The organism is Streptomyces sp. NPDC002092, assembly GCF_053593775.1.
Genome location: NZ_JBSFDG010000021.1, coordinates 56,029 through 113,249 on the forward strand (window position 1 = coordinate 56,029; position 57,221 = coordinate 113,249).

The 57,221-nt window shown below is 70.8% G+C and carries 51 protein-coding genes (2 of these 51 only partly in view); 16 read left to right on the forward strand and 35 right to left on the reverse strand.

What is annotated here, in order from left to right; genetic code table 11:
* The 6 genes from trmD to proS form a co-directional block, all read right to left on the reverse strand.
* Positions 1–642 carry the 5' portion of a tRNA (guanosine(37)-N1)-methyltransferase TrmD gene (trmD, locus tag ACWCRD_RS37335; protein ID WP_450970144.1) on the reverse strand. 192 nt of this gene lie to the left of the window's left edge, so 642 of the gene's 834 nt are visible here — the first part of the coding sequence; its start codon is at positions 640–642; the stop codon falls past the left edge of the window.
* Between the two features lie 3 nt (positions 643–645).
* The gene (rimM, locus tag ACWCRD_RS37340; RefSeq protein ID WP_450970145.1) at positions 646–1,188 is read right to left on the reverse strand and encodes a ribosome maturation factor RimM; all 543 of its coding nucleotides are present in this window, start codon (positions 1,186–1,188) and stop codon (positions 646–648) included.
* A gap of 94 nt (positions 1,189–1,282) precedes the next feature.
* Complete coding sequence (locus ACWCRD_RS37345; RefSeq protein WP_003973401.1) at positions 1,283–1,522, reverse strand: RNA-binding protein; 240 nt, start codon at positions 1,520–1,522, stop codon at positions 1,283–1,285.
* Between the two features lie 2 nt (positions 1,523–1,524).
* Complete coding sequence (gene rpsP / locus ACWCRD_RS37350) at positions 1,525–1,944, reverse strand: 30S ribosomal protein S16 (protein WP_450970146.1); 420 nt, start codon at positions 1,942–1,944, stop codon at positions 1,525–1,527.
* A 412-nt stretch (positions 1,945–2,356) separates the two neighbouring features.
* Positions 2,357–2,953, reverse strand: coding sequence for a hypothetical protein (locus tag ACWCRD_RS37355; RefSeq protein ID WP_030943152.1), 597 nt, complete (start codon positions 2,951–2,953; stop codon positions 2,357–2,359).
* 261 nt (positions 2,954–3,214) lie between these two features.
* Positions 3,215–4,630, reverse strand: a complete 1,416-nt coding sequence (gene proS / locus ACWCRD_RS37360) for a proline--tRNA ligase (protein WP_450970147.1) — start codon at positions 4,628–4,630, stop codon at positions 3,215–3,217.
* A 198-nt stretch (positions 4,631–4,828) separates the two neighbouring features.
* Here proS and ACWCRD_RS37365 point away from each other — a divergent pair, with 198 nt between their 5' ends.
* Positions 4,829–5,695 carry an SAM-dependent methyltransferase gene (locus ACWCRD_RS37365; RefSeq protein WP_450970148.1) on the forward strand — a complete coding sequence of 289 codons (867 nt, stop codon included), beginning with the start codon at positions 4,829–4,831 and terminating at the stop codon, positions 5,693–5,695.
* A gap of 12 nt (positions 5,696–5,707) precedes the next feature.
* Here ACWCRD_RS37365 and ftsH read toward each other — a convergent pair whose 3' ends face one another.
* The 6 genes from ftsH to nsdA all read right to left on the reverse strand — a co-directional run bounded on the left by ftsH (position 5,708) and on the right by nsdA (position 15,376).
* Complete coding sequence (gene ftsH / locus ACWCRD_RS37370; RefSeq protein WP_450970149.1) at positions 5,708–7,645, reverse strand: ATP-dependent zinc metalloprotease FtsH; 1,938 nt, start codon at positions 7,643–7,645, stop codon at positions 5,708–5,710.
* Between the two features lie 50 nt (positions 7,646–7,695).
* Positions 7,696–9,249, reverse strand: coding sequence for a signal recognition particle protein (gene ffh / locus ACWCRD_RS37375; RefSeq protein WP_450970150.1), 1,554 nt, complete (start codon positions 9,247–9,249; stop codon positions 7,696–7,698).
* A gap of 95 nt (positions 9,250–9,344) precedes the next feature.
* Positions 9,345–11,792 carry a [protein-PII] uridylyltransferase gene (locus ACWCRD_RS37380; RefSeq protein ID WP_450970151.1) on the reverse strand — a complete coding sequence of 816 codons (2,448 nt, stop codon included), beginning with the start codon at positions 11,790–11,792 and terminating at the stop codon, positions 9,345–9,347.
* 27 nt (positions 11,793–11,819) lie between these two features.
* Positions 11,820–12,158, reverse strand: a complete 339-nt coding sequence (locus ACWCRD_RS37385) for a P-II family nitrogen regulator (protein ID WP_003997576.1) — start codon at positions 12,156–12,158, stop codon at positions 11,820–11,822.
* Positions 12,155–13,495, reverse strand: a complete 1,341-nt coding sequence (locus ACWCRD_RS37390) for an ammonium transporter (protein WP_450970152.1) — start codon at positions 13,493–13,495, stop codon at positions 12,155–12,157. The genes ACWCRD_RS37385 and ACWCRD_RS37390 overlap by 4 nt, the downstream gene beginning before the upstream one ends.
* 396 nt (positions 13,496–13,891) lie before the next feature.
* Positions 13,892–15,376, reverse strand: coding sequence for a transcriptional repressor NsdA (gene nsdA, locus ACWCRD_RS37395; RefSeq protein WP_450970153.1), 1,485 nt, complete (start codon positions 15,374–15,376; stop codon positions 13,892–13,894).
* Between the two features lie 444 nt (positions 15,377–15,820).
* Between nsdA and ACWCRD_RS37400 the strand changes: the two genes are divergently transcribed.
* A complete protein-coding gene (locus ACWCRD_RS37400; RefSeq protein ID WP_450970154.1) occupies positions 15,821–16,477 on the forward strand; it encodes a bifunctional DNA primase/polymerase in 657 nt (218 codons plus the stop codon).
* 110 nt (positions 16,478–16,587) lie between these two features.
* Here ACWCRD_RS37400 and ftsY read toward each other — a convergent pair whose 3' ends face one another.
* Positions 16,588–17,790 carry a signal recognition particle-docking protein FtsY gene (gene ftsY, locus ACWCRD_RS37405; RefSeq protein WP_450970155.1) on the reverse strand — a complete coding sequence of 401 codons (1,203 nt, stop codon included), beginning with the start codon at positions 17,788–17,790 and terminating at the stop codon, positions 16,588–16,590.
* A 309-nt stretch (positions 17,791–18,099) separates the two neighbouring features.
* On the opposite strand from ftsY, the gene ACWCRD_RS37410 reads away from it, so the two are divergent.
* Together ACWCRD_RS37410 and ACWCRD_RS37415 are read left to right on the forward strand one after the other, a co-directional pair.
* Positions 18,100–19,083, forward strand: coding sequence for an LLM class flavin-dependent oxidoreductase (locus ACWCRD_RS37410; protein ID WP_450970156.1), 984 nt, complete (start codon positions 18,100–18,102; stop codon positions 19,081–19,083).
* Between the two features lie 41 nt (positions 19,084–19,124).
* Positions 19,125–19,502 carry a hypothetical protein gene (locus tag ACWCRD_RS37415; RefSeq protein ID WP_450970157.1) on the forward strand — a complete coding sequence of 126 codons (378 nt, stop codon included), beginning with the start codon at positions 19,125–19,127 and terminating at the stop codon, positions 19,500–19,502.
* Between the two features lie 108 nt (positions 19,503–19,610).
* Here the strand turns inward: ACWCRD_RS37415 and ACWCRD_RS37420 are convergent, their stop codons facing one another.
* From ACWCRD_RS37420 to ACWCRD_RS37435, 4 genes are all read right to left on the reverse strand, one after another.
* Entirely contained in the window at positions 19,611–21,029 is a 1,419-nt protein-coding gene (locus ACWCRD_RS37420; protein ID WP_450970158.1) for a sugar porter family MFS transporter, read from the reverse strand.
* A 204-nt stretch (positions 21,030–21,233) separates the two neighbouring features.
* A complete protein-coding gene (gene smc / locus ACWCRD_RS37425; RefSeq protein WP_450970159.1) occupies positions 21,234–24,818 on the reverse strand; it encodes a chromosome segregation protein SMC in 3,585 nt (1,194 codons plus the stop codon).
* Between the two features lie 224 nt (positions 24,819–25,042).
* Positions 25,043–25,246 (reverse strand): hypothetical protein, encoded by a 204-nt coding sequence (locus tag ACWCRD_RS37430; RefSeq protein ID WP_016432419.1) that lies wholly within the window; start codon positions 25,244–25,246, stop codon positions 25,043–25,045.
* Between the two features lie 383 nt (positions 25,247–25,629).
* Positions 25,630–25,911 carry an acylphosphatase gene (locus ACWCRD_RS37435; RefSeq protein ID WP_266960861.1) on the reverse strand — a complete coding sequence of 94 codons (282 nt, stop codon included), beginning with the start codon at positions 25,909–25,911 and terminating at the stop codon, positions 25,630–25,632.
* A gap of 168 nt (positions 25,912–26,079) precedes the next feature.
* On the opposite strand from ACWCRD_RS37435, the gene ACWCRD_RS37440 reads away from it, so the two are divergent.
* Both ACWCRD_RS37440 and ACWCRD_RS37445 read left to right on the forward strand, forming a co-directional pair.
* Positions 26,080–27,183, forward strand: coding sequence for a CAP domain-containing protein (locus ACWCRD_RS37440; protein ID WP_450970160.1), 1,104 nt, complete (start codon positions 26,080–26,082; stop codon positions 27,181–27,183).
* 80 nt (positions 27,184–27,263) lie between these two features.
* Positions 27,264–27,665 carry a winged helix-turn-helix transcriptional regulator gene (locus ACWCRD_RS37445; protein ID WP_450970161.1) on the forward strand — a complete coding sequence of 134 codons (402 nt, stop codon included), beginning with the start codon at positions 27,264–27,266 and terminating at the stop codon, positions 27,663–27,665.
* Here ACWCRD_RS37445 and mutM read toward each other — a convergent pair.
* The 8 genes from mutM to recG form a co-directional block, all read right to left on the reverse strand.
* Positions 27,638–28,498 (reverse strand): bifunctional DNA-formamidopyrimidine glycosylase/DNA-(apurinic or apyrimidinic site) lyase, encoded by an 861-nt coding sequence (mutM, locus tag ACWCRD_RS37450; protein WP_450970162.1) that lies wholly within the window; start codon positions 28,496–28,498, stop codon positions 27,638–27,640. The two genes, ACWCRD_RS37445 and mutM, sit on opposite strands and share 28 nt — an antisense overlap.
* Before the next feature lie 106 nt (positions 28,499–28,604).
* On the reverse strand, positions 28,605–29,453 hold the full coding sequence (rnc, locus tag ACWCRD_RS37455) for a ribonuclease III (RefSeq protein ID WP_450970163.1): 849 nt from the start codon (positions 29,451–29,453) through the stop codon (positions 28,605–28,607).
* A gap of 7 nt (positions 29,454–29,460) precedes the next feature.
* Positions 29,461–29,634 (reverse strand): 50S ribosomal protein L32, encoded by a 174-nt coding sequence (gene rpmF / locus ACWCRD_RS37460; protein WP_007493396.1) that lies wholly within the window; start codon positions 29,632–29,634, stop codon positions 29,461–29,463.
* Between the two features lie 2 nt (positions 29,635–29,636).
* On the reverse strand, positions 29,637–30,281 hold the full coding sequence (locus ACWCRD_RS37465; RefSeq protein WP_450970164.1) for a YceD family protein: 645 nt from the start codon (positions 30,279–30,281) through the stop codon (positions 29,637–29,639).
* A gap of 133 nt (positions 30,282–30,414) precedes the next feature.
* On the reverse strand, positions 30,415–31,467 hold the full coding sequence (locus ACWCRD_RS37470) for an ATP synthase F0 subunit B (RefSeq protein WP_450970165.1): 1,053 nt from the start codon (positions 31,465–31,467) through the stop codon (positions 30,415–30,417).
* A gap of 58 nt (positions 31,468–31,525) precedes the next feature.
* Positions 31,526–32,005, reverse strand: coding sequence for a pantetheine-phosphate adenylyltransferase (gene coaD / locus ACWCRD_RS37475; protein WP_390699128.1), 480 nt, complete (start codon positions 32,003–32,005; stop codon positions 31,526–31,528).
* A 26-nt stretch (positions 32,006–32,031) separates the two neighbouring features.
* A complete protein-coding gene (gene rsmD / locus ACWCRD_RS37480) occupies positions 32,032–32,619 on the reverse strand; it encodes a 16S rRNA (guanine(966)-N(2))-methyltransferase RsmD (protein ID WP_450970166.1) in 588 nt (195 codons plus the stop codon).
* An 82-nt stretch (positions 32,620–32,701) separates the two neighbouring features.
* On the reverse strand, positions 32,702–34,921 hold the full coding sequence (recG, locus tag ACWCRD_RS37485) for an ATP-dependent DNA helicase RecG (protein ID WP_450970167.1): 2,220 nt from the start codon (positions 34,919–34,921) through the stop codon (positions 32,702–32,704).
* Positions 34,922–35,089: 168 nt separating this feature from the next.
* Here recG and ACWCRD_RS37490 point away from each other — a divergent pair, with 168 nt between their 5' ends.
* On the forward strand, positions 35,090–36,937 hold the full coding sequence (locus ACWCRD_RS37490; protein ID WP_450970168.1) for an HSP90 family protein: 1,848 nt from the start codon (positions 35,090–35,092) through the stop codon (positions 36,935–36,937).
* Positions 36,937–39,864: a tetratricopeptide repeat protein gene (locus ACWCRD_RS37495; protein ID WP_450970169.1), complete on the forward strand. Its 2,928-nt coding sequence runs from the start codon at positions 36,937–36,939 to the stop codon at positions 39,862–39,864. The genes ACWCRD_RS37490 and ACWCRD_RS37495 overlap by 1 nt, the downstream gene beginning before the upstream one ends.
* Positions 39,865–40,014: 150 nt before the next feature.
* Here the strand turns inward: ACWCRD_RS37495 and ACWCRD_RS37500 are convergent, their stop codons facing one another.
* Entirely contained in the window at positions 40,015–41,709 is a 1,695-nt protein-coding gene (locus tag ACWCRD_RS37500; protein WP_450970170.1) for a DAK2 domain-containing protein, read from the reverse strand.
* A gap of 255 nt (positions 41,710–41,964) precedes the next feature.
* Here ACWCRD_RS37500 and rpmB point away from each other — a divergent pair, with 255 nt between their 5' ends.
* From rpmB to ACWCRD_RS37515, 3 genes are all read left to right on the forward strand, one after another.
* On the forward strand, positions 41,965–42,150 hold the full coding sequence (gene rpmB / locus ACWCRD_RS37505; RefSeq protein WP_003993230.1) for a 50S ribosomal protein L28: 186 nt from the start codon (positions 41,965–41,967) through the stop codon (positions 42,148–42,150).
* Positions 42,151–42,263: 113 nt separating this feature from the next.
* Positions 42,264–45,260 carry a BTAD domain-containing putative transcriptional regulator gene (locus ACWCRD_RS37510; protein WP_450970171.1) on the forward strand — a complete coding sequence of 999 codons (2,997 nt, stop codon included), beginning with the start codon at positions 42,264–42,266 and terminating at the stop codon, positions 45,258–45,260.
* 34 nt (positions 45,261–45,294) lie between these two features.
* Positions 45,295–46,491, forward strand: a complete 1,197-nt coding sequence (locus tag ACWCRD_RS37515) for an FAD-dependent monooxygenase (RefSeq protein WP_450970172.1) — start codon at positions 45,295–45,297, stop codon at positions 46,489–46,491.
* On the opposite strand, the gene thiD is transcribed toward ACWCRD_RS37515, so the two are convergent.
* Positions 46,466–47,272, reverse strand: a complete 807-nt coding sequence (thiD, locus tag ACWCRD_RS37520; protein ID WP_450970173.1) for a bifunctional hydroxymethylpyrimidine kinase/phosphomethylpyrimidine kinase — start codon at positions 47,270–47,272, stop codon at positions 46,466–46,468. The two genes, ACWCRD_RS37515 and thiD, sit on opposite strands and share 26 nt — an antisense overlap.
* Positions 47,269–48,234: a thiamine-phosphate kinase gene (locus tag ACWCRD_RS37525; protein ID WP_030943058.1), complete on the reverse strand. Its 966-nt coding sequence runs from the start codon at positions 48,232–48,234 to the stop codon at positions 47,269–47,271. The genes thiD and ACWCRD_RS37525 overlap by 4 nt, the downstream gene beginning before the upstream one ends.
* Positions 48,235–48,440: 206 nt before the next feature.
* On the opposite strand from ACWCRD_RS37525, the gene ACWCRD_RS37530 reads away from it, so the two are divergent.
* Positions 48,441–48,674, forward strand: coding sequence for an Lrp/AsnC family transcriptional regulator (locus tag ACWCRD_RS37530; RefSeq protein WP_003997603.1), 234 nt, complete (start codon positions 48,441–48,443; stop codon positions 48,672–48,674).
* A gap of 20 nt (positions 48,675–48,694) precedes the next feature.
* Complete coding sequence (locus ACWCRD_RS37535) at positions 48,695–49,186, forward strand: DUF3515 domain-containing protein (RefSeq protein ID WP_450970174.1); 492 nt, start codon at positions 48,695–48,697, stop codon at positions 49,184–49,186.
* A gap of 83 nt (positions 49,187–49,269) precedes the next feature.
* Here ACWCRD_RS37535 and ACWCRD_RS37540 read toward each other — a convergent pair whose 3' ends face one another.
* Genes ACWCRD_RS37540 through ACWCRD_RS37550 form a run of 3 tightly spaced genes read right to left on the reverse strand, consistent with a single transcriptional unit; the run spans position 49,270 to position 52,276 of the window.
* Complete coding sequence (locus ACWCRD_RS37540; protein ID WP_450970175.1) at positions 49,270–50,427, reverse strand: D-alanine--D-alanine ligase family protein; 1,158 nt, start codon at positions 50,425–50,427, stop codon at positions 49,270–49,272.
* A 59-nt stretch (positions 50,428–50,486) separates the two neighbouring features.
* Positions 50,487–51,497, reverse strand: a complete 1,011-nt coding sequence (locus ACWCRD_RS37545; protein WP_099931539.1) for an NAD(P)H-dependent glycerol-3-phosphate dehydrogenase — start codon at positions 51,495–51,497, stop codon at positions 50,487–50,489.
* On the reverse strand, positions 51,494–52,276 hold the full coding sequence (locus ACWCRD_RS37550; protein ID WP_450970176.1) for a lysophospholipid acyltransferase family protein: 783 nt from the start codon (positions 52,274–52,276) through the stop codon (positions 51,494–51,496). The genes ACWCRD_RS37545 and ACWCRD_RS37550 overlap by 4 nt, the downstream gene beginning before the upstream one ends.
* A 155-nt stretch (positions 52,277–52,431) precedes the next feature.
* Between ACWCRD_RS37550 and cofC the strand changes: the two genes are divergently transcribed.
* Both cofC and ACWCRD_RS37560 read left to right on the forward strand, forming a co-directional pair.
* Positions 52,432–53,058: a 2-phospho-L-lactate guanylyltransferase gene (gene cofC, locus ACWCRD_RS37555; protein WP_450970177.1), complete on the forward strand. Its 627-nt coding sequence runs from the start codon at positions 52,432–52,434 to the stop codon at positions 53,056–53,058.
* A 200-nt stretch (positions 53,059–53,258) separates the two neighbouring features.
* Positions 53,259–53,462, forward strand: a complete 204-nt coding sequence (locus ACWCRD_RS37560; RefSeq protein WP_450970178.1) for a hypothetical protein — start codon at positions 53,259–53,261, stop codon at positions 53,460–53,462.
* Positions 53,463–53,551: 89 nt separating this feature from the next.
* Here the strand turns inward: ACWCRD_RS37560 and ACWCRD_RS37565 are convergent, their stop codons facing one another.
* The 4 genes from ACWCRD_RS37565 to leuC form a co-directional block, all read right to left on the reverse strand.
* Positions 53,552–54,199, reverse strand: a complete 648-nt coding sequence (locus ACWCRD_RS37565) for an HU family DNA-binding protein (protein ID WP_450970179.1) — start codon at positions 54,197–54,199, stop codon at positions 53,552–53,554.
* A 137-nt stretch (positions 54,200–54,336) separates the two neighbouring features.
* On the reverse strand, positions 54,337–54,567 hold the full coding sequence (locus ACWCRD_RS37570) for an SCO5555 family protein (protein WP_030943037.1): 231 nt from the start codon (positions 54,565–54,567) through the stop codon (positions 54,337–54,339).
* Between the two features lie 265 nt (positions 54,568–54,832).
* A complete protein-coding gene (gene leuD / locus ACWCRD_RS37575) occupies positions 54,833–55,426 on the reverse strand; it encodes a 3-isopropylmalate dehydratase small subunit (protein ID WP_450970180.1) in 594 nt (197 codons plus the stop codon).
* Between the two features lie 5 nt (positions 55,427–55,431).
* Complete coding sequence (gene leuC / locus ACWCRD_RS37580; RefSeq protein WP_450970181.1) at positions 55,432–56,862, reverse strand: 3-isopropylmalate dehydratase large subunit; 1,431 nt, start codon at positions 56,860–56,862, stop codon at positions 55,432–55,434.
* Positions 56,863–57,050: 188 nt separating this feature from the next.
* Between leuC and ndgR the strand changes: the two genes are divergently transcribed.
* Positions 57,051–57,221 carry the 5' end (the start) of an IclR family transcriptional regulator NdgR gene (gene ndgR, locus ACWCRD_RS37585; protein ID WP_015036427.1) on the forward strand. It continues 546 nt past the right edge of the window, so only the first 171 of its 717 coding nucleotides appear in the window; its start codon is at positions 57,051–57,053; its stop codon lies off the right edge, out of view.

Sequence of the window (57,221 nt, forward strand, 5' to 3'; positions counted from 1 at the left end):
CTTGCCGTGGTGACCGCTGAGCAGCACGTCGGGGATGCCGCGGCCGCGCCACTCGGGCGGCTTGGTGTAGACGGGGCCTTCCAGGAGGTTGGCCATGGCGCCGGGGGCGAAGGAGTCGTCGCGGTGGGACTCGGCGTTGCCGAGGACGCCGGGCAGCAGCCGGGCCACGGCCTCGGTGATCACCAGCACGGCCGCTTCCCCGCCGGCGAGGACGTAGTCGCCGATGGACACCTCGCAGACCGGCATCCGGGTGGCGTACTCGTCGATCACCCGGCGGTCGATGCCCTCGTAGCGCGCGGGCGTGAAGATCAGCCAGGGGCGCTCGGAGAGTTCGACGGCGAGTTCCTGGGTGAAGGGGCGGCCGCTGGGGGTGGGCACGATCAGCGCGGGCGCGTGCGAGCCGGTCTCGTAGCCGTCGGCGAGGGCGGAGTCCAGGGCGTCGCCCCAGGGGTCGGTCTTCATGACCATGCCGGGGCCGCCGCCGTACGGGGTGTCGTCGACGGTGTTGTGGCGGTCGTAGGTCCAGTCGCGCAGATCGTGCACATGGACGTTCAGCTGTCCACGCGCGCGTGCCTTGCCGACGAGGGAGACGTTCAGGGGCTCCAGGTACTCCGGGAAGATCGTGACGACGTCGAGGCGCATCTCTTACGACTCTTCCCTGGTGGAGACGATCTCCGCCTGGTCGTCGATCAGTCCGGGCGGGGGGTCGATGACCGCCTTCTGCTCCTCGAGGTCGATCTCCGTGACGATCTCCTCGACGAAGGGGATCAGGACCTCGCTGCCGTCCGGGCGCTCCACGATGAACAGGTCCTGGGAGGGCAGGTGCGAGATCTCGGTGATACGGCCGACCTCGACGCCGTCCTTGGTGACCACGTCCAGGTCCATCAGCTGGTGGTCGTAGTACTCGTCCTCGTCCTCGGGGAGCACCTCCGGGTCCACCTCGGCGATCAGGAGGGTGTTGCGCAGCGCCTCGGCCGCGCTGCGGTCGCGGACGCCCTCGAAGCGCAGGAGCAGACGGCCGCTGTGGACGCGGCCCGTCTCGATGGTGAGCGGGCCCGCCGAGGCGGGCTCGGTGGCCAGTACGGCGCCGGGTGCGAGCCGCAGTTCGGGCTCGTCGGTACGGACCTCGACGGTGACCTCGCCCTTGATGCCGTGGGCACGGCCGATCCGTGCGACTACGAGCTGCACTTCCCAGGATCTCCTGTCGTAACGGCTGGTAACGACTACGGGCCGGGGACGGCGCAGTGGCCCTCCCCGGCCCGAGCCGGTGTTGCGTTCGGCGTCAGCGGACGTGGTCCACGTCGACGAGGTCGACGCGGACACCGCGGCCGCCGATGGCGCCCACGACGGTACGCAGAGCGCGCGCGGTGCGGCCGTTGCGGCCGATCACCTTGCCGAGGTCGTCGGGGTGGACCCGGACCTCGAGCACACGACCGCGGCGCAGGTTGCGCGAGGCGACCTGCACATCGTCAGGGTTGTCGACGATGCCCTTCACGAGGTGCTCGAGAGCCTCCTCGAGCATGCTCAGGCCTCGGTCGACGCGGACTCGGCAGCAGCCTCGTCCTTCTTCTCAGCCTTCTTCTTCTGGGTGATGGCCTCACCCTTGCCCTCGTCGTCGCCACCGAGGGCGTCGAACACCGGGCGAGTAGCCTTCGGCTCGGCCACGAGCAGCGGAGCCGGGGCGGGCAGGCCCTTGAACTTCTGCCAGTCGCCGGTCAGCTTCAGGATGGCGAGAACGGGCTCGGTCGGCTGCGCGCCGACACCCAGCCAGTACTGCGCGCGCTCCGAGTCGACCTCGATGCGCGAGGGGTTCTGCACCGGGTGGTACAGACCGATCTCCTCGATCGCACGGCCGTCACGACGGGTGCGGGAGTCGGCGACGACGATGCGGTAGTGAGGCGAACGGATCTTGCCCAGACGCTTCAGCTTGATCTTGACTGCCACGGGAGTGGGTTCTCCTGGTTTTGACGTGGTTGGGCACGGCGAGATTGCCGCGTGGGGTTGCGGTACCCGAGTGCCCGATGGACGCGTCAGCCGGAGGCGAGAGGGTTCCTGTGCGGCTGTCGAGTACAGCTAGCCATTGTGCCACACCCTGCGGGTCGCTTTTGGCCGAGGGGTGCCGAGCCGCGCCTGGGCATGGCTGAGGGGCACCCGGCGATGCAGGTGCCCTCGGGGTGGGCAGCGCTGCCCGGCGCACGGGGTGCCTCCCCCGCTCTCGACTTCGCTCGAGCGGGGGACCCCAGCGCCCACCCGTGCCGCCCCAAGCGGGACGACTGCCCGCAGACGGCGGTCGGCTCCCCGCGCGCGGCGCCCGGATTCCGGCAGCCACGAGATGCCGGTGCTCCAGGACCCGCGCTTATGCAGCTCCCACGACCTCCGGGATCCGGAACGGCTTGCCGCAGCCGCCGCAGACGATCGGCGCCTGCGCCAGCACCGACGGGACGACCCGTACGTTACGGCCGCAGTCGCACACCGCCTTCACTCGTACCCCGCCCCCGGACGAGCCGTGCCGGGCCGCCGGGCCGCGGAAGCTCTTCGGGGTGTCGGCGGAGGTGGCTGCCGTGTGGGCCTTGAGGGCGCGCTGCAGCCGCTCGATGGTCGGGCGGTAGCGGCGCTTGGCCTCGGGGTTGAGCGTGACCAGGGAGAAGCCGCTGCTGGGGTGCGGTTCCTCGGGGTGGTCCAGGCCCAGCTCCTCGGCGATCGCGAGGAATCTGCGGTTGTGGTACCGGCCGGCGCGGGACGTGTCGCGTACGCCGCGCGCGGCGGCGATGCCATGGACTGCCTCATGGAGCAGTCGCTCGAAGGAGAGCTCGTGACCGCACGCGGACGACGACTCTCCGATCAGGGACTCTGGCGCGGCAAGGTCCGGCAGCTCGGGGTGGTACCGCTGAATGTCGGCCCACGCCTCTGCCAGCTCTGCGGCGAGAACAGGTGGTGTCTGTGTCGTGCTCACGTAATGACAACGAGCGGGGCCTCGAATGTGTTCCTATTCCGGGCCATCCCAAATAATTTGCACGTACCCGTCAGTTGCCGCTGATGCGTCCCGACGAGGGCGGGTGCGCTGATCTGCGGAGAAACCTCACAGCTCGTCCCAAGCCGGTACGTAGCCCGCTCTACGACCCGGCGCGTAGACGGTGTCCACGCGCCGGTGCGGGTGTGATCCGCAGGTGCGCAAGGGGCGTTTCGGTCGCGTCCGCGGCGGAACGGCCCTGTATCAGTAAGCGCGCGCGACGACCGCGACGTTACCGGGCGCGTCCTCGGCCTCTGGCACCGACCCGTCCGCAGCGACCAGACACCGTACGGTCACCGCGTGCTCGGCCAGCCTGGCCTCGCCTTCTTCGCCGAGATCCGCCCAGGGGATGCGCGCCCAGCCGCCGGCGCCGACCGCCTCGACGGCTTCCTCGACCGTCGACACCTCGGCCGTACGGGACTCACGGCGCTCGCGGGACTGGGCGAGCAGGAGCGCCTGGTCCTCCTCGAGGATCGCGGGCAGGAGCCGCACGAGGGATTCGACCGGCATCGGCTCCTTGCCGCCGGGGATGCGGCGGGCCACGATCGCCGTGCCGCTTTCCAGGTCACGGGGCCCGACCTCGATGCGTACGGGCACGCCCTTCAGCTCCCAGTCGACGGCCCGGCGCCCGAACGGGGTGTCGGTGCGGTCGTCGACGTGGACGCGCAGGCCCGCCGCCCGCAACCGGTCACCGAGTTCACGGACCTTGGCCAAAACCGCCTCCTCGCCCTTGATCGCGAGGACGACGACCTGGATCTGCGCGAGCCGCGGCGGGACCCTCAGGCCGTTGTCATCTCCGTGAGTCATCACCAGGGCGCCGATCATGCGGGTGGTGGAGCCCCAGGAGGTCTGCCAGACGAGTTCCTGCCTGCCCTCCCTGGACAGGTACCGGGTGTTGAAGGCCTTGGCGAAGTTCTGGCCCAGTTCGTGGCTGGTGACCATCTGGAGGGCCTTGCCGTCGCCCATCATGCTTTCGAGCGTGAGCGTGTTGACGGCGCCGGCGAAGCGCTCCTTGGCCGTCTTGCGGCCGGAGACGAAGTCCGTCGCGAGGACCTCGGTCAGGAAGTCGCCGTAGACGTGCTGCTGGATGTGCGCGGCGAAGTCGCGCGCCTCCTCGTACGTGGCGTGCGCGGTGTGGCCCTCCTGCCACAGGAACTCGGTCGTACGCAGGAAGAGACGGGGCCGCAGTTCCCAACGGACCACGTTGGCCCACTGGTTGATCTGCAGGGGCAGGTCGCGATAGCTCTGCACCCACTTCGAGAAGTAGTCGTTGATGATCATCTCGGAGGTGGGGCGGACGACCGCGGGCTCCTCCAGCTCCTTGCCGCCGCCATGGGTGACCACGGCCAGTTCGGGCGCGAAGCCCTCGACGTGGTCGGCCTCCCTGGCGAAGTACGACTGCGGGATCAGCAGTGGGAAGTACGCGTTCTGGGTGCCCGTCTCCTTGATCCGGGCGTCCATCTCGGCCTGCATCCGCTCCCACAGCCCGTACCCGTACGGTCGGATCACCATGGTGCCGCGCACCGGGCCGTTGTCGGCCAGTTCGGCCTTGTTGATCAGATCCTGGTACCAGCGCGGGAAGTCGTCCGCGCGCGGGGTGAGAACGGGAGCCTTTGCCATGGGCGCGATGGTAGGGGCCCACGTTGCCGGGACGTGAATTCTTTTCGCCTGCATATGCAACCCACAAGCCGGGCCCCACTACCCCTGGACGAGCGGTCGAGTGCGGAGTTATCTGGCATACGGGGGAATGCGAGCGCACGTCACGGGGGCCATGGAATCGGGTACAGGGGCAACTCTCGTCGGATTGGGGCGCTTTACATGACACCTACGCTCGTGCGGCAGCACCCGTCCCCTACGGGCCAGGCGCCCCGTGTGGACCTGTGTGCACGCGCGCGTGACTGGTCCGAGATCCAGGAGCGGATGCTGGTCCCGCTCTACGAGGCCGTCTACGAGCGACTGGAAGTGGGCCCCGGCACACGGTTGTTGGGCCTCGGCTGCGGCAGCGGGCTGGCGCTTTTGCTGGCGGCCTCCAGAGGCGCGGCGGTCACCGGTGTCGACCACTCCTCCCCCGAACGACTGGCTCTCGCGCGGGAGCGGCTGCTCCCGGACGGGTGGGGCACGCGCGCGCGTGCAGGCACCCGGATCGTCGAGGGCTCGCCCGGAGACGTCGTGGCCGCGGGCGACGCGGAGACGCCCGCGTTCACCCTGGTGACGGCTTTCGAGCCGATCGGGTGTCTGGCGGGCGACTCGGAGGGGCTCGGCGGGCTGCTGCAGGCAGCGACACCGCTCGCCGGGCACGGGGCGCCCGTGGTGCTCGCCGGCTGGGGTCCGCCGGAACGTTGCACCACCTCGTCCGTGCTGCGGGTGGCCACCAGGCTGGCGGATCCGCTGCGCAGCGCTGGCAGTTGGCGCCCCGCCCTCCGCGACGACCTGGAGGAGGTCGCGCAGCGGGCGGGCCTGAAGCCGGACGGCTCCGGGCGGGTCGCCTGCCCGTTCGGGTACGCGGGCGTGGACAGCGCGGTACGGGGCCTGCTGTCGACGGGCCTGTTCGACGCGGCGATCTCGGCGACGGACCAGGCGCAGGTGGACAAGGAACTGGCGGAGGCCCTGCACCCGTATCGGCGCCGGGACGGGACGGTGTGGATGCCGAACGTGTTCCGCTACCTGATCGCCCGTACCCCCTAGGCCCCGCGCACCTCAGGAACCGTCGACCTTCGCCAGCCGGGTGATCCCCGCGATCCGGTAGGCGTCCGCCTCCTCCAGGGTCTCCCGCTCCAGCAGGGCCTGGGCGAGGGCGTTCAGTTGGCCACGGTGGTCGGTCAGCTTGCGGCACGCCTCCTCGTAGCACTCGTCGACGATCCGGCGCATCTCGGCGTCGATCACGTCGAGGGTCTGCGGGGCGGCGGACAGGCCGTACGCCTGCTGGGCGTCGCTGGGCAGGGCCGACAGGCGGCCGACGCGTTCGCTCATGCCCCAGCGGGCGACCATGCCGCGGGCGATGCCGGTGACCTGCTCCAGGTCGTTCTCCGCACCGGTGGTGACGACCCCGTAGACGACCTGTTCCGCCGCCATGCCGCCGAGCGCGCCGATGATCCGGCCGCGCAGGTACTCCTCGGTGTACGCGTACTTGTCGGACTCCGGTGTGGAGAGCGTGACGCCGAGGGCCCGGCCGCGCGGGACGATGGTGATCTTGCGGACGGGGTCGGCGCCGGGCTGGAGCATGCCGAGCAGGGCGTGGCCGCTCTCGTGGTAGGCGGTGCGGCGGCGCTCCTCCTCGGGCATCACCAGGGGCCGTTCGGCGCCCAGTTGGACCTTCTCCAGGGCCTCGGAGAGGTCGGTCTGCGTGACCCGCTCCTGTTTGCGCTTGACGGCGAGCAGGGCGGCCTCGTTGGCGAGGTTGGCCAGTTCGGCGCCGGTCATCCCCGGGGTCGTACGTGCGACCTGGCCGAGGTCGACGTCCTTCGCGAGGGGGATCTCGCGGGTGTGGATCTGCAGGATGGCCTCGCGGCCGCCGCGGTCCGGGGGCGAGACCATGACCACCCGGTCGAAGCGGCCGGGGCGGGTGAGCGCCGGGTCCAGGACGTCGGCGCGGTTGGTGGCGGCGATGACGATGACGCCCTCCGAGCCGGAGAAGCCGTCCATCTCGGTGAGGATCTGGTTCAGCGTCTGTTCGCGTTCGTCGTGGCCGCCCATGCCGGAGCCGCCGCCGCGGGCCCGCCCGATGGTGTCGATCTCGTCGATGAAGATGATCGACGGGGCCACCTTGCGGGCCTCCGCGAACAGTTCACGCACACGTGAGGCGCCGACGCCGACGATCATCTCGATGAACTCGGAGGCCGACGCCGAGAAGAACGGCACGCCCGCCTCACCGGCGACGGCACGCGCGAGCAGGGTCTTTCCGGTGCCGGGCGGGCCCGCGAGCAGCACGCCCCGGGGCATCTTCGCGCCCATCCTGCGGTAGGCGTCCGGGTTCTTCAGGAAGTCGACGACATCGTTGAGCTCGCCCTCGACCTCGTCGATGCCCGCCACGTCCTCGAAGGTCGTGCGCTGGGCGCCCGGCTGCAGTTCGACCGGCTTGGGCGGCGCCTTGCGGCCGAGCATCCCGCCCGCGCCGCCGAGTCCCGTGTTCATCCGCCGCGCGACGAAGACCCATACGGCGATCAGCAGCAGCATCGGGGCCAGCGAGATCAGCAGATTGGCCAGAAAGCTGCGGTGCTGGACGACCGGTTCCGCCGTGACGGTGACGTTGTGCTTGGTCAGGTCGTCCCAGATCCTGTCGCTGGCGAACGTCGGCCGCTCGGTGCTGAACTTGGTGTACTTGCCGCCGCCGTGCGGGCTCTTCTGCCCCTTCTTGAGCTGGCCCTGGATCGCATTGCCCTTGGCGTAGATCTTGCTGACGTTGCCCGCGCCGACCTGCTTGCTGAACTCGGTGTACGAAATCGTCGGCTCGTTGCCCTCGTTGAAGAACGACAGGATCAGATTCGCGATCAGATACACGACCAGCGCGGTCAGGATCAGGCTCCACCAGCCGCCGCGCATCTTCCGCCCGCCCGGCGGCCTCGGCGGCTCCTCGGGAGTGCCCTCGGTACGCCAGGGCTGGTCGGGCGACTTGCGCGGCGGGGCGGGGTTGGTCATAAGCGGACGTTACGACAACACCCCGCCCCTGGCACGCGCACAGGGTGAACTCAGCCCATGAACTTCTTGAACTCGTCCGGGAGCTCGAAGTCCTGCGGCGCCTGCTGACCCGGCACTCCGAAGGCGTTGCCGCCCTCAGCGGCGGCGGCCCGGCGGGCGGCCTCCTCCTGCTCCTGCTGCTTGCGCTTCATCGGGTTGCCCGACCGCTGCTTGCCCTTGGCCTTCTTGGGCTGCTTCCTGGTGCGGCCGGGACCGCCACCCATGCCCGGCATCCCGGGCATGCCCGGCATGCCGCCGCCCTGGGCCATGCGGGACATCATCTTGCGGGCCTCGAAGAACCGCTCGACGAGGTTCTTGACCGCGCTGACCTCGACGCCGGAACCCTTGGCGATACGGGCGCGGCGCGAGCCGTTGATGATCGTCGGTTCCTGGCGCTCGGCCGGGGTCATCGACTTGATGATCGCGGCCGTGCGGTCGACGTCCCGCTCGTCGATGTTGTTGATCTGTTCCTTGATCTGGCCCATGCCGGGCATCATGCCGAGCAGCTTGGAGATGCTGCCCATCTTCCTGACCTGCTCCATCTGGGCCAGGAAGTCGTCCAGGGTGAAGTCCTGGCCCTTCTTGGAGGCGAGCTTGGAGGCCATCTTGGCGGCCTCTTCCTCGCTGAACTCCTTCTGCGCGATCTCGAACAGGGTGGCCAGGTCACCCATGTCGAGGATGCGGGAGGCCATCCGGTCCGGGTGGAAGACGTCGAAGTCGTCCAGCTTCTCGCCGTTCGAGGCGAACATGATCGGCTTGCCGGTGACCGAGGCGATCGACAGGGCCGCACCACCGCGGGCGTCACCGTCGAGCTTGGAGAGGACCACGCCGTCGAAGCCGACACCGTCGCGGAAGGCCTCCGCCGTGTTCACGGCGTCCTGGCCGATCATCGCGTCGACGACGAAGAGGATCTCGTCCGGCGAGACCGCGTCCCGGATGTCCGCGGCCTGCTGCATCATCTCCTGGTCGATGCCGAGGCGGCCGGCGGTGTCCACGATGACGATGTCGTGGACCTTGGTCTTCGCGTGCTGGATCGAGTCCTTGGCGACCTGGACGGGGTCGCCCACGCCATTGCCCGGTTCCGGGGCGAAGACGGCCACGCCGGCCCGCTCGGCGACGACGCTCAGCTGGGTCACCGCGTTCGGGCGCTGGAGGTCGGCGGCGACCAGGAGCGGCGAGTGGCCCTCTTCCTTGAGGTGCTTGGCGAGCTTGCCCGCGAGGGTGGTCTTACCGGCACCCTGCAGACCCGCGAGCATGATCACGGTCGGCGGCTGCTTGGCGAACCGCAGGCGGCGGGTCTGGCCGCCCAGGACGGTGACCAGCTCTTCATTGACGATGTCGAGGACCCGCTTGGCGGGGTACTGCGTAGCGGAGACCTCGGGGCCGAGGGCGCGCTCCTTGACGTTCTTGATGAACGCGCGGACGACGGGCAGGGCCACGTCCGCTTCGAGCAGCGCGATACGGATCTCGCGCGCGGTGGCGTCGATGTCCGCCTCGCTCAGACGCCCCTTGCCGCGCAGATTCTTGAAGGTCGCTGAGAGGCGATCGGAGAGAGTGTCGAACACGGCGGCGTCGGTCCTCGGAGTCGGGGGCAGTGTGAGCGTCTTCCAGGATATCGGGCCGCGCAAGACAATCGTCGCCGCCCGCTCCTACAGTGCGGTCACCCCCGCAAGGTCTCCTCCAGCTTCCGCGCCACGGCCGAGGCCTCGTCGCCCGGCAGGGGCGCGCCCTCCGGCCCGGTCACGTAGAAGGCGTCCACGGCGTTCGCGCCCAGCGTGGAGACGTGCGCGCTGCGCACCCGTACGCTCGCGTCCTCCAGCGCCCGCCCGATGCGGAACAGCAGGCCGGGGGCGTCCTGGGCCCGCACCTCGATCACCGTGGCCAGCCGGGACGCGGCCGAGGCGACCGTCACGCGCGCCGGCGGCGCCACGACACCCCGGCGGCGCGGATACGCGGCGTCGCGCTCGGCAAGGCGCCCGGCGATGTCCAGGGACCCGTCCAGGGCCCGTACGAGATCGGCCCGCAGCCGGGCCGCCTGGGGCAGCGAGCCGTACTCGGCGGCGACCCGCCAGTCCAGCAGCAGGACCGAGCCCTCGACGCCGTCCGGCAGGTCCAGGGTGCGCAGCTCGGCGGTGCGTACGGTCAGCCGGTGCATGGCGAGGACACCGGCCACGGCGGGCAGCACGCCTTCCTGGTCCGGTACGGCGATGAGCAGTTCGACGCCGAGCGGCTCCGGGTGGCCGGAGGGCTGTTCCTCCGCCGGCGGCTCGGTCTGGGCGCGCAGGGACAGCACCGGGCTGCCGGTGGCGACCGCCTCGATGGCGAGCCGTTCCTGCTCGGCGGTGGGCGCGGCGGCCTCGGGCTCGTCGAGGACGTCCCCGGCGAGGACTGCGGCGACCCGCTTGACCAGGTCGGCGACGAGCGAAGCGCGCCAGGACGACCAGGCGGCCGGTCCGGTGGCCAGGGCGTCCGCCTCGGTCAGCGCGTGCAGCAGCTCCAGGGTGTGCTGCGAGCCGACCGCCTCCGCGACCGAGCGGACCGTTGCCGGGTCCTCCAGGTCGCGGCGGGTGGCCGTGTCGACCAGCAGCAGATGGTGGCGTACGAGGGCGGAGAGCACGGCCACGTCGTCGCGGTCGAAGCCGATACGGGCGGCGACGTCCTTGGCGATGATCTCGCCGGCCACCGAGTGGTCGCCGGGCCAGCCCTTGCCGATGTCGTGCAGCAGCGCGGCGACCAGCAGCAGGTCGGGGCGGTGCACGCGGCGGGTGAACTCGGAGGCGCGGACGGCGGTCTCGATCAGGTGCCGGTCGACGGTCCAGATGTGCACGGCGTTGCGCTGCGGGCGGCAGCGCACCCGCTCCCAGTCCGGAAGCAGCCGCGTGATCAGGCCTTCCGCCTCCAGCGCCTCCCAGACGTCGATGGTGGGGTGCCCGGAGCCGAGCAGGGTGACCAGTTGTTCGCGGGCCTCGGCGGGCCAGGGCGTGGGCAGCGGGCGCACGGTCGCCGCCAGGCGCCGTACGGCGTGCAGGGAGAGCGGAAGCCCGGCCTGTGCGGCGGCGGCCGCGGCGCGCAGCGGGAGGACGGGGTCGCGCTCGGGGCGCGCGGCCCGGGCGAGCACCACCTCGCCGTCCTGCTCGACCACGCCCTCGGCGAGCGGGGAGCGCTCGGGGACGGGCTTTCCGCCGCCGAGCATGGCGCGCAGCCGCGGCCGTACGGCGCGCGAACGCAGCACACGCGCCACTTCACGCCAGGTGACGTCACTGGCGTACGAGATGACCCGCGCCGCCTCGTACACCTGCCGCAGCAGTGTGTCGGCGTCGAGCAGTCCGAGTTCGGCGGCGACCTGGTCCTGCTCCTGGAGCGCGAGCCGGTCGGTCGCACGTCCGGTCGTCAGGTGCAGGGCGTCGCGTACGTCGAGCAGCCGGCGCCGGGCGTCGTCGAGGCCCTCGCGGGGGGCGTCGGCCAGCCAGGAGGCGGCGACCGCCCGCAGGGTGGTGGCGTCGCGCAGACCGCCGCGGGCCTCCTTCAGGTCCGGCTCCAGCAGGTACTGCAGCTCGCCCTGGCGTTCGGCGCGCTCGGCGCACAGTTCCTGGAGTTCGGGGAGACGTTTCGGCGCCTGGTTGCGCCAGTCGGCGAGGACGGCCGTCCGCAGACCGGCCGTCAGGCCCAGGTCGCCGGCGATGTGGCGGGCGTCCAGCAGGCCGAGCTGGACCTTCAGGTCCTCCCCGGCCGTCTTGCGGGCCTCGGCGGGGGTGCGGACCGAGTGGTCGAGGGCGAGGCCGAGGTCCCACACGGGGTACCAGATGCGGTCGGCCAGGGCGGCGACCGCCTTGGGGTCGCTGCCGTCGTGGAGGAGGAGCAGATCCAGGTCGCTGCGGGGGGAGAGCTCACCGCGGCCGTAGCCGCCGACGGCGACCAGGGAGACCCCGCGCAGTCCCTCGGCGCCCGCGGCGAACAGTCCCGTCAGCCAGTCGTCCGTCAGCTCGGACAGGGCTGTACGGCGCGGCGGCCCGGACCGCGCCCCCTCGGTGAGGAGGTGCAGCCGGGCCGCCGCGTAGCCGCTGGGTCCCGAGTCTTCCGCTTCCTTGTGCACGTCCGTGCTCGACACCCAGCAGCTCCTGTCCTTCTTCTTCGGTTAGAGCGCGTCCGGGCCGCGCTCGCCGGTCCGGACCCGTACGGCCGTCTCGACCGGAAGGGACCAGACCTTGCCGTCACCGATCTTGCCGGTTCGGGCCGCCTTGACGATGACGTCGATCAGCTGCTCGGCGTCATCGTCCTCGGCCAGTACCTCGATACGGATCTTGGGAACCAGGTCGACGGTGTACTCGGCACCGCGGTAGACCTCGGTGTGGCCCCGCTGACGACCGTAACCGCTCGCCTCGGTGACCGTCAGGCCATGGACTCCGAAGGCCTGCAGGGCCTCCTTGATCTCGTCGAGCCGGTGGGGCTTCACGACGGCGGTGATGAGCTTCATGCGTCCACCTTCTTGCTCTCCGTGGCGGCCAGGACCGAAGCGGCGGATCCGGCGATACCGCCACCCGCGCCGCTGAAGTCGTATGCGGTCTCGGCGTGCTCGGCCTGGTCGATACCGGCGACCTCCTCGTCCTCGGTGACCCGCATGCCGATGGTCTTGTCGAGGAGGAAGGCGAGGACCGCGGAGGCGATCAGGGAGTAGGCGAGGACCGCGCCGACACCGGCGCACTGCTTCCACAGCTGGGTGAAGGAGTGGTCGCCGTAGAAGACGCCCGTCGCGGTCGACTGGCCCTTGCCGGTGGCGAAGAAGCCGATGAGCAGGGAGCCGATGATGCCGCCGACCATGTGGACGCCGACCACGTCGAGGGAGTCGTCGTAGCCGAACTTGTACTTCAGGCCCACGGCCGCGGCGCAGGCGACACCGGCGATGGCGCCGACGGCGATCGCGCCGAGCGGGGAGACCGCACCACCGGACGGAGTGATCGCGACCAGACCGGCGACGGCGCCGGAGGCGGCACCCAGCGTGGTGAACGCGCCGTGGCGGATCTTCTCGTAGGCGAGCCAGGCCAGCATGGCGGCACCGGTGGCGACCTGCGTGTTGACGAACATCAGCGCGCCGACGCCGTCGTCGTTGCCGAGCCACGAGCCGGCGTTGAACCCGAACCAGCCGAACCACAGCAGACCGGCGCCGAGCATGACCAGCGGGAGGCTGTGCGGGCGCATCGGGTCCTTCTTGAAGCCGACGCGCTTGCCGATGACGAGGATGACGCCGAGAGCGCCCGCACCGGCGTTGATGTGGACCGCGGTACCACCGGCGAAGTCGATCACACCGAGCTTGAAGGCCCAGCCGTCGGCACCCCAGACCCAGTGGGCGACCGGGACGTAGACGATCGTCAGCCACAGGGCGACGAACAGCGCCCAGGCCGAGAACTTGACGCGGTCCGCGAGGGCGCCGCTTATCAGCGCCGGAGTGATGATGGCGAACATCATCTGGAAGACCATGAAGACGAAGATCGGGATGGTGTAGCCGGGCCACAGCTCCGTCAGACCGATCTTGCGCAGGCCGAACCAGTCGGAGTCCCAGCCGATGAGGCTGTTGTTCGTGCCGAAGGCGAGGGAGAAGCCGTAGAGCACCCACAGAATGGTGACGATGCCCATGCTGATGAAGCTCATCATCAGCATGTTGAGAGTGCTCTTGACCCGGACCATGCCTCCGTAGAAGAAGGCCAGGCCCGGCGTCATGATCAGTACCAGAGCGGATGCAATAAGCATGAAGCCTGTGTTCGCGGAGGACAGCTTGGGTGCCTCCGCGGCAAGCGTGATGGCGGCTGGTGCCATCGGCGTCTCCTCGTCATTGGTACGGCCCCGTGCGGGCAGAGCCTTGAGCGGTCAAGAGGGGTGGGCCGGTTATGCGCCATGAGATTGGCGCAGCGCGGTTTCGTTGGAAGCCCCTCGTTGTTTCGCCGCCGTGACAAGGACGCCCCGCGTGTTACGCCTGGATGAACTGCCGGATTATGGGCGCGCGGATCGTTATCTTGGCGCAACCTGCGATGGCGGCCACCGCAACCATCAATTGAGGAACCCCTACGGCGACCAGCCACATCCGCGAGAGCGGCGCCGGTTCAGGCGCAAAATTAGCAAAAACCGGCCACGGGCGGCCTTCCGATGACCTGGCATGGGGGGAGCCGAGTCGGGCAGTTCGGGAGGGCCGGCCGCGGCCGGGGCCAAGGGTTTTCAGACCGCCTCGGCGGTCTCGGGTAGTTCGACGGCGAGCTTCTCGGTGAGGTCCACGACCTCGGCGAGATCCCCGAAATCGCGTACGGCCGTGTCGACCGTCTTTCGGATACGAGTGTTCACGCGCTCGGAGCGGACCTTCTTGGCGATGTGCATGGCCTTCTCGGCCAGCACCACGCCGCGCTCGGGCTCACGCTGCAGCAGATGCACCGTGGCCATGCCGATCAGGTTCAGTGCATACGAGCGCTGGTGCTCGGGGTCCTGGGAGAACAGCTCGACGGCCTGCTGCATCACGGGCTCGGCCAGGGACGCGTACGTGGGGCTGCGGCCCGCGACATAGGCGAGGTCGCGGAAGGAGTGGGAGTTCTCGCCGTGCAACTCGGCCTCGGAGAAGAAGCGGATCCAGTCGGGGTCCGGCTCGTCCCACTCGTCCGCGTCCGCGAAGGTGTCCTCGGCCATCCGGACCGCCCGCTTGCACTTGCCGGGCTGCCCCATGTTGGCGTAGGCGCGGGCCTCCATCGCATACAGCATCGACTGGGTGCGGGGGCTCGCGCAGTCCCGGCTGCCGTACTGCGCGAGGTGGATCAGTTCCAGCGCGTCGTCGGGCCGGCCGAGGTGGATCATCTGGCGGCTCATGCTGGAGAGGATGTACGAGCCGAGCGGCTTGTCGCCCGCCTCCTTGGCCGCGTGCAGGGCGAGGACGAAGTACTTCTGGGCGGTCGGCTGGAGCCCGACGTCGTACGACATCCAGCCGGCCAGCTCCGCCAGCTCCCCGGCGACCTTGAACAGCTTCCTGGTGGTGGCCTCCGGCTGGGGCTCCTGGAGCAGGTCCGTCACCTCGTGCAGCTGGCCGACCACCGCCTTGCGGCGCAGGCCGCCGCCGCACTGGGCGTCCCACTGCCGGAACATCACCGTCGTGGACTCCAGGAGGTCCAGCTCGGGCTTGGAGAGCCTGCCGGGCCGGCGGGACGCGGCCGGTGGCTCCGGCTCCGGCTGCGGGGCCTGGGGCGAGGGCACCAGCCAGCGCTGCATGGGCTCGATGAGGGACGGGCCCGCGGACAGGGCCAGCGAGGTCCCGAGGAAGCCGCGCCGCGCCAGCATCAGGTCGCTGCGCGAGAACTCGCTGAGCAGGGCCACCGTCTGCGGGCCCGTCCAGGGCAGGTCGACGCCGGACACGGAGGGTGACTGACGGGCCGCGCGCAGGCCGAGGTCCTCGACGGAGACCACACAGCCGAAGCGCTCGGAGAACAGCTCGGACAGGATCCTGGGGATCGGCTCGCGGGGGTTCTCGCCGTCCAGCCAGCGGCGCACCCGGGAGGTGTCCGTGGAGATGTGGTTGGCACCCAACTGGCGTGCCCTGCGGTTGACTTGACGGGCGAGTTCGCCCTTCGACCAGCCGCTGCGCACGAACCAGGACGTGAGCAGCTCGTTGGGGCGCTTGTCCGTGCTGGTCGCGGTCGTCCCGCTTCCGCCGTTGCCGCTCACTGGAACGCCCCCATCCCTGAGACCACTTGTCGCCGAGTGCGCCAAGCCCTATCAGATTGCCGGTAAATACCGCCGCCCGTCCGCCGGTTCTCACCCTTCGAACGGGATGCCTACTTGCCTCCGGCATACCCACGAGTGCATGTGCCCCCAGGACTCGTGCACTCACAGTAATCCTACGATCACCCGTCCAGCCATGGCGATCCCAGAAACGCCACCATTCGCCACCCCTTCGAATGAACTCAGTGTCGCCTCAGCGCGATTCACTTGACATAGACCAACCCGGAGTAGGCGGAGCGATGCACTCAGGGGCGTGCGCCGCCGAGTTCACCACCCGGGGCACTTCGAGCGCCGCCCGGACCACGCGGGGCCGATGCGTCCGGAACACAGGGTCACGTTCCGCATCCGCGTCGTAACCACCGACGCGTCGGACCCGTTGGAGGGGGCATGGGCTTCACGATCGGCGGCATCCGGGAGATCCGCTCCGGCTCGCGTCGACGCGGCCGCTCCTCGGAGTGCACCGCCGTCGCCGAGTTCACCGGGCTGTGGGGCTGGGACGCGGTCCCGGGAGCCCGGGCCGCGGCGGGCGACTGCTCCTGCGGCCGGGCGGACTGCAGCGCACCGGGGGCGCACCCCCTGGAGTTCGCGCCCCAGGTCCAGGCCGGCGCCACGCTCGACGAAGTGACCAAGGCGTGGGGCGAGTTCCCCGGGGCGTCGGTCATGCTCGCCGTCGGCCGGGCGTTCGACGTCATCGAGGTGGCCGAGCCGGCCGGCCGCCGCGCCCTGGTCCGCCTGGAGCGCATGGGCCTCCCCGTCGGCCCGGTCACCGCGACCCCTGAGGGCCGCGCCCAGTTCTTCGTCGCCCCCGGAGCCGCCGCCGAGCTCCCCGAGCTGCTCTACCGCATGGGCTGGGACGACCCGACCTCCCTCGACCTGCGCGGCCTGGGCCCCGGCACGTACATCACGGCCCCGCCCTCCGACCGGGGCGGCCTGGGCCCGGTGCGCTGGCTGCGGCCGCCCGCCCTGGACTCGGCCACGAAACCGCCGGCGGCACGGCTGCTGCTGGGGACGCTGGCCTATGTGGCGCATCGGTCGCGGGCGTAAAGCCCCCGAGCTTCAGTCGTACACAGCGAAGCGCCCGTCTCCCAACTGCACCTTGGGAAACGGGCGCTTCTTCGGCCACGGACCACATACCAACTTCGGTAGGTGGGGGGTCACTCCCCGATAAGGGCGTCAACGAACGCCTCCGGCTCGAACGGCGCCAGATCGTCGGCGCCCTCTCCGAGTCCCACCAGCTTGACCGGTACGCCCAGCTCGCGCTGGACCGCGATCACGATGCCGCCCTTCGCCGTACCGTCGAGCTTGGTGAGCACGATGCCGGTGATGTCCACGACCTCGGCGAACACCCGGGCCTGGACCAGGCCGTTCTGCCCGGTCGTCGCGTCGAGGACGAGCAGGATCTCGTCCAGCGGGGCGTGCTTCTCGACGACGCGCTTGACCTTGCCGAGCTCGTCCATGAGCCCGGTCTTGGTGTGCAGGCGCCCGGCGGTGTCGATGAGGACGACGTCGGAGCCCATCTCCTTGCCCTCCTTCACCGCGTCGAAGGCGACGGAGGCGGGGTCGCCGCCCTCCGGCCCGCGCACGGTGTGGGCGCCGACCCGCTCGCCCCAGGTCTGCAGCTGGTCCGCGGCGGCGGCACGGAAGGTGTCGGCGGCGCCGAGGACGACGCTGCGGCCGTCGGCGACCAGGACGCGGGCGAGCTTGCCGGTGGTGGTGGTCTTGCCGGTGCCGTTGACACCGACGACCATCACGATGCCGGGCTTGCTGGTCTCGGGCTCGGTCTTCACCGTGCGGTCGAAGTCGGTGCCGACCAGCTTGAGGAGCTCCTCGCGCAGCAGGCCGCGCAGCTCGGCGGGGGTGCGGGTGCCGAGCACCTTCACACGCTCGCGCAGGCCCTCGACCAGCTCCTGGGTGGGAGCCACGCCGACGTCGGCGGTGAGCAGCGTGTCCTCGATCTCCTCCCAGGTCTCGTCGTCGAGGTGCTCGCGCGACAGGAGGGCGAGCAGCCCCTTGCCGAGCGCGTTCTGGGAGCGGGAGAGGCGGGCGCGCAGCCGGACCAGCCGTCCGGCCGTCGGCTCGGGGACCTCGATCTCGGGGATTTCGAGGACGGGCGGCTCCTCGACGGCGACCGGGGCCGAGCCGTCCGGAAGATCCACCTCCTCTATCGTCCGGCGCGGTTCGTCGCGGGGGGTCTCGGCCTCGTCGCCGACGTGCGGCTCGGCCGGAGGGGCGGTGATGTCGGGCGCGGCGGGGGGCGGCGGGGGCAGCGACTTCTTCCGTCGGCTGCCGACGATGAGCCCGCCGAGCGCAACGAGCACGACCACGGCGATGACTACAGCAAGGATGACGGTTTCCATAACAGGCTCAAGTATGGCGTGACCTACCCCTCGGCCGTTCGTTGTCCACGCGGGACCTCGGTTCCCGACCGGGCCGGGCTGGCCCGCGGTCCGACCTCACGTCGGCCGGAAGCCCCTCAAGGGCGGAGTCACAACGCGTCCAGTATGGCTTGGACTCGTCGGGTACGCATTGCCAGCGTCCCCAGGGTGTGTCGCGGCCCATGCAGTGGGCCGCGACACACCCTTCTTACGGCCGGAAGACGCACCCCTGGTGATCTGATGCCCCGTCAGCTACGGTCCCTGCACACCCGCCCGTGAAGGGGGACCCCCATGCCCGTCTCCGTCGTACGTTTCAACCTCGTCGAGCCCGGCGCCACCCCCGTCTCACTCGCCGCCCGCTACCGGGCCGCCCTGGAGATGGCCGCGTACGCCGACGAGCACGGGATCACCACCGTCCAGACGGAGGAGCACCACGGTGTCGACAACAACTGGCTGCCGTCGCCGTTCGCCTTCGCGGGTGCGGTCTTCGGGGCCACCCGGCGTATCGCGGTCACGGTCTCGGCGGTGATCGGCCCGCTGCACGACCCGCTGCGGCTGGCCGAGGACATCGCCGTACTGGATCTGCTGAGCGGCGGGCGGCTGGTGACCGTCGCCGGGATCGGGTACCGGCCGGAGGAGTACGCCCAGTTCGACGTGGACTGGAAGCGGCGCGGCAGGCTCCAGGACGAGCTGCTGGAGACGGTGCTGAAGGCCTGGACCGGGCAGGAGTTCGAGTACCGGGGCCGTACGGTACGGGTCACCCCGCGCCCCTTCACCGAGCCGCACCCCCTGCTGCTGGTCGGCGGCTCGTCCAAGGCCGCAGCCCGGCGCGCGGCCCGTCTCGGTCTCCCCTTCTTCCCCAGCGCGCATCTGCCGGAGCTGGAGGCGTACTACAAGGAGCGGCTCGTCGAGTACGGCACCGAGGGCTGGACCATGATGCCCGCCGCCGAGACCCCGCTGCTGCACCTCGCCGAGGATCCCGACCGGGCGTGGGCCGAGTACGGCGAGCACTTCCTGCACGAGGCGCGGACCTACGCCTCCTGGCAGTCCGGCGACATCCGCTCGGCGGTGAAGTCGGCGGCCACGAGCGTGGACGAGCTGCGCGCCGAGGGCGTGTACCGGATCCTCACCCCCGACGAGTGCGTGGCGCAGGGGCTGGACAGCCTCGTACTGCATCCGCTGGCCGGCGGGATGCCGGTGGACGAGGGATGGCGGAGCCTGCGGTTGTTCGCGGAGCGGGTGCTTCCGGCGCTGGGGGCTGAGCCCGGGCGATAACCGGTGGTCGGGCGAGGCCCGGCGGTGGTCCACTGCGGCCCATGAGTCTGCTGGTGGAAGTGTTCGTCCGGGAGCCGGACGGCGAGATGCGGATACTCGACGTGCCGGACGAGGTGTACCGGTCCGGTGGGTTCGAGTCCTGGCGTACGACGGTGTGGGGGTCGGAGTTCGTACGCTCGCTGGGTGCCCGCTTCCTGCCGACCCTGGCAGACGACGACCTCTACGTCGAGGCCGGGGATGTGCCGGAGTTCCGGCGCGAGGTCGCCCTGCTGCGCTCCCGTCTCGACGAGCTCGCCCACGGCACCGAGCGGCCGCGGACCGTCGAGGAGCACCGGCACCAGATCGATACCCGGCTGCGGATCATCGAGGAGAGCATCCGCAAGGCCCGGGAGATCGGCGGTGGCGTCCTCATCTGGTGAGGCAGAAGGCCGCCGCCCCCGCCCGGGGGGTGCCGGGCGGGGGCGGCGGACGGTACGAGGAGAGGGGCAGCGGGGGCTTGGCCCTTCTCCCCGAGCGCGCGGGGCTGTTCAGCCCATCTCCTCCAGCGCCTTGCCCTTCGTCTCCTTCACGAACTTCAGGACGAACGGGACGGAGAGCGCCGCGAAGGCCGTGTAGATCACATAGGTCGCGGAGAGGTTCCAGTCGGACAGCGACGGGAAGCTCGCGGTGATGGCCCAGTTGGCGATCCACTGCGCGGAGGCGGCCACGCCCAGGGCGGCGGCGCGGATCTTGTTCGGGAACATCTCGCCGAGCATGACCCAGACGACCACACCCCAGGACAGGGCGAAGAACAGCACGAAGACATGCGCGGCGATCAGGGCGGTCCAGCCCTGCGCGGCCGGCAGCTTGCCGTCGACCAGGTGGTACGAGAAGGCCCAGGCCTCCAGAGCGAGACCGACGACCATGCCGACCGAGCCGATCAGGGCCAGCGGCTTACGGCCGACCCGGTCCACGAAGACCATGGCGATCACGGTGCCGAGGATGTTGATGATCGACGTCGTGAAGGAGTAGAAGAACGAGTCCGTCGGATCGACGCCGACCGACTGCCACAGGGTCGAGGAGTAGTAGAACGCGACGTTGATGCCGACGAACTGCTGGAAGACCGAGAGGCCGATGCCGACCCAGACGACCGGCTTGAAGAAGAAGCCGCCGCCGAGCAGATCCTTGAAGGCCGACTTGTGCTCGCTCTTCATCGCGTGCTCGATCTCGTTCACGCGGGCGTCCAGGTTGCCGTGCTCGCCCTCGACCTCGGCGAGGATCTCACGGGCGCGCTCGCGCCGGCCGACGGAGATGAGGAAGCGGGGCGACTCGGGGATGGCGAAGGAGAGCAGGCCGTAGAGGACGGCCGGGATCACCATGACGCCGAGCATGACCTGCCAGGCCTCCAGGCCCATCAGCTTGCCGCGCTGGTCGCCGTCGGCGGCGTTCAGCAGACCCCAGTTGACCAGCTGCGAGATGGCGATGCCGATGACGATCGCGGCCTGCTGGAAGGAACCGAGACGGCCGCGGTACGCGGGCGGGGCGACCTCGGCGATATAGGCGGGGCCGATCACGGAGGCCATGCCGATGGCGAAGCCGCCGACCACGCGCCAGAGGGCGAAGTCCCACAGCGCGAAGGGCAGCGCCGAGCCGACGGCGCTGACGGTGAACAGCACGGCGGCGATCTGCATGACCCGGATGCGGCCGATGCGGTCGGCGATGCGGCCGGCGGTCGCGGCACCGATGGCGCAGCCGATCAGGGCGATGGCGATGACCTGGGCCAGGGCCGCGGAGCCGATCCCGTAGCGGTCCCGGATGGCCTCGACGGCGCCGTTGATCACGGAGCTGTCGTAGCCGAACAGGAAACCGCCCATCGCGGCCGCCGCCGCGATGAAGGTGACGCGCCCGAGGTGCTCGGGACGAGCCGTTCTGGCTCCTGACTTCTGTGCCTGCACTGTGCTGGTCACGTTCAACTCCTCGGGCCACCGGCAACGCTGCCGGGCGGGGGACCCTTCCCGGTAGGTACTACCTGAAGGTAAAAGCAACGTTGCCGAGACTATGCCTTCAAGTTTCGAAGTCAAGGGGTCATCACTGTGACTTTTCAGCGCACTTGTGACGGGAATGTGTTCAAGTCTTGAAGAGATTGCCCAGCGCTCAGCCGTCGGCTGAGGTCAACGCAGCCGCTGGCTGATGACCTTCGACACACCGTCGCCCTGCATGGAGACGCCGTACAGCGCGTCGGCGACCTCCATGGTCCGCTTCTGGTGGGTGATCACGATCAGCTGCGAGGCTTCCTGCAGCTCCTGCATGATGCGGATCAACCGCTGCAGGTTGGTGTCGTCGAGCGCGGCCTCGACCTCGTCCATGACGTAGAACGGGCTCGGCCGGGCCTTGAAGATGGACACCAGCAGCGCGACGGCGGTGAGCGAGCGCTCACCGCCCGAGAGCAGCGACAGCCGCTTGACCTTCTTGCCCGGCGGACGGGCCTCGACGTCGACACCCGTGGTGAGCATGTTGTCGGGGTCGGTCAGGATCAGCCGCCCCTCACCGCCCGGGAACAGCCGGCTGAAGACGCCCTCGAACTCACGGGCCGTGTCCCGGTAGGCCTCGGTGAAGACCTGCTCGACGCGCTCGTCGACCTCCTTGACGACCTGGAGCAGGTCGGCGCGGGTCTTCTTCAGGTCTTCGAGCTGCTCGCTGAGGAACTTGTGGCGTTCCTCCAGCGCGGCGAACTCCTCCAGAGCGAGCGGATTGACCTTGCCGAGCTGCTGGTAGGCCCGCTCGGCGGCCTTGAGCCGCTTCTCCTGCTCGGCGCGGTGGAAGGTCTTGGGCTGGTTGCGCGGGTGCTCGGGATCCTCGGGCAGCTCCTCGCCCTCGGCGGGCGGGGAGGGCGGTACGAGCTGGTGCGGGCCGTACTCGGACACGAGCCCGGCCGGCTCCACGCCCAGTTCCTCCAGCGCCTTGGTCTCCAGCTGCTCGATCCGCATGCGCTTCTCGGCGCCGAGGACCTCACCGCGGTGGACGGAGTCGGTCAGCTTGTCGAGCTCGCCCTTGAGATCGCGGCCCGCGCTTCGGGCGGCGGCCAGCTCCTGCTCTCGCCGTGCCTTGGCGGCGTCGGCCGCGGTGCGTTCCTCCTCGGCCCGGGCGAGGGAGACCTCTACGTGCGCAAGCAGCTGGCGGGCACCGGAGGCGACGGCTTCCGCCACGGACGCCTCGTGCCTGAGGCGCACCCGGCGCTGTTCGGCACGCGCGCGTGCCTCGCGTTCCGCTCGGGCGGCGCGGTCGAGGGAGTCGGCGCGGCCGGCCAGTCCTTTGACACGCTCTTCGTGCGTACGGACCTGAAGCCGGGCTTCCATCTCGGTCTGGCGGGCGTTGGCACCATCGGCGGCGAGACGGTCCCGTACCGAGGTGTCCGGCTCCTCCTCGACGGGCATCTCCTCGGCGACGGCGAGGCGTTCGGCGAGGACCTCGACCTCTTCGAGGGCCTTGTCCAGCGCGTCCTGCGCCCGCGCGGCAGCGGCGACGGTGCGCTCCGCTTCGCCCGCCGCGCCCCGTGCCTGTCCGGCGAGCCGTCCGAGCTGCTGGGCCACGGCCGACTTCTCCCGGTCCGCGGCGCGGCGCCGCTCCCCCAGCTCCTCGACCCTCGCGGCACACTCCTTGCGCCGCTCCGCCGCCTCGTGCTGTGCCGCGGTGAGTTCCTCGCAGCGCACGGCGAGCTCTTCCAGCTCGGCGGCGGCCTCGTCGACGGAGGCCTGCACCTCCAGCAGGCTGGGGGCGCCGGCGGAACCGCCGTGTGCGAAGTGGGCGCCCAGGAGGTCGCCTTCAGCGGTTACGGCGGTCTGGTGGGGGTGCGTGTATACGACGTCTTCGGCGGCTTCGAGGGTGTCGACCACGACGATGCCGTGCAGTAGGCGGCGGATGGCGGGCATGAGGTCGGAGGGAGCGCGGACCAGGTCTGCCGCGTACGGCCGTTGGGCGTCTGCGGGTTCATTGTGGCTGGTCGCGCCGTTCCCCGCGCCTCTTTGGGGCGCTTCCGGCGCCCCCGCCAGCAGAAGTGACGCCCGGCCGCCGTCCTGCTTGCGCAGCAGGCGGATGGCTTCTGCTGCGGCCGACGGCGAGGTCACCGCCAGGGCATCCGCCGCGGCGCCGAAGGCCGCCGCCAAGGGAACCTCGTACCCGGGCGTGATCGTCAGCAGCTCGGCGGCCGGCCCGAGCAGACCGGAGAGACGATCCTTCGCCCCCAACAGAGCACCCGTGCCGTCCTTGCGCCGCAGCCCCATCGCCAGCGCTTCATGCCTGGCCTGCGTCGCGGCTCGTTTGCGCTCCGCCGCGGTGGTCGCCTCGCGGGCGGCGGTCAGGGCGGCCTCCGCCTCGGCCAGCTGCTGTTTCGCCGCCGTGTGCTGCTCGCCCAGTTCCGCGTCGCCCGCGTCGAGGCCGTCGACCTCGGCCTTGAGGGCCTCGTACTCCTCCTGGGCCGCGACGGCCCGCTCCTGTGCTTCGTCCCGGGCCGTCGCCAGGCGGTCGATCTCCGCCTGGGCGGAGGCCGCGCGCGAACGGGCCGCGCCCACCTGCCCGTTCAGCCGGGCGAGGCCCTCGCGGCGGTCGGCGATGGCGCGGGCGACGTCCTTCAGGCGCCGTTCTTCCTGCGTGAGCTCGCGCTCCAGCTCGGCCCGGTGCGCGACCGTGTCCTCCAGAGCCCGCTCGGCCGCCTCCAGAGCGGCCTCGAGCTCGGCCTCCTGCTCACGGATACGGGCGGCCTCGCGTTCCATGTCCTCGGGGTCGCGGCCGCGCCGCTCCTCCGGCGGCGCGGAGGTCGCGCTCTTCACCCGCGCGTCGGCCAGCGAGATCGTGCCGCGCACCCGCTCGGCCAGCTGCGACAGCTCGTACCAGGTCTGCTGGGCCCGCTGCAGCCGGGGAGCGAGCTGCCGTACCTCGTCCTCCAGGAGCGCCTCACGCTGCAGCGCCTTCTTCAGCTCCTGCTCGGCGGCTTCCTTGCGTTCCTTGAGCGCGGCCTCGTCCGCGACCTCGGCCTTCAGTGCCTCCCGCAGCCGTACGAGATCGTCGGCCAACAGCCTCAGGCGCGCGTCGCGCAGATCCGCCTGGATCACGGCCGCCCGTCGGGCCACCGCCGCCTGTCGGCCCAGCGGCTTGAGCTGGCGGCGCAGTTCGTCCGTCAGGTCCTGCACACGCGCGAGGTTGGCCTGCATCGCGTCGAGCTTGCGGAGGGCCTTCTCCTTGCGCTTGCGGTGCTTGAGGACGCCGGCCGCCTCTTCGATGAAGGCGCGGCGCCCCATCGGATCCGCGTGCAGGACGGAGTCGAGCTGGCCCTGGCCGACGATGACGTGCATCTCGCGGCCGATGCCGGAGTCGGAGAGGAGTTCCTGGATGTCGAGGAGACGGCAGGTGTCACCGTTGATCTGGTACTCGCTGCCGCCGTTGCGGAACATGATCCGCGTGATGGTGACCTCGGCGTACTCGATGGGCAGGGCCCCGTCGGAGTTGTCGATGGTGAGGGACACCTCGGCGCGGCCCAGCGGCGGGCGGCCCGTGGTGCCGGCGAAGATGACGTCCTCCATCTTGCCGCCGCGCAGCGACTTGGCACCCTGCTCGCCCATCACCCAGCTCAGGGCGTCCACGACGTTGGACTTGCCCGAGCCGTTCGGTCCCACGACACACGTGATGCCCGGCTCGAACCGGAGCGTGGTCGCCGAGGCGAACGACTTGAACCCGCGGAGGGTCAGGGCCTTGAGGTGCACGCCGCTGGACTCTACCTTCCGCCGGTATCCCACACGATGAAGCCTGGCAACCCCGCGGTTTCGCCCTTGAACATGCAGGGCACACCAAACGTTATAGAGGGTGAAAGGATGTGCGGGGGAAAGAAAGAAGGGACGCCGAAGCGTCCCTTGCAAACTCTGAACTCTGACAACTTAGCGGTTGATACGGGCGGCCCAACCACTGCTGTCGTGGTGCGATGCAGTGATCAGGTGAGCGCAGGCTCCGCCTGGTGTGCGTCGATGCTCTCCATGATCCTGTCGTGAGAAGCGGCAGCCGCGAGCGCGTCGTTCTCCGCCTGGATCCGTACGAGCTCGGATTCCAGGTCCTGGACGCGCTGCTGGAGCCGTCGCATCTCGGCGAGGAGTCGAGGGTCGGAGCCGCCGACGTAACCGAGAAGCGCCTTTGCCATGATGGATGGTCCTCCACACTGAGTGACCGACCGAAGCGGTGTGGGTCGTGAGGGAATCGCACCCGCGGTGCTTGACACTATGGAGTTCATGCTGCCGTTCATCCATGCCAAACAGCTAAGGTGCGCGGGGTGCTTTCAGCGTCTCACCAAAAAGTTTGACGGTCAACACGATCACGCCCTGTATTGGCGGGCAACCCGGGGGCGCGCGGCCTGAAGGCGGCGGCGCTGCGACTCCTGCGGGGCCCTCAGGGCGTGACGATCATTCTTGGGTGCGCAGCCTGCCACGACAAGCGCTTCTTGGCAACCACCAGGCAATTTCTGCTTGGGGCACCTGCCGGTGGCATGCCCGTCCGCTTTCACCGGGGCCGCTTTACAGAATCGGCTCAGCGGATGGCGAAGCCGTCGTACCCCCCGCGGGGTGTGTCCCAGATCTCGGTGACACCGTCGACACGGCCGGGCGTGTCGTCGCCCTGGAGCCAGCCGAGGAGTCCCTCGCACCGCTCCCGGGAGCCCTCGGCGACCACCTGGACCCGTCCGTCGCCCAAATTGAGAGCAAAACCACTCAGCCCGCCGAGCTCGAGGGCCTTGGCCCGGGTGAACCAGCGGAAACCCACACCTTGAACGCGTCCCCGCACCCAGGCGACCAGTCGCACATCCTCGCTCATGGGTGCAACCTAACCGGCCAATGTCTCTCGGGACACATCCTCCTCTGACGCCATGCGGTACCGTCCCGACCCAATGAATCTCATATGAAACTCACTCGATGGGGTGAGTTGGATCACTCCGCAAGATCATATGGGACACGTTGATCGCAAGACGAGGAAGGCCAAGACATGGGACGCCACCGACGCTCCGCCGCCGGCCGCGCCGCCACGGGCCGCGCCACGGGGGTCACAGGTAGGGACGGCTCGTACGCGAGCAGCTACGACCCCCAGCAGTACTCGTACAGCTACGACCCTCCTCAGACCGGCGCGGGCGACGAGCGGCCCACCCTGGGCACCGCCCCCTATCTGCACTCCACGGAGTACGCCGAGGCCTCCGCGAGGAGCGCCGCGTACCTGTTCGCCACCGAGGACGACTACGCGACGGTCTTCCCGGAGCACGGGTTCGCGCCCGACAAGGGCTCCCGGCGCGGAGGGGCCCGGCGCCGCCGGAGGAAGGCCGTGACGCCGGTGCGCACCGGTCTGCTCGGGGTCTCCGCCGCCGTCGCCATCGGCACGGTGGCGGTCGCCACGGGTGCGATGCCCGGCCTCGACAACTACAAGCTGGGCGGCAGCGGCAGCTCCGACAAGGTGCAGGCCGCGAACACGCCGACCAATTCGGCGACCGCGCAGGGCGGCACCTCCGGCAGCGCCGCCGGCCGCGACCAGGGCTCTTCGACGAGCCGCGACGCCGACCGCTCGGCCTCGCCCTCGCCGAGCCCGTCGACCTCCTCGGCCGCGCCGACCGAGGCACCGAAGAAGCCGAAGGCCACGCCCACCCGGAAGCCGCAGACGACGCCGGCGCAGAAGGAGACCAAGCCGCCCGCGCAGACCACCGCTCCGGTGGCGGTCTCCGCGGCGGCCGCCGCCGAGGCGGAGGTGCTCAAGCTGGTCAACGAGGAGCGGTCCAAGGTCGGCTGCAGCGCGGTCTCCGCCAACAGCACCCTGTCCCAGCTCGCGGAGAAGTTCAGCGACGCCATGGCCGCCGAGGGCTTCTTCGACCACACCGACCCCAGCGGCGCCTCGCCGTGGGACCGGGCGGCGAAGCTCGGCATATCCAACCTCGGCGGCGAGAACATAGCCCGGGGCCAGGCGGATGCGGCCGCCGTGATGGAGGCCTGGATGAACAGCCCGGGTCACCGCGCCAACATCCTGAACTGCGACTTCAAGACGCTGGGCGTCGGTGTGCACTTCGGGTCCGGTGGCCCCTGGTGGACGCAGGACTTCGGCTACTAGACAACACCAGCGGTCAGGTTGCACTAACTCCTGGTTAGTGCAACCTGTCGGTTAGCGCTGCGCTCAAGTACGCTTGAGGTATGGACACCACGCAGGAGCTCATGGAGGCGGACGACCTCCCGTACAACGTGTTCGCCAAGGCCTGTCCCTCGCGCGGCACGCTGGAGCACGTCACGGGCCGCTGGGGCGGACTGGCGCTCTGCGCCCTGTTCGAGGGTTCCCTGCGCTTCAACGAGCTGCGCCGTCGTGTCGACGGTGTGAGCGAGAAGATGCTCTCCCAGACCCTGCACGCGCTGGAGCGCGACGGACTGGTGCACCGCGAGGCCCAGCCGACGAACCCGCCCCGCGTGGACTACGAACTCACCCCGCTCGGCCGCGAGGTCGCCGAGCGGCTGCTGGCCCTCGTCCATCTGCTGGAGGGCCGCATGGACGACGTCCTCGCGGCCCGCGAGCGTTACGACACCACGCGCGGCGGCCTCTGACACTTCGGGCAGAAGTAGCTGGACCGGTTCATCCAGGGGCGCCGTCGCATCGGCGTGGCGCACCTCTTGCAGGGCAGGCCCTCGCGGCCGTACGCGTCCAGCGACCGGTCGAAGTAGCCCGACTCCCCGTTGACGTTGACGTACAGGCTGTCGAAGCTGGTGCCGCCCACGGCGAGCGCCTGGTTCATCACATCCCTCGTGTGGCCGAGGAGTTCGGCGGTGCGCGGGCGGGTGAAGCTCGCGGTGGGGCGTTCGTAGTGGATGCGGGCACGCCAAAGGGCCTCGTCCGCATAGATGTTGCCGACCCCGCTGATCAACGACTGGTCGAGCAGGGCCCGTTTGATGGTGGTCCGCTTGCGGCGCAGCGCCTGGTGGAAGGCCTCGTCGTCGAAGAGCGGGTCGAGGGGGTCGCGCGCGATGTGCGCGATGACGTCGGGCAGGCCCTCGGGGGTGTTGTCGTGCAACGACAGGCCGCCGAAGGTGCGTTGGTCGACGAAGCGGAGTTCGGTGGCAAGGGCGTCCGCGAAGCGCACGCGGATCCGGAGGTGCTTCTCGTCCGGGGCCGCGTTCGGCTGGACCAGCAGCTGGCCGCTCATGCCGAGGTGGGCGAGGACCGACTGGTGGGTGTCCTCCAGCGGCAGCCACAGGTACTTGCCGCGGCGGCTGGGGACGCCGATGCGGTGGCCCTTGAGGCGGTGCACGAAGTCGTCGGCGCCGGCCAGATGACGGCGTACGGCACGCGGGTGCAGCACCTCGGCGTCGGCGACGACACGGTGGGCGACCCACCGCTCCAGACCGCGCCGGACGACCTCGACCTCGGGCAACTCGGGCATCGGGACCCCCGTACGGGCTGTGGATGAACCGAGCGCCCGCCCCGGGGAGGGACGGACGCTCGGGTCGCTGTTCGTCAGAAGGAGACTTCCGCCGGTGAGACGTCGGTCAGGCGGAGACGGACGACGGTCCTTCGCCGTCCTGGGCAGCTTTCTCGGCTGCGGCCTTCTCGGCCGCCGCCCTGGCACGCTCGTCCGCCGCGGCCCGGATGGACCGCCACGCGGATTCCGCGGCCTGCTGCTCCGCCTCCTTCTTGCTGCGGCCGGTGCCGGTGCCGTACGAGACGCCTCCGACGCGGGCGGCAGCAGTGAAGGTCTTCTCGTGGTCGGGGCCGGTCTCCGTGACCAGGTACTCGGGCACGCCGAGGCTCTCGGTCGCGGTGAGCTCCTGGAGGCTGGTCTTCCAGTCCAGGCCGGCTCCGAGGTTGGAGGACTTCTCGATCAGCGGGTCGAAGAGCCGGTGAACGAGCTCGCTCGCCGCATCGAGACCCTGGTCGAGATAGACAGCGCCGATCACCGCTTCCAGGGTGTCGGCGAGGATGGACGCCTTGTCCCGGCCGCCCGTGCCCTCTTCGCCCCGGCCGAGCCGGATGAAGGAGCCCAGATCGAGCCCTCGGCTGACCTCCGCCAGCGCACGCGAGTTGACCACCGCGGCCCGCAGCTTGGCCAGCTGGCCTTCGGGCAGGTCGGGGTGGGTGGTGTACAGCGTGTCCGTGACCACGAGACCGAGCACGGAGTCCCCGAGGAACTCCAGCCGCTCGTTGGTCGGCAGACCGCCGTTCTCGTACGCGTACGAACGGTGGGTCAGCGCTCGCACCAGAAGGGCGGACTCGAGCTTGTACCCGAGCCGCCCTTCCAGAAGCGTGTGGGACGAGGCTGTGTTGTCCGACTTTTTCCTGGCGGTTGGGTCCGCCATGGCGTCATCCGCCTTCTTGGCAGTGGACACGGTGCCTCTCACCAGCCGCTCAGACCTCGAGGACCTGGCGCTTGTTGTAGGTGCCGCAAGACGGGCACGCGATGTGCTGCAGCTTGGGCTCGTGGCAGCGCTCGCACGCAACCAGGGTGGGGACCGCAGCCTTCCACTGCGACCGGCGGTGGCGCGTGTTGCTGCGCGACATCTTCCGCTTCGGAACAGCCACGGCTACTTCTCCTGCTTCTCGTCGACGCCCGCTTCGGCGCCGCTCATCTCGTCCTTCTCGCCGTCTCCGAGTGAACCGGCGAGTCCCTGCAGTGCCGCCCAACGGATGTCGACGGCGTCATGGTGGTGGTCCGGGTCGTCCGCCAGCCGCGCTCCGCACTCGGAGCACAGACCGGGACAGTCTTCCTGGCACACCGGCTGCATCGGCAGTGCGAGCACCACCGCATCGCGCAGCACGGGCTCGAGGTCGAACAGGCCGTCCTCGATGAAGAGCCTGTCCTCGTCTTCCTCGGCGTCGTCGGCCGGCTCCGCTTTGGGGCGGCCCCGGTCATCGGCGTCAGGGTACGAGAACATCTCCTGGAATTCCGCTTCGACGTCCAGCTGAAGCGGCTCCAGACACCTTACGCACTCCCCCTCGGCCTGTGCACGGGCGGTGCCTGTGACAAGCACACCTTCCATGACCGACTCGAGCCGGAGTTCGAGCTCCACCGGGGCGCCTTCCGGCACTCCGATGACTCCCGCGATCCCGAGATCCTTGGGAGCGTCGATCTCGCGGGTCAGGCGCTGCTGCGCACCGGGCCGCCGCCCCAGCTCGTGTGTGTCGAACACGAGAGGCTTGCGGTGGTCGAGGCGGGCGTTCAGAGCCATTCCTGCTTTCGATCTTCCAGCTCAGGGGGGACGCTGCCCCTCGGTGTCCCTGGGCAGCGCTGATCGCGGACGTACACGCGACCGAAGAGCCAGGATACTGGACCTTTCGCTCACGGCCCAATCCGGTGGCTGCTTACTGGCCGCGCCCCTGTTCGTAGGCCCTCAGCTGCTCGGGTGTGATCATGCCGGTGTCGAAGAGGCTGGTCTCGTCGAGCGCGTACGACTGGTGCGCCTGCTGCGTCTGGTGCCCCTGCTGTGCCTGGTTCGGGTCGTACGCCGTCTGCTGGGCGTCGTAGCCCTGGTAGGCGTAGGGATCGGCCTGCTGGTAGCCGTAGGCGTCCTGCTGGCCGTACGCCTGCTGCTGGTACCCGCCGCCGTACGGGTCGGCCTGCTGCTGATAGCCGTACGCCGGCTGCGGCTGGGCGTAGTCCTGCTGCTGGGCGGGCTGCTCGGCCGGGGGCTTCGGTTCCGCGACGGCGGCGAGGTCGGCCAGGTAGTCGGCGTCGCTGGAGTGCTGGAAGGACGTGGAGTCGTCGGCGAGGGCGCCGAGGTCGTCGGTGGCGATACGGCCGTGCAGCTTCTGGCGGCCGCGGCCGACGGCCTCCAGGGTCTTGGCGAGGACCGCCTCGAAGGCGCCGAGCTTGGCGTCGACGTAGGCGTCGGCGTCCTTGCGCAGGGTCTCGGGGTCGTGGCTGCGCTCGGGGGCGTCCTCGTCCTCGTAGCCCTGCTCGTCGACGCCCGGGCCGGTGCCGAGGAGCTTCTCGCGGCCGCGGCCGACGGAGCCGAGGGTCTTGGTGAGGACGACCTCGAAGTTGGCGAGCTTGGAGTCGACGTAGTCGTCGGCCTCCGCGCGGACCTCCTCGGCCTCCTGGCGGGCCTCGGCCAGGATGCGCTCGGCCTCGGCCTGGGAGCGGCGGGCGACCTCGGTGTCGGAGATGAGGGAGCCGCGCTCGGCGTGCGCCTGACCGATGATCCGGTCGGCCTCCTGACGGGCCTGCTCGACCATCTGCTCGCGGTCGCCGATCAGCTCCTGGGCCTGGGCGAGGGAGCCGGGCAGCGCCTCGCGCAGCTCTTCGAGCATGGAGAGCAGGTCGGCGCGGTTGACCACGCACGAGGCCGACATGGGCATCGACCGGGCGCCGGAGACCGCGGCGACGATCTCGTCGAGCTTCTTCTGCACGTCCACCGTGTGCTCGCCACTCTCTACAGCTGTGTTGGAGACGGACGGGACGACTGTAGCCCCATCAGTCCTTGCGCAGGCGTTCGTTGAGGGCCTCCAGGACGATCGGTGGCACCAGGTGGGAGACGTCTCCACCCCAGGTCGCGACCTCCTTGACGAGCGAGGAGGACAGGAAGCTGTAGGTGGGGTTGGTCGGCACGAAGAGTGTCTCGACGCCCGAGAGGCCGTTGTTCATCTGGGCCATCTGCAGCTCGTAGTCGAAGTCGCTGACCGCCCGGAGGCCCTTGACGATGGCCGGGATGTCCCGTTCCTTGCAGTAGTCGACGAGGAGCCCGTGGAAGGCCTCGACGATCACGTTGCCGTACTCGGCGGTGACCTGACGGATCAGGTCGATCCGCTCGTCGATCTCGAACAGGCCCTTCTTGGACTTGTTGATCATGACCGCGACATAGACCTCGTCGTAGAGACGAGAGGCACGGGAAATGATGTCGAGGTGTCCGTTGGTGATCGGGTCGAACGACCCGGGACAGACGGCGCGGCGCACTAGTGATCCCTCGCTCTCCGGTCCGGTCATCGTGCGTCTTCGCACGTAGAGGCGGCGCGACCGTACCAAAACGTTCCCTCGCCGTAGCGACGGGCCTTGACCGCGTCGAAACCCTCGGGCCACCTGAATTCGCCGCCTCTGGTGCTGCGCTCCACGGTGACGATCGCCTCCGGCGCGAGCCAGCCTCCCGAACGGAGTGTGAGGAGAATCTCCCGAAGATCGTGATCTGTGACTCGGTACGGGGGGTCGAGGAAGACGAGGTCGTACGGCGGTGTCGGCGCCGGCGTCTGGATGATCTGTTCGGCTTTGCCTGCCCTCACCTCGGCGCCGGGGAGGCCGAGAGCTTTGACGTTCTCGCGGATCACGCGGGCGGCGCGGGCGTCCGCCTCGACAAGGAGGGTGTGGCTCGCGCCTCGGGAGAGGGCCTCCAGGCCTACGGCGCCGGAGCCGGCGTAGAGGTCGAGGACGCGTTCGCCTTCCAGGGGACTGCCGAGGAGGGACTGCCAGGTGGAGAAGAGGCCCTCGCGTGCGCGGTCTGATGTTGGGCGGGTGCCGGTGCCTGGCGGCACGGCGAGGCGACGTCCGCCGGCTGCACCGGCGATCACGCGGGTCATCTCTGGTCCTTGGTTGTGGGCGGCTTCAGGTTCATTGTGGCTGGTCGCGCAGTTCCCCGCGCCCCCTTAGGGGCGCTGCACCTCAGCCCTTTTCCAAGTACTGCTCTCTTTCCTCGTCCAAGAGCGCGTCCAAGGCCGTCCGCAGGCCTGGAAGCCCCGTCAGCTCCGGATCCGCCGCCACCACGGCCGCCGCTTCCTCCCTTGCCTCCGCGATGACCTCCTCGTCCTCGATGACCGCCAGGACGCGGAGGCTGGTGCGGGCGCCCGACTGGGCCTGGCCCAGGACGTCTCCCTCGCGGCGCTGTTCCAGGTCGATGCGGGAGAGTTCGAAGCCGTCGAGGGTGGAGGCGACCGCGGTCAGACGCTGGCGGGCCGCGCTCGCCTCGGGCATTTCGGTGACCAGGAGGCAGAGGCCGGGGGCCGAGCCACGGCCGACGCGGCCGCGCAGCTGGTGGAGCTGGGAGACGCCGAAGCGGTCGGCGTCCATGATCACCATCGCGGTGGCGTTCGGGACGTTGACGCCGACCTCGATGACCGTCGTGGCCACCAGGACATCGGTGTCGCCGGCCGCGAAGCGGCGCATGACCGCGTCCTTGTCGTCGGGGTGCATCCTGCCGTGCAGGACCTCGACGCTCAGGCCCTGGAGCGGACCCTTGGCGAGCTGGTCGGCCACGTCGAGGACGGCGAGCGGGGGGCGCTTCTCGGCCTCGTCCTCCGGGGACTTCTTCTTGCCGGGCTTCTTCGGGTCGTCCTCCTCGTCACCGATGCGGGGGCAGACGACGTACGCCTGATGGCCGCCCTCGACCTCCTCGCGGACCCGCTCCCAGGCGCGGGCGAGGAAGTGGGGCTTGTCGGCGGCCGGGACGACGTGCGAGGCGATGGGCGAGCGGCCTGCGGGGAGTTGGTCGAGGACCGAGGTCTCCAGGTCGCCGAAGACGGTCATGGCGACCGTGCGCGGGATGGGGGTGGCCGTCATGACGAGGAGGTGCGGGGGCTGTTTGCCCTTGCCGCGCAGGGCGTCGCGCTGTTCGACGCCGAAGCGGTGCTGTTCGTCGACGACGACCAGGCCCAGGTCGTGGAACTGGACCTTGTCCTCGATCAGGGCGTGGGTGCCGATCACGATGCCCGCCTCGCCGGTGACCAGGTCGAGCAGGGCCTGGCGGCGGGCGGCGGCGCCCATGGAACCCGTCAGCAGCACGACCTTGGTGGAGTGCTCGGCACCGCCCAGCATCCCGCCCTCGGCGAGCTCGCCCATCATCTCGACGACGGAGCGGTGGTGCTGCTGGGCGAGGACCTCGGTGGGGGCGAGCATGGCGGCCTGGCCGCCGGCGTCGACCGTGGCGAGCATGGCGCGGAGGGCCACCATGGTCTTTCCCGATCCGACCTCTCCCTGCAGCAGGCGGTGCATCGGATGCTCGGTCGCCAGGTCGTCGAAGATCTCCTTGGAGACCTTCTGCTGGCCCTCGGTGAGGGTGAAGGGCAGGCGGTCGTCGAAGGCGGTGAGCAGGCCGTCGGGCTTGGGTTTGCGGGCGACCGCCGGGAGTTGGGCGTCGGCGTGCCTGCGGCGGGCGAGGGCCACCTGGAGGACGAAGGCCTCGTCCCACTTGAGGCGGGCCCGGGCGTCCTCGATGTCGGCCTTGGTGTGCGGGCGGTGGATCTTGAGCAGGGCCTCGGGGAGGGAGACCAGGCCGCGGCCCTCGCGCAGTCCCTCCGGCAGCGGGTCGATGGCCTCCTGGGCGGTGGGCAGGACCGTCTGGAGCGCCTTGCCGATCTTCCAGGACTCCAGCTTGGCCGTGGCCGGGTAGATGGGGATGAGGGCGCCGGCCCAGGTCTCGACCGTTTCGTCGCTGTCACCCCGTAGCAACTCGTAGGCCGGGTGGGCCAGTTGCAGGCGGCGGTTGAAGACGGAGACCTTGCCCGCGAACATCGCGCGTGTGCCCGGCAGGAGTTCCTTGTGGGGCTTGTGGACGCCGTGGCCGAAGAAGACCAGCTGGAGGCGGCCGCTGCCGTCGGTGATGGTGACCTCGAGGCGCTGGCCCTTGCCGCGGGGGGCCTTGGCCGAGGCGAAGGTGTGCAGGCGGGCGTCGGCGACCATCGCGACCACCGTGACGTGCTCGTCCATCGGGAGGTCGGCGAGGTGGGTGAGCTGGCCGCGCTCCTCGTATCTGCGCGGGTAGTGGTGGAGGAGGTCGCCGACGGAGTGCAGGCCGAGGTGCTCGGCCATCACCTTCGCGGTGGCGGGGCCGAGCACTGACTTCAGTGGTTGCTTCAGTGGTTCTTCCAGTGCGGGCACGAGATCCATTGCACACCACGCCACTGACAATCCCGTATACGTCCCGCGAAACCCCTGGTCAGACGGCTCGTTCCGGCCTTAGGATGGCGCGCTCCGGCCATCCCCCGCGGTCACCGCCCCACCAGGGACCGCCCGACCCCGCGCCGTCGCGAACCTCCCCCCACCGGCGCTGCGACGATGGACTCCCAGACTTCGAAGTCATCCCAGCCGTCCCAGTCACCTCAGTCACCTCATACGTTCCAGGTCGACCTGCGCGGGCTGGTGGACCTGCTCTCCCATCACCTCTACTCCAGTCCCAAGGTCTATCTGCGGGAGCTGCTGCAGAACGCCGTGGACGCCATCACCGCCAGGCGGGCGGAGCAGCCCGATGCGCCGGCGCGGGTGCGGCTGCATACCCAGGCCGGTGTTCTGCGGGTCGAGGACACGGGGGTGGGGCTCACCGAGACGGACGTGCACACCCTGTTGGCCACCATCGGGCGCAGTTCCAAGCGGACCGACCAGATCGCCGACGGGATCCAGGAGGCCCGTTCCGACTTCCTCGGCCAGTTCGGCATCGGACTGCTGGCCTGCTTCGTGGTCGCCGAGCGGATCCGGGTCGTCAGCCGCAGCGCCCGCACACCGGACGCGGCGGTCGTGGAGTGGACGGCGAGCGACGACGGTTCGTACACCGTGCGGACGCTGCCGCACGAGGCGCGGCCCGAACCGGGCACCACCGTGCACCTGGTGGCGCGGGCGGGGGCCGGCGAGTGGCTCGCGCCCGAGCGGGTGCTCACACTGGCGCGGGACTTCGGGTCGCTGCTGCCGTACGACGTCCGGGTCGGCGACGAGGCGGTCACCGACCTTCCGGCGCCCTGGGACCGGTCGTACGCCTCCCCCGCCAACCGGCGTGTGGCGCTGGCGCGGCACTGTCACGAGCTGTTCGGCTTCACCCCGCTCGACTCGATCGAGCTGAACGTGCCGCTCGCCGGGATCCGCGGAGTGGCGTACGTCCTTCCGTCGGCCGTGAGCCCCGCCCAGCGGGCGACGCACCGCGTGCATCTGAAGGGCATGCTGCTGACCGAGCGGGCCGAACAGCTGCTGCCGGACTGGGCGTTCTTCGTGCGGTGCGTGCTGGACACCGACAGTCTGCGGCCCACGGCCTCGCGCGAGTCGCTGTACGAGGACGAGACGCTGGCCGCCGTACGGGAAGCACTGGGGACAAGGATCCGGTCCTGGCTGACCGGGCTCGCGGCCGGCGATCCGCAGCGGCTGGCGGCCTTTCTGTCCGTGCACCACCTGGGTGTGAAGTCCCTGGCGCGGCACGACAAGGAGATGCTGCGGACGATGCTGCCGTGGCTGCCCTTCGAGACCACCGACGGGCAGCTGTCGCTGGAGGAGTTCGCGCAGCGCCACCCGGTGGTGCACTTCACGCGGACCGTGGAGGAGTACCGGCAGGTCGCACCGATCGCGTCCGCGCAGGGCGTCGGGGTGATCAACGGCGGTTACACGTACGACAGCGAGCTGGTCGAGGCGTTGCCTTCGGTGCGGCCCGGGACGGTGGTCGCGGAGCTGGACGCCGACACGGTGACCGCCCATCTGGACACGGTCGACCCGGCCGAGGAGCTGGCCCTGTCCGGCTTCCTGGCGGCCGCGCGGGCGAAACTCGATCCCCTGGGGTGCGATGTGGTGCTGCGGGCCTTCCACCCGCTGTCCGTTCCCGCGCTGCACCTGGACGACCGGGCGGCCCGCCACGAGCAGGCCCGCGCCGAGGCCGAGGAGCAGGCCGACGACCTCTGGGCGGGCATCCTGGGGTCGCTCCGCGGCAGCGCCCCACGCGCGCGTCTCGTGCTCAACCACCTCAGCCCGCTGGTCCGGCGGATCAGTTCGCTCGGCGACCCGGAACTGATCGGCACCGCCACCGAGTCCCTGTACGGGCAGGCGCTGCTCATGGCGCAGCGTCCGCTGCGGCCGGCGGACACGGCGCTGCTGAACCGGGCGTTCATCGGCCTGCTGGAATGGGCGACCCACGGGGAGGACGGCAACTGATGAGCGGGATCACGGACTTCGACTCCCTGCGCCGCGCGATGGCGGAGAACTCCGAACGGCCTGAGGGCCCGGCGCGCAACGCGCGCGCGGAGCAGCTGCTCGTGGAGGCCGAGAGGCTCGGCATCCCGCTCGCCGTGATCGAGGCGCTCGGGCACCAGCTGAAGGTCTACAACTACAGCTCCGAGAAGGACAAGATGTTCGTCCCCTTCGCGCGTCTGCTGCGTATGTGGGACGAGCGGCCCGGGGACTTCGACGAGTACGAGGCGCACTCGCTGCACTGGGTCTTCAAGTGGATGTCGTCCGGCATGCTCGACCAGCCGCATGTGCCGCTCGCCTCGATCGAGAAGTGGCTGGGCGAGATGGAGCACCGCTACCGGCTCGCCGGGCACTCCGAGCGGGCCGTGCGCAGTGCCGAGTTCAGTGTGGCGGCGCACATCGGGGACGTCGCGCGCGCGGAGCGGGCGTACGCCGCGTGGCTGGCCGCCGACCGGGACAGCATGGCCGACTGCCCTGCCTGCGAGCTGCACGGGCAGGGCTGGTGGCAGGCGGAGCGGGGGCGGGACGCGCAGGCGCTGCTGCTGTGGCGGCCGGTGCTGGAGGGCGAGTTCACGTGCGCCCACGAGCCGCATACGGTGCTCGCGTCGTCCCTGGTGCCGCTGCTGCGGCTGGGCCGCACGGACGAGGCGCGCGCCAACCATCTGCGGGGCTTCCGGCTGGTGCGGTCCATGGAGAGCATGCGGGGCGCGTACGCGGACCACCTTGAGTTCTGCGCGCTGACCGGGAACGAGGCGCGCGGTCTGGAACTGCTCGCGGAGCGGCCGGCGTACTTCACGGACACCGGCCATCCGCGCAGCCGGCTGGACTTCCTGAGCGTGGTGACGCTGCTCATGGAGCGGCTGGACGAGGCCGGGCTGGGCGACCGGGAGGTGCCCGGACCGGCCGGCCGGAGGTGGACGGCGCACGAACTCGCCACACACGCGCGTGCCGAGGCGCTCGCCCTGGCGGCGCGTTTCGACGAGCGCAACGGGAACGCGTACGTCAGTGAGCGGGCACGCGCGCGTACGGCGCAGCGACCGCTGGTCGAGCGGTTGCCGCTCGGGGTGCGGGCGACGCGCCCGGTCTCGACGCCTCCGGCGGCGCCGCCGGCTGCCGTGACCTCGGACGTGCCGGACCTTCCCACCCTGCTGGCGGCGGCCCGCCGGCTCTCGCACACCCTGCAGCCGAACGCCATGGACGCCTGGGCGGCCGTGTCGCGCGCCGCGGAGGGAGTCGAGCTGGACGCCCGCGACCGCGCGGAGATCGCCGACCACGAGGCGATGGACCGGGGTCCGGAGGGCGCCGCACTCTTCGAACGGGCCGCCGAGCTGTACGCGGAGGCCGGCGACCCCGGTGAGGCGCTGGCGGCACGCACGCGTGCGGCGTATGTGCGCGCGCTGTCCGGTCAGGTGGACGAGGCGCTGGCGGCGGTCGCCGAGCCGTACGACCAGGTTCTGGCGCTGTACGCCGACGACGCCACCGGGGTGCGGCAGACGGCGTCCGTGCTGATGGGACGGGCGCGGGTGCTGATGCGGCGGGTGCAGGAGGCGGGCGAGCCGGCTGAGGAAACGGTTCTCGCCGATGCAGAGAGCGCCGTACGCGAACTGCTCGCGCTGGTCGGCGGGTACACCGGGGACGATGTGCGGATCGCCGCGCGGGAGGCCGAGGCGCAGGCCATGCTCGCGGATCTGGCGGTGCGCCGCGGTGACCTGGAGACCGCCGTGGAGCTGTTCGGGCGGGCCACGGCCGGGTTCGTCGGGTCCGGGCTGCCGTGGTTCGCGGTGGAGTACGAGGCGCGACTGGCCGGGCTGGCGCATCACCTGGGCGACACCTCGGGGGCGGAACGAGCGCTGCGGGCGGCCCTGGAGCACGGCGGGGCGCATCTGGAGGCGGTCGGTCGGGCCCAGCTGCATCTGCAGCTCGCCGAGGTGCTGGGCGGCCGGGGGCTGTCCGTGGAGGCCGCGGAGCACGCCCTGGAGGCGGCGCACTGGGCCGACGAGGCGGACGAGGGACCGACGCTCGGCGCCTGGGCGCGGCAGCAGCTCGGCGGGTTCCTGCTGCGGCAGGAGCGGTGGGCCGAGGCGGCGGAGGTGCTGGAGTCGGCGCTGCCCGACCTGAGTGCCGAGACGCACGGGGACGGCGCGGTCGTCCAGACGCTGTGGTGGCTGGGTGACTGTCTGAGCGAACTGGGCGAGCACCGCGAGGCGGCCGAGCGGCGGCTGCAGGCCGCGGAGATCGCCAAGGAGTGGCCCGAGCAGCACGACCACGCGACGCTGGCCCACCTCGCCGCCGAGTCGCTCGGCGCCGCCGGGCTGCCCGCCGAGGCCGACCAGGCGTACGCGCGTGCGGGCGACCTGTGGCGCTCGCTGGGCAACGTCCACGGCCTCGTACGCTCCCTGCGCGCCCGCGCCTGGCTCGCGCTGCGCGCGGAGGACGGGACGGACGCGGCACGGGAGCTGATGGCGGGCGCGGTCCGGGAGTGCGAGACAGCGCTGGGCACCGCCGCGGCCGATGAGGAGGCGCGGCAGCGGCTCGTCGCCGAACTCGGGCACACCCACCGCCAGTTCGGCGACCTGCTCGCCCGCTCCGCCACGGAGGACGCCGACGACGACTCGATCCGGGCGGCGCTCGAAGACGCCCTGTCCGAGGTCACCGAGGCGATCGCGGTGTTCACCTCCCTCGGCGACGCCGCCCTGCACAGCCGCACCGGCGCCGAACTCGCCGCAGGCTGGCTGGAAGCCGACCTCGCCCGCCCCTCCCGAGCAGCAACACGCGCCCGTACGGTCCTCGCCGCATACGACGGCGCCGACCCCCAGGACGAAACGGCCCAGGCCCGGCAGGCGGAGGCGGAACAGATGCTGGAGGTGGTGGAGGAACAGCGAGCGGACTGAGGTCGGGAGGCAGAACCGGCTCAAGCCGGAGGCTCCGGGGTCGGCCCAGCCGGGAGCCCCGCCGCCCGCCCGAGGTCCTCGCGGTCGGCGGAGGGCAGGAGCGGGCGGGCCGTCGGGGCTGCTGACGTCAGGAGCGGGGGCCCGGTGGGGCTATTCGACGCCGATCAGGAGCAGGGCTCCCTGGCGGCCGCCGCGGTACACCACCGTGTCCACGGCGAGGTACGACTCGCGGACGCGGGTCTGCAGGCGGTCTGCGACGGAGTCGGGGGCCTCGTCGCCCAGGACCAGGGTGACCAGTTCGCCGCCGGCCTGGAGCATGCGGTCGAGGACGGTTTCGGCGGTGAGGGTGACGTCGGAGCCGATCACGGCCACGTCGCCGTCGATGAGGCCGAGGACGTCCCCGGCCTGGCAGATTCCGGCCATGGTCCAGGACTGGCGCTCGGCGACCGCGACCTCGGCGTAGCGGGTCGCGCCGGCCGCGGAGGTCATCGACACGACGTCCTCGTCGAAGCGGCGCTCCGGTTCGTGCACGGCGAGCGCGGCGATCCCCTGGACCGCGGAGCGGGTCGGGATCAGGGCCACCCGGATGCCCTCGGTCCGGGCCTGCTCGGCCGCCGCGGCGGCGGTGTGGCGCAGGTCGGCGTCGTTGGGCAGCAGCACGACCTCGCGCGCGTGGGCGCGCCGTACGGCGTCGACGAGCTCACCGCTCGCAGGCGGCTCCCCGGGGCGCGCAAGGACAGTGGTCGCGCCCGCCTCGGTGTACAGCCCGGCCAGGCCCTCGCCCGGCACGACGGCCACGACCGCCCGCTGCACCTGCTCCCTGGGCGGCCGCTGCCCACCGGTGGTGTGCACGTCACCGACGCCGAAGTGGGTGATCCGGATCCGGTGCGGTCGCCCCGCCTCGACCCCCGCCTCCACGGCGGCGCCCGCGTCGTCCACGTGTACGTGCACGTTCCACAGCCCGTCACCGCCGACCACGACCAGCGAGTCCCCGAGGGTGTCGAGGCGCGCCCGCAGCCGGTCCACGGCCGCCTCCTCGGCCTCCAGGAGATAGATCACCTCATATGCTGGTCCGCCCTTCTCCACAGGGGGGACGCAGTCCTCGGCCACGAGGGTGCTCTCCACCACGGCCGTATCGGTCTGCACACGCGCGTGCCCGCCGAAAAGCGCGACGGCCGCCGGCGCCTCCCCCGTGAACGTCTCCACCAGCGCCGCGAGCACCGCCACCAGTCCGCGTCCGCCCGCGTCGACCACGCCGGCGCGGCCCAGGACGGCCAGCTGCCCGGGGGTCGCGGCCAGCGCAGCGCGCGCTCCCTCGTATGCGGCCCGCGCGACCGCCCCGCAGTCGCCCTCGGCTCCCATGGCCGCGTCGGCGGCCGCGGAGGCCACCGACAGGACCGTCCCCTCGACCGGGTGCGCGACGGCCTGGCGGGCGGAGTCGGCCGCGTGCCGCAGGGCGAGCCGGAGGCCGGAGCCGTCGGTGTGAGGCGTCCCACCCTCGGCGGCCAGCACCTGCGCCATGCCGCGTAGCAGCTGCGCGAGAATCGTCCCGGAGTTCCCCTGGGCGCCTATCAGCGCCCCGTGCGCCATCGCGCTCGCGGCCTCGGCCAGCGAAGGCTTCCCGGCGACCCCGGAGTCCACCTCATGCCCGGCGAAGACGGCCTCCACCGCCCCGACGGCGGACTCCACGGTCAGATACAGGTTGGTGCCGGTGTCCCCGTCGGCCACGGGGTAGACGTTGATCGCGTCGATCTCCTCGCGCGCACGGCCGAGCGCCTCCAGCGCGAGGCCGCACCAGGTGCGCACCGCGAGAGCATCGAAGAATGTCTGCGGCACCTGCGCCACCTGCGCCTCCTCAGGATCCGGACTGGACGCAGCGTAGACCCGGAGCGGGTGACCACCGGAAGAGGGCCGGGAGCGGAGCCCTGATCAGCCATGGTAGTTTCGTTGTACTGGCGCAGTCGTTGTATGCTGCTCCGGTTGCCCGATCCACATCGGGCCATTCCCCTGGCACCGCCACTCAGATCTCTGATCCTGCGATCTCGATCCCGGCATGCCGGGATCCAACCGTAAGTGCATCTGAAGTCTTTGGAGTGACCCGTGGCTGCCAACTGCGACGTCTGCGGCAAGGGGCCGGGCTTCGGCAACAACATCTCGCACTCGCACCGCCGTACGTCCCGTCGCTGGAACCCGAACATCCAGCGCGTCCGTACCGTGGTCGGCGGGACGCCGAAGCGCGTGAACGCTTGCACCTCGTGCATCAAGGCCGGCAAGGTCTCGCGCTGACGCACAGCTAAGCGCGCGGCCACTGCTGGTTCGCTGCACTGAGCCGGTCCACCTCAGGGTGGGCCGGCTTTTTGCTGTACCTGACAAGACGGCGGACCTGACAAGCTGGGCGCATGCGCTTCGGCATCCTGGGCCCCCTGGAGGCACGCACCGACGACGGCGCCCCCGTCGACCCCGGAGGGCCCCGCCCCCGCGCCCTGTTGACCCTCCTGCTGCTCGACGCCGGCCGGTCGGTCTCCACGGGCCGGCTGATCGACGGTTTGTACGGCGCCGAGCCGCCCGCGGGAGCCGCCAACGCCCTCCAGTCACAGATCTCCCGTCTGCGCCGGCGTCTGGCCCCGCACGCGGAGATCGAGGCGACCCCCACCGGCTACCGCATCGCCACCGCTCCCGACACGGTCGACGCCCTCCGCTTCGAACAGCTGGCCGCGCAGGCACGCACGGTTGCCGGTGATCACCGGCAGGCCGCCGCACACCTCAGGGAGGCACTCGCCCTGTGGCGCGGCCCCGCACTGCCCGACCTCCCGGACGCGCACGCCGAGGCCGCCCGGCTCGAGGAGCTCAGGCTGGCCGCCGTACAGGACCGGATCGAGGCGGACCTGGCGCTCGGCGGCGGCCCGGAACTCGTACCGGAGCTGCGGACGCTGCTGTCCGCGCACCCGCTGAGCGAGCGCCTGTACGGGCAGCTGATGCGGGCACTGCACGCGGGCGGGCGGCCCGCCGAGGCGCTCACGGTGTACGAGGACGCCCGGCGCACCCTCGCCGACGAACTGGGCGCCGATCCCTCGCCCGAACTGTCCGCGCTGCACCTGGAGCTGCTTCAGGGCGACGGACCCGAGCGCCGCCGCCTCCCGGTCCAGCTGACCCGTTTCGTGGGCCGCGAGGGCGAACTCACCCGGATCGCCGGTCTCCTGGCCGAGGCTCGCCTGGTCACGCTCACCGGCCCGGGCGGTGCGGGCAAGACACGGCTGGCGATCGAGGCGGCGAACCGGCACGCCGATGTCCGATTCGTCGAGCTGGCCCCGCTCACGGACGGCAAGCAGATCCCGTACGCCGTCCTCACCGCGCTCGGCGTGCGTGAGGGCTTCCGCACGGCCACGGCCGACAGCACGGACCGGCTGCTGGCCGCGCTGGAGGAGCGCGAGCTGCTTCTCGTGCTCGACAACTGCGAGCACCTGGTCGAGGAGGCCGCCCGGATCGCCGCGCTGCTGCTCGGCTCGTGCCCCGGCGTGCGCGTCCTCGCCACCAGCCGCGAGTCCCTGGGGATCACCGGCGAGGTGCTGGTCCCCGTGCCGCCGCTGCCGCCGGAACCCGCGGTACGGCTCTTCGTCGACCGGGCCCGGGCCGTACGCCCCGGATTCGAGGCCCACGCGCGCGTGGACGGCATCTGCGCCGCCCTCGACGGGCTCCCGCTCGCCATCGAGCTGGCGGCGGCCCGGCTGCGCACCCTGACCCCGGACGAGCTGGCGGACCGCCTGGACGACCGGTTCCGCGTACTGTCCCGGGGCGACCGCTCCAAGGCACCCCGGCACCGCACCCTGCGCGCCGTCGTGGAGTGGAGCTGGGACCTGCTGGACGAGGAGGAGCGGGAGCTGGCGCGCCGGCTGACGGTGTTCTCCGGGGGTGCGACGCTGGAGGCGGTCGAGGCGGTGTGCGCGCTGCCGTACCCCGAGGACGTCCTGGCCTCGCTGGTCGAGAAGTCGTTCGTGGAGGTGGCCGAGGGACGCTACCGGATGCTGGAGACGATCAGGGCGTTCGCCGCGGAGGACCTGACGGACCCGGGCGGCCTCGCCGACGCGCACGCCGCGTACTTCCTGCGGCTGGCCGAGGAGGCGGAGCCGAACATCCGGGCCGGCGGGCAACTGCCGTGGCTGGAGCGGCTGTCCGCCGAGCACGACAACCTGGACGCCGCGCTCCGCCACCTCGTGCGCCACGGCCCCGGGGACGCCCTGCGGCTGATGGCCGTCCTGTCGTGTTTCTGGCGCCTGCGCGGACTGCACGGCGAACAGGTGGCGTCGGCACGGGAACTGCTGGCCGCCGTCGGGGACGCACCGCCTCCGGGGCTGACGGAGGAGTACGTGCTGTGTGCGATCAACGTGCTCCTGGGCGACGGCGAGGACGCTGTCGGCCGCGACGGGCTCGTCGCGCGCGTGGACGCCCTCCTGACCGCGTACGAGGGCCCGCTGCGGCTGCCGTACATCCTCATGCTGTGGTCGCTGGCGGTCGGCCCCCGGCCCGCGAGCAACGACCGGGCCGTCGCCCTGGCCGGCGAGGATCCCTGGGCTCGCGCGTTGCTGGAGGTGGGCCTGGGCTTCCAGGAGCGGTTCGCGGGCCGGCCGCGGGAGGCCGAGCAGAGCTTCGCCCGGGCGCTGGACGCGTTCCGGAGGACGGGCGACCGCTGGGGGATGGCCAACTGCCTCGATCCGCTCGGCATGTTCGCCCTCGCGCGCGGGGACGCGCGGCGCGCCCTGGAGCTGATCGACGAGGGTCTGGCGCACATGCGGGAGGTGGCGGCCCCCGAGGAGACCGCCGACCTGCTGCGCACCCGGGGCGCCGTGCTGCTGCACCAGGGCGACACGGCCGGTGCCGAGATCCATTTCGGGCAGGCGCTGACGCTCGCCCGTGACGCCGGTCTGCCCGACAAGATGGCCGCCGCCCGGCGCGGCCTCGGTGACGCGGCCCGGCTGGCCGGGGACACGGCACGCGCGCGTGAACAGTACGAAGCAGCTCTGGAGACCTGCGCCGCGAACTGGTTCAGCGTCGGTGAGAGCGCACGGATCCTCATCGGTCTCGGCCGCACGGCCAGCGCCGAGGGGGATGTTGAGGAGGCCCGCGACTGGTTCCGGCAGGCCGCCGGACTCGCCGCCGAGGGACCCGGCGATCTCGAACTCGCCGAGGTGGCCGAGGCGCTGGCGTCCGTCGCCGGGTCGGCCGAACGGGCGGCCGTCCTGCTGGGCGCGGCGACGGGCCTGCGGGGCGCCCCGGACACGGGCGCCCCGGACGTCGTACGCACCGAACGGCACGCCCGCGCCGAGCTGTCGGCCCAGGAGTACGCGGCGGCCTTCGAGCGGGGCCGGACCCTGCGGTCAGCGGCGGTCATCGAACGGTAGGCGGGCGGTCAGCGCCCCCGCCGAAGCTCACGGCATGACGAAGAACCTCAGCAACCTCAGCGTCCTGGTCTCCGGCGCGAGCGTCGCCGGCCCCGCCCTCGCCCTCGACCTGGCCCGTCTCGGCGCCCGGGTGACCGTCGTCGAGAAGGCCCCCGAGTTGCGCGGCGGCGGATTCGCGGTCGACTTCCGCGGCCACGTCCACCGCAAGGTCCTCACCTCCATGGGCATCTGGGACGAGATCCACGCCCGCCAGACCCACATGGGCCGCCAGACAGTCGTCGACGCGGACGGCAGCCCGCGCGTGGACCTGCCCGCGGACCTGATGAGCGGGGACGTGGAGATCTTCCGCGGCGAGCTCGCGCGGATCATGTACGAGCGGACGAAGGGCGACGTCGAGTACGTCTTCGGCGACTCGATCGCCACCCTCGCCGAGGACCCGCAGGGCGTCGACGTCACCTTCGAGCGGGGCGCGCCGCGCCGCTTCGACCTGGTCGTCGGGGCGGACGGGCTGCACTCCCACACCCGTCGGCTGGTCTTCGGCGACGAATCCCGCTACCTGCGTTTCTTCGACCACTACGTGGCCGGCTTCGACGTCCCCAACCACCTGGGCCTCGACCGCACCGGCCGGGTCTACAGCGAGCCCGGCCGCGCGGTCGTCGTCGGCAACTACGACGGCGACCCGGACCGCGCCGGGGCGCTGCTGGTCTTCCGGTCCGAGGAACTGCGCTACGACCGCCGGGACGTCACCGCGCAGAAGCGGATCCTCCTGGAGCGTTTCGCCGGACTGGGCTGGGAGGGGCCGACGATCCTCAAGACCCTCGAACAGACCGACGACCTGTACTTCGACGCCATCGCCCAGATCCACGTCGACCGCCTCACCAAGGGGCGCGTGGCTCTGCTCGGCGACGCCGGGTACGGGGCGACCATGGGCGGCATGGGGACGGGCGTGGCGATCGTCGGCGCGTACGTCCTCGCCGGTGAACTCGCCCTCGCGGACGGCGACTTCCGCACCGCCTTCGCGGAGTACGAGACCCGGATCCGGGACTTCGCCAAGGGCTGCCAGAAGATCTCCGGGAACGCGGGCCCGTTCTTCGCCCCGGCGACCGAGCGGCGCATCCGCAGCCGGGACCGCATGTACCGGATTCTCGCCTCCCGTCCGATGGCCCGCTTCTTCAAGCGGATGACCGAGAAGGCGGCCACGGACATCAAGCTGAGGGAGTACCCGTTCTGAGCGCCCAGGCGTGGTCCACGGGCCCGATCCCGCCGCCGAGTGCGAACCCGGCCGCGATCGCCCCGGTGACGTACTCCTTGGCCGCCGCCACCGCCTGAGGCACGGACTGCCCCTTCGCGAGCTGCGACGCGATCGCCGACGCGAGGGTGCAGCCCGTGCCGTGCGTGTGCCGGTTGTCGTGCCGCGGGGCGCGCAGCCAGTGCTCCTCGGAGCCGTCGGTGAGCAGGTCGACGGCCTCGCCGGGCAGATGACCGCCCTTGATGAGCACCCAGCGCGGCCCGTACGACAGCACGGCCGCCGCCGCCTCGCGCAGATCCGACTCCGACCCGACGTGCACCCCGGCGAGTTGCGCCACCTCGTCGAGGTTCGGCGTCGCGACGGTCGCCGCGGGCAGCAGCTTCGTGCGTACGGACTCCAGCGCGGAGGCCGCCAGCAGCGAGTCCCCGTGCTTGGAGATGCCGACCGGGTCGACGACCGCGGGGGCATCGGTCGCGGCGATCAACTCGGCCACCGTCTCGACGAGTTCCGCCGAGGCCAGCATCCCGGTCTTGACCGCCTGTACGCCGATGTCGTCGACCACGCTGCGGTACTGGGCCCGCACGGCCGCCACCGGCAGCTCCCAAGCCCCCTGCACGCCGAGGGAGTTCTGCGCGGTGACCGCCGTGACGACACTCATGCCGTGCACGCCGAGCGCGAGCATCGTCTTCAAGTCGGCCTGGATCCCGGCCCCGCCGCCGGAGTCGGAGCCCGCGACCGTCAGCACCCTGGGCGGGGTGCTCATGACTCGATGTCCCCGAAGTGGTCCCAGCCGCCCTTGCTGGTCCACGGCGCCCCGTCCACCGTCACCTGGGGCAGCGCCGAGGGGTTGAGCACCTCGCCGATCACCTTCCAGCGGGCCGGCAGCTTCACGTCCGGCGGGAAGGTCGCCACGATCGCGTGGTCCTCTCCCCCGGTCAGCACCCACTGCATGGGGTCGACACCGACGGCCTGCCCGATGTCGTTCATCTGGGAGGGGATGTCGATCGCGCCGGAACGGATGTCGATACGGACCTTGCTGGCCTCGGCGATGTGCCCCAGGTCGGCGATCAGCCCGTCGCTGACGTCGCACATCGCGGTCGCGCCGAGCCCCGCGGCCGCCGGGCCCGCGTGGTACGGCGGCTCCGGGCGCCGATGGGCCTCCACGAAGGCGCGCGGTGAGCGGAAGCCCCGGGAGAGCACCGCGTAACCGGCGGCGGACCAGCCGAGCCAGCCGGTCACCGCGACCAGGTCGCCGGGCTGGGCGCCGCCCCGGGTGATCGGTTCCTGGTTGCGCAGATCGCCGAGCGCGGTGATCGACACCACGATCGTGTCGCCTCGTACGACATCCCCGCCGACCACGGACGCGCCCGCGACCTGGCACTCGTCGCGGATGCCGTCCATCAGCTCGCTCGGCCAGGTCACCGGGAGTTCGGCGGGCACCACCAGGCCGAGCAGCAGTGCGGTCGGTACGGCACCCATGGCGGCGATGTCCGCGAGGTTCTGCGCAGCGGCCTTACGTCCGACGTCGTAGGCGGTGGACCAGTCGCGGCGGAAGTGCCGTCCCTCCAGGAGGATGTCGGTGCTGGCCACGACCCGGCGGTCGGGTGCGGCCACCACCGCGGCGTCGTCGCCGGGGCCGACCCGGACCGCCGGGGTGGTGGTGAGACGGGAGGTGAGCTCCCTGATGAGCCCGAACTCCCCGAGCTCACCAACAGTGCCCTTCATTGCCCTTGCTCCCCTTCTGTCCCTGGCCGTGCCCGGTCGCGCGTCATCAGTGTCCTCGATACGGTCGAGGTGACCGTCAACCTTTGCCGTGCCCGCACCCCGGCGCGCAAGCCCCGGCCTGCGCAGGTCTCCCCGCGGCGAGCGGCGACGCGATACCGTGGCGTTCCTTTTCCCCACATGATCCTCGTGGCCGCCCTGGAGGTTCCGTGGTACAGGCGTACATCCTGATCCAGACGGAGGTCGGCAAGGCGTCGACCGTCGCCGAGACGATCAGCAAGATCCCTGGAGTCATCCAGGCCGAGGACGTGACAGGACCTTATGACGTGATCGTGCGGGCCCAGGCCGACACCGTGGACGACCTCGGCCGCATGGTGGTCGCGAAGGTCCAGCAAGTGGACGGCATCACCCGTACCCTGACCTGCCCGGTCGTCCATCTGTAGCCCCCGTCTACCCTTGGCCGGTGAACTTTTTCAGTCGCCGCCGCCCTGTTCCTGCCGGGCTGCCCGTACTCGTCCTGCTGATCGCCGCCGCGGGCTGCTCATCAGCAGACGACAGCGCGTCGGCGGCGGTTCCCTCGCCGGGGGCGAAGGTCGCTGCGCTGTGCCGGAGCCTGGACAAGGTACTGCCGGCCAAGGTCGACGGTCTCGGTCGCCGGGATCCCGAGCCCGCGTCCCCGCTGACCGCGGGCTGGGGGAACCCGGCGATCATACTGCGCTGTGGTGTTCCGCGGCCCGCGGAGATGAGTGATCCCGAGGCCGACGGGGTCGAGGTGAACGGCGTCGGGTGGCTGTTGCAGAAGCAGAAGGACGGGTCCTTCCGCTTCACCTCGACGCTGCGGAAGGGGTATGTCGAGGTGAGTATCCCTGCGGGGCGGGCCGGGGATGGCATGGCGCCGTTGGTTGATCTGGCGCCTGCCATCAAGAAGGCGGTGCCGGTGGGTATTGCCGACTAGTCGCCATTGGCGTACACGTCATTCGTTGACTGCGGGCCGTGCATGGTTGCTCGCGCAGTTCCCCGCGCCCCTGTCGGGGCGCTTCAGCGCAAGCCCGTTGACCTGCGCAGGGCCGCCTGGATGAGCTTGTCCACCAGCTCGGGGTAGCTGATGCCGGTCGCCTGCCACATCTGCGGGTACATCGAGATGGGGGTCATCCCGGGCATGGTGTTGATCTCGTTGATCACGAACTCGCCGTCCTCGGTGAGGAAGAAGTCCGCGCGCACCAGGCCCTCGCAGGACGCGGCCTCGAAGGCGTCCACCGCGAGCCGCTGTACCTCGGCGGTCTCCTCGGGCGTCAGCGGCGCCGGCACGATCCCCGGGGTCGAGTCGATGTACTTCGCCTCGAAGTCGTAGTACGCGTGCGCGTCCGGCGGGGGGATCTCGGAGGGCACGCTCGCCCGCGGACCGTCCGCGAACTCCAGCACCCCGCACTCGATCTCACGGCCCCGCAGCGCCGCCTCCACGAGGATCTTCGGGTCGTGCCGCTGGGCCTCGGCGATCGCGTCGCCCAGGCCGGCGATGTCGTCGACCTTGGTGATGCCGATCGACGAGCCCGCGCGCGCGGGCTTCACGAAGAGCGGCCAGCCGTGCTCGCCGGCGAAGTCGACGATCTTCTTGCGGGCGGCCGACTCGTCCTGCTCCCACTCGCGGGGCCGGATCACGACGTACGGGCCGACCTTGAGCCCGAAGGAGGTGAACACCCGCTTCATGTACTCCTTGTCCTGGCCGACGGCCGAGGCGAGCACGCCCGAACCCACGTACGGGACGCCGGAGAGCTCCAGCAGGCCCTGCAGGGTGCCGTCCTCGCCGTAGGGGCCGTGCAGGACGGGGAAGACGACGTCGACCTCGCCGAGCGCCTTGGGCACCGATCCGGGCTCGCTGACGACGACTTCGCGGTTGCCGGGGTCCAGGGGGAGCACCACACCGCCCTCGCCCGACTCGGCCACGTCCTCGACCTCGGGGGTGCGGCGGTCGGTGATCGCCATGCGTTCGGGCTCGTCGGCGGTGAGGGCCCAGCGGCCGTCCCGTGTGATGCCGATCGGCAGGACGTCGTACTTGGTCCGGTCGATGGCCTTGAGGACGGCGCCGGCGGTGACCACGGAGATCCCGTGTTCGGAGCTGCGCCCGCCGAACACGACGGCCACGCGCGGCTTGCGAGGCGGCTGCTCAGGGCTCTGGGGGAGGTTCTCGGTGCTCATATCGCGTTGAGCGTACCCGTTGGTAGAGCCCCGATACAGCGTCGACTCAGCAGGTTCGCTCAGCGTCGCTCGGGCTTCGCGCTGCGCGACATCAGCTCCTTGAGGGCGACCACCGGAGGCTTGCCCTCGTGCACGATGTCCACGACGGTCTCGGTGATGGGCATCTCCACGCCGTGCCGGCGGGCCAGATCCGCCACGGACTCACAGGACTTGACGCCCTCGGCGGTCTGCTTGGTGACCGCGATGGTCTCCTGCAGGGTCATGCCCTTGCCGAGGTTGGTGCCGAAGGTGTGGTTGCGCGACAGCGGCGAGGAGCAGGTCGCCACCAGGTCGCCCAGGCCCGCGAGTCCGGAGAAGGTCAGCGGGTCGGCGCCCAGTGCGACGCCGAGCCGGGTGGTCTCGGCGAGGCCGCGGGTGATGAGCGAGCCCTTGGCGTTGTCGCCGAGGCCCATGCCGTCCGCGATGCCGACGGCGAGGCCGATGACGTTCTTGACGGCACCGCCGAGTTCGCAGCCGACCACGTCCGTGTTCGTGTACGGCCGGAAGTACGGCGTGTGGCAGGCGGCCTGGAGCCGCTGGGCGACCGCCTCGTCGGTGCAGGCGACGACGGCCGCGGCCGGCATCCGGGCGGCGATCTCCCGCGCGAGGTTGGGCCCGGTGACGACGGCGATCCGGTCGGCGCCCACCTTGGCGACGTCCTCGATCACCTCGCTCATCCGCATGGCGGAACCGAGTTCGACGCCCTTCATGAGGGAGACGAGGGTCGTGTCGGGCGCCAGCAGCGGCGCCCACTCGGCGAGGTTGCCGCGCAGCGTCTGCGAGGGGATCGCGAGGACCGTGAAGTCGGCGCCGCGGGCCGCCTCGGCGGCGTCCGCCGTCGCCCGTACGTTGTCCGGGAGTTCGACACCGGGGAGGTAGTCGGGGTTCGTCCGGGTGGAGTTGACCGCGTCCGCGAGTTCGGCTCGCCGGCCCCACAGAGTCACCTCGCACCCCGCGTCGGCGAGCACCATGGCGAACGCGGTGCCCCACGAACCGGTGCCGAAGACGGCCGCCTTGACGGGCTTGCTCACGTACCCTGCCCCTCTTCCTGTCCGGCCCTCTCCTGGACCTGCTTCTGCTCGTGCGTCCTGCGCCGCTGCTCGATCCGCTCCCGGCGCGGGTCGTACGGCGTCTCGGGCGCCTTCTCGCCGCGGATCTCCTCCAGCTGGCGGGTGATGGCGGCCATGATGACCTCGGTCGCCTCCTTCAGGAGGTCCGGGGTCATCTCCTTGTCGTAGAAGCGCGAGAGGTCGACGGGCGGTCCCGCGAGCACGTGGTGGGTCTTGCGCGGGCGGAGGCTGGGCTTCTTGGCGTACGGCGGCAGCAGTTCGTTGGCGCCCCACTGAGCCACGGGAATCACCGGGCACTTGGTGGTCAGGGCGACGCGGGCGGCACCCGTCTTGCCCGTCATGGGCCACTGCGCGGGGTCCCGGGTGATGGTGCCCTCCGGGTAGAAGGCGACGCACTCGCCGCGTTCCACGGCCTCGATCGCGGCGCGGAATGCGCTCAGCGCATCCGTGGTCTCGCGGTAGACGGGGATCTGTCCGGTGCCGCGCATCGCGGCTCCGACGAATCCCTTCTTGAAAAGGCCGCTCTTCGCCAGGAATCGCGGAACCCGTCCGGTGTTGTACTGATAGTGCGCATAGGCGAAGGGGTCCACATGGGAATTGTGGTTCACCGCGGTGATAAATCCGCCCTCGGCCGGAATGTGCTCCATTCCGCGCCAGTCCCGCTTGATCAGAACCACCAGTGGCGGTTTGCAGAGCACCGCTGCGAAGCGGTACCAGAAGCCGATTCTGCGGCGGGGCACGCGGACACCTTCCTCTAGGGCCTAGGGGGCCGCACAAGTGTCGCCCCAGGCCGCCGGTCTGTCGAGAACACGGTACGCCCCGACGACGCGACCGCCAGATGGTCGAGGTGACGGCTGAGTGACAATGGCCGCGACAAGAGAGGGACGGAACGCCGGTGCTGTGGACCTTGGTCATACCCCTGAAACCCCTGACGCGCGCCAAGAGCAGGCTCTCGGACACCGCGGCCGACGGGCTGCGCCCCGGACTCGCCCTCGCCTTCGCCCAGGACACCGTCGCGGCGGCGCTGGCCTGCCCCGCGGTCGGGGATGTGGCGGTCGTCACGGACGACGCCCTGGCCGGCCGCGAGCTCGCCGCGCTGGGCGCCCGGATCGTTCCCGACGAGCCCCGGGGCGGCCTCAACGCGGCCCTGACGCACGGCGTGACCGCCGTACGCGCGGCACGGCCCGGCAGCCCCGTCGCAGCCCTGAACGCCGATCTCCCGGCGCTGCGGCCCCTGGAATTGTCCCGCGTCCTTGACGCGGCCACGGAATTCCCCCGTGCTTTCCTCGCCGACGCGGCCGCAATCGGCACGACGCTGCTGGCCGCAGCCACCGCCCAGGAATTGCTCCCGGCATTCGGCCCGGATTCCCGTGCCCGGCACCGGGCGTCCGGGGCCGTGGAGCTCGCGCTCGGGGACGTGGATTCCGTACGCCAGGACGTGGACACGGGCGCCGACTTGCGCGCGGCGCTGACGCTGGGGGTGGGGCGATATACGGCGGCGGTGTCGGCGCTGCTCGCTTAGAGGTGCCGTCTGCGCCCACCCGTGCCGCCCTGGGCGGCACGATTGCCCGCAGGGCGCGGCTGGCGCCCCAAAGGGGCGCGGGGCTGTGCCGATATGCGGCTCCGCCGCGTGGGCGCGACCAGCCACGAATCACCCGCACCCGGAAACAAGCCGCAAGCCCAACGACGAGACCCGCACCGGCCCGCATTAGGCTGACCGCCATGCAAGCCACCGCATACACGTACGACGCCGAGACAAGAACCGGCAGCGTGCTGCTGGACGACGGCACCCCGGTGCCCTTCGACGCACCGGCGTTCGACGCGGGCGGCCTGCGGCTGCTGCGCCCCGGGCAGCGGGTCCGCATCGAGACGGAGGGCGGCAAAGACAGCCTCCGGATCACCCTGGTGACACTCCAGACCCTCTGACCACACCATTTGCCCCCGAAAACACGCCGCGGGCCGGACTCCGATGCGGAGTCCGGCCCGGCGCGTGAGTGCCCCTGTGCCCTTACCTCTTACCTCTTGCGGGCCGTGGCCGTCTTGGCGGTGGTGGTCTTGCGGGCGGCCGACTTCTTGGCGGGGGCCTTCTTGGCCGTCGCCTTCTTCGCCGGGGCCTTCTTGGCGGTCGCCGTCTTGGCGGTGCTCTTCTTCGCCGCGGTGGTCTTGGCGGCGCCGGTGGTCTTCGTGGCCGTCGTCTTCTTCGCGGTCGTCTTCTTGGCGGCGGGCGTCGTCTTCTTCGCCGTCGCCTTCTTCGCCGTGGTCTTCTTGGCGGTGGCCGCCTTGGTGGTCTTCTTCGCGGCCGCCTTCTTCACGGTCGCCGAAGCGCCACCGGTCAGGCTGCCCTTGGGCGCCTTCTTGACGGCGACCTCGCCGCCGCGCGGGAGCTTCTTCGAGCCGCTCACCAGGTCCTTGAAGCCCTGGCCCGCGCGGAAGCGCGGCACGGAGGTCTTCTTGACCCGAACCCGCTCGCCGGTCTGCGGGTTGCGGGCGTAGCGGGCCGGACGGTCGACCTTCTCGAACGAACCGAAGCCGGTGACCGAGACCCGGTCCCCGGCGACGGTCGCGCGGACGATGGCGTCCAGGACCGCGTCGACAGCCTCGGCGGCCTGCTGTCGGCCGCCCAGCTTGTCGGCAATCGCTTCTACGAGCTGCGCCTTGTTCACGTCTTCCCCTTCGGAGACATTGCCCGAACGAAAGTGTTCAAGCTTTTTCGCACGTTAGGCAGATATATACCGCAAATCAAACACGAAACGGGCTAATCACCCGTGCGCCGCAACGAACTCGGCTGTCTCGAACGCGTTCAGCGGTCCTCTTCGGGGAATCGACCCTCGTCGAGGTCCACGGTGAACGCCTCCAGCCGCCTTGCCGCGTCGGCGAGATCGTGCTTGGCCGCGGCCGTAATGACCAGCAGCTTCCGGGTCAGCGCCATCCGTACGCCCTCCGGGACTTGCAGTGCGCGCACCCTTGAGTGCGCTTCCTTCAGTTGGTCCGCGACTGCCGCATAGAGCTCGAGTTGGCCGTCGTGTTCCATGCACAGATTGTGCCATCTGGGGCGAGTTGTCGCCTGCGGGGGTCGCAACTGATGCCTCAAACGGCCTTCCGGGCTTCGGCGGAAGTCGCGTCTTCACAACTCGGCTACCCCGGCAACAACCGTCGTAACGTGGGAAGTTGGGAACGGGCCCGAGCGCGCCCGAGGTCACTTGGGCCCGGACACGGCTGTACCCCCGATCGGGCTGATCGGGGGTACAGAGGGGGTGTTCAGGTGGCCGAAACCCGACCTGCTCAGGGGCTCCGGATCAGACCTTGAGCGTCCGCGGCTTGTACGACGGGCGCTTGGCCTCGTACGCGGCGATGTCGGCCTCGTTCTGGAGGGTGATGGAGATGTCGTCCAGCCCGTTCAGCAGCCGCCAGCGGGAGTTCTCGTCCAGCTCGAAGGATGCGGTGATGCCCTCGGCGCGCACCTCGCGGGCCTCCAGGTCGACGGTGATCTCGGCCTGCGGGTCCTTCTCGGAGAGCTCCTGCAGCGCGTCCACGATCTTCTGCTCCAGAACGACCGTGAGCAGGCCGTTCTTCAGCGAGTTGCCGCGGAAGATGTCGGCGAAGCGGGAGGAGATCACGGCCTTGAAGCCGTAGTTCTGCAGCGCCCACACGGCGTGCTCACGGGAGGAGCCGGTGCCGAAGTCGGGGCCGGCGACCAGGACCGTGGCGCCCTGCCGCTCGGGGCGGTTGAGGATGAAGGTCTCGTCCTTGCGCCAGGCCTCGAACAGCCCGTCCTCGAAACCGTCCCTCGTGACCTTCTTGAGCCAGTGAGCAGGGATGATCTGGTCGGTGTCGACGTTGGAGCGGCGCAGCGGGACGGCCCGGCCGGTGTGCGTGGTGAATGCTTCCATGACTCTCAGACTCCAGCGGGCGTACGGGTCTCGGCGTCGGACAGGTCGGCCGGGGAGGCCAGGTGGCCCAGGACCGCCGTCGCGGCGGCGACCTGCGGCGACACCAGGTGCGTACGACCGCCCTTGCCCTGTCGGCCTTCGAAGTTGCGGTTGGAGGTGGACGCGGAGCGCTCACCCGGGGCCAGCTGGTCGGGGTTCATGCCCAGGCACATCGAGCAGCCCGCGTGCCGCCATTCGGCGCCGGCCTCCTTGAAGACCACGTCCAGCCCCTCGGAGACGGCCTGCAGACCGACCCGCGCGGAGCCCGGGACGACCAGCATCCGTACGCCGTCGGCGACTTTGCGGCCCTCGACGATCGCGGCCGCGGCGCGCAGGTCCTCGATGCGACCGTTGGTGCAGGAGCCTACGAAGACGGTGTCCACCTTGATGGAGCGCAGCGCCTGTCCGGCCTCCAACCCCATGTATTCCAGGGCCTTTTCGGCGGCGAGGCGCTCCGAAGCGTCTTCGTACGAAGCCGGGTCGGGGACGGACGCCGAAAGCGGCGCGCCCTGGCCCGGGTTGGTGCCCCAGGTGACGAACGGCGACAGCGAAGCGGCGTCGATGACGACCTCGGCGTCGAACTCGGCGTCCTCGTCCGTCTTCAGCGTCTTCCAGTACGCGACCGCGGCGTCCCAGTCCTCGCCCTCCGGGGCGTGGGCGCGGCCCTTGATGTACTCGAAGGTGGTCTCGTCGGGGGCGATCATGCCCGCGCGGGCGCCGGCCTCGATCGACATGTTGCAGATGGTCATCCGGGCCTCCATCGAGAGCTTCTCGATGGCGGAGCCGCGGTACTCCAGGATGTAGCCCTGGCCGCCGCCGGTACCGATCTTGGCGATGATCGCCAGGATCAGGTCCTTGGCCGTGACACCCTCGGGCAGTTCGCCGTCGACCGTGATCGCCATGGTCTTCGGACGGGCCAGCGGCAGCGTCTGGGTGGCCAGCACGTGCTCGACCTGCGAGGTGCCGATGCCGAACGCCAGCGCGCCGAAGGCGCCGTGCGTGGAGGTGTGCGAGTCACCGCACACGACCGTCATGCCGGGCTGGGTCAGACCCAGCTGCGGGCCGACGACGTGCACGACGCCCTGCTCGACGTCGCCCAGCGGGTGCAGCCGTACGCCGAACTCGGCGGCGTTCTTGCGCAGCGTCTCCAGCTGGACCCGGGAGACCGGGTCCGCGATCGGCTTGTCGATGTCGAGGGTCGGGGTGTTGTGGTCCTCGGTCGCGATGGTGAGGTCGAGACGGCGCACCGGGCGGCCGCTCTTGCGCAGGCCGTCGAAGGCCTGCGGGCTGGTCACCTCGTGCAGGAGGTGGAGATCGATGAAGAGGAGGTCGGGCTCGCCCTCGGCGCGCCGGACGACGTGGTCGTCCCAGACCTTCTCCGCGAGTGTCCTACCCATCGCTTTCCCTCCGGCCGGCAAACGTCCACCGGCCCAACTAGAGATCTTGAGGAGACGGCACCCGGCCCCAGTTCACGGGCGTCCGTCATCCGGCCCGTTCGGTCAGCGGGCCGCTGTGCATACAAGGGTTGCGCGTCTCACGAAAAAAGGAACTTGCGTTTCACAGAGTGAGACGTGAGTATCGTTTCATGGACAACAGCAGCGGCGTGGGCGTTCTGGACAAGGCAGCCCTTGTCCTCAGCGCCCTGGAGTCCGGACCGGCCACCCTCGCGGGACTGGTGGCGGCCACCGGACTGGCACGACCTACGGCCCACAGACTGGCCGTGGCCCTGGAGCACCACCGTATGGTGGCACGCGAC

Coding starts and splice junctions, on each gene's coding strand:
- ACWCRD_RS37510 (WP_450970171.1), top strand. CDS start 42,264: ATGCGCTTCGGCATCCTGGGCCCCCTGGAGGCACGCACCGACGACGGC.
- ACWCRD_RS37525 (WP_030943058.1), bottom strand. CDS start 48,234: ATGAAGGGCACTGTTGGTGAGCTCGGGGAGTTCGGGCTCATCAGGGAG.
- ACWCRD_RS37495 (WP_450970169.1), top strand. CDS start 36,937: ATGAGCGGGATCACGGACTTCGACTCCCTGCGCCGCGCGATGGCGGAG.
- mutM (WP_450970162.1), bottom strand. CDS start 28,498: ATGCCCGAGTTGCCCGAGGTCGAGGTCGTCCGGCGCGGTCTGGAGCGG.
- ftsH (WP_450970149.1), bottom strand. CDS start 7,645: ATGACCAACCCCGCCCCGCCGCGCAAGTCGCCCGACCAGCCCTGGCGT.
- recG (WP_450970167.1), bottom strand. CDS start 34,921: ATGGATCTCGTGCCCGCACTGGAAGAACCACTGAAGCAACCACTGAAG.
- ACWCRD_RS37400 (WP_450970154.1), top strand. CDS start 15,821: ATGGGCTTCACGATCGGCGGCATCCGGGAGATCCGCTCCGGCTCGCGT.
- ACWCRD_RS37440 (WP_450970160.1), top strand. CDS start 26,080: ATGGGACGCCACCGACGCTCCGCCGCCGGCCGCGCCGCCACGGGCCGC.
- ACWCRD_RS37390 (WP_450970152.1), bottom strand. CDS start 13,495: ATGGCACCAGCCGCCATCACGCTTGCCGCGGAGGCACCCAAGCTGTCC.
- leuC (WP_450970181.1), bottom strand. CDS start 56,862: ATGGGTAGGACACTCGCGGAGAAGGTCTGGGACGACCACGTCGTCCGG.
- ACWCRD_RS37410 (WP_450970156.1), top strand. CDS start 18,100: ATGCCCGTCTCCGTCGTACGTTTCAACCTCGTCGAGCCCGGCGCCACC.
- rsmD (WP_450970166.1), bottom strand. CDS start 32,619: ATGACCCGCGTGATCGCCGGTGCAGCCGGCGGACGTCGCCTCGCCGTG.
- ACWCRD_RS37465 (WP_450970164.1), bottom strand. CDS start 30,281: ATGGCTCTGAACGCCCGCCTCGACCACCGCAAGCCTCTCGTGTTCGAC.
- ACWCRD_RS37570 (WP_030943037.1), bottom strand. CDS start 54,567: ATGGAACACGACGGCCAACTCGAGCTCTATGCGGCAGTCGCGGACCAA.
- ACWCRD_RS37430 (WP_016432419.1), bottom strand. CDS start 25,246: ATGGCAAAGGCGCTTCTCGGTTACGTCGGCGGCTCCGACCCTCGACTC.
- ACWCRD_RS37560 (WP_450970178.1), top strand. CDS start 53,259: ATGCAAGCCACCGCATACACGTACGACGCCGAGACAAGAACCGGCAGC.
- ACWCRD_RS37365 (WP_450970148.1), top strand. CDS start 4,829: ATGACACCTACGCTCGTGCGGCAGCACCCGTCCCCTACGGGCCAGGCG.
- ACWCRD_RS37445 (WP_450970161.1), top strand. CDS start 27,264: ATGGACACCACGCAGGAGCTCATGGAGGCGGACGACCTCCCGTACAAC.
- ftsY (WP_450970155.1), bottom strand. CDS start 17,790: ATGGAAACCGTCATCCTTGCTGTAGTCATCGCCGTGGTCGTGCTCGTT.
- ACWCRD_RS37345 (WP_003973401.1), bottom strand. CDS start 1,522: ATGCTCGAGGAGGCTCTCGAGCACCTCGTGAAGGGCATCGTCGACAAC.
- ACWCRD_RS37415 (WP_450970157.1), top strand. CDS start 19,125: ATGAGTCTGCTGGTGGAAGTGTTCGTCCGGGAGCCGGACGGCGAGATG.
- ACWCRD_RS37515 (WP_450970172.1), top strand. CDS start 45,295: ATGACGAAGAACCTCAGCAACCTCAGCGTCCTGGTCTCCGGCGCGAGC.
- ACWCRD_RS37435 (WP_266960861.1), bottom strand. CDS start 25,911: ATGAGCGAGGATGTGCGACTGGTCGCCTGGGTGCGGGGACGCGTTCAA.
- ACWCRD_RS37385 (WP_003997576.1), bottom strand. CDS start 12,158: ATGAAGCTCATCACCGCCGTCGTGAAGCCCCACCGGCTCGACGAGATC.
- thiD (WP_450970173.1), bottom strand. CDS start 47,272: ATGAGCACCCCGCCCAGGGTGCTGACGGTCGCGGGCTCCGACTCCGGC.
- ACWCRD_RS37540 (WP_450970175.1), bottom strand. CDS start 50,427: ATGAGCACCGAGAACCTCCCCCAGAGCCCTGAGCAGCCGCCTCGCAAG.
- ACWCRD_RS37490 (WP_450970168.1), top strand. CDS start 35,090: ATGGACTCCCAGACTTCGAAGTCATCCCAGCCGTCCCAGTCACCTCAG.
- proS (WP_450970147.1), bottom strand. CDS start 4,630: ATGGCAAAGGCTCCCGTTCTCACCCCGCGCGCGGACGACTTCCCGCGC.
- leuD (WP_450970180.1), bottom strand. CDS start 55,426: ATGGAAGCATTCACCACGCACACCGGCCGGGCCGTCCCGCTGCGCCGC.